45 protein-coding genes (2 of these 45 running past the window's edge) are annotated in these 57,671 nt (G+C 45.5%); 33 read left to right on the top strand and 12 right to left on the bottom strand.

Annotated elements, in window-relative coordinates:
* Positions 1–199 carry the start of a metallophosphoesterase family protein gene (locus QFZ81_RS30720; protein WP_307438351.1) on the bottom strand. It extends 752 nt beyond the left edge of the window, so the window shows 199 of its 951 coding nt (coding positions 1–199); its start codon is at positions 197–199; its stop codon lies beyond the left edge, outside the window.
* A 224-nt stretch (positions 200–423) separates the two neighbouring features.
* Here QFZ81_RS30720 and QFZ81_RS30715 point away from each other — a divergent pair, with 224 nt between their 5' ends.
* From QFZ81_RS30715 to QFZ81_RS30685, 7 genes are all read left to right on the top strand, one after another.
* Positions 424–2,079, top strand: a complete 1,656-nt coding sequence (locus tag QFZ81_RS30715) for a DUF4091 domain-containing protein (RefSeq protein ID WP_307438356.1) — start codon at positions 424–426, stop codon at positions 2,077–2,079.
* Between the two features lie 138 nt (positions 2,080–2,217).
* Entirely contained in the window at positions 2,218–2,988 is a 771-nt protein-coding gene (locus QFZ81_RS30710; protein WP_307438357.1) for a DeoR/GlpR family DNA-binding transcription regulator, read from the top strand.
* Between the two features lie 240 nt (positions 2,989–3,228).
* A complete protein-coding gene (locus tag QFZ81_RS30705; RefSeq protein ID WP_307438358.1) occupies positions 3,229–4,845 on the top strand; it encodes a type 2 periplasmic-binding domain-containing protein in 1,617 nt (538 codons plus the stop codon).
* Positions 4,846–4,911: 66 nt separating this feature from the next.
* Positions 4,912–5,829 (top strand): ABC transporter permease, encoded by a 918-nt coding sequence (locus QFZ81_RS30700; protein ID WP_307438359.1) that lies wholly within the window; start codon positions 4,912–4,914, stop codon positions 5,827–5,829.
* A gap of 12 nt (positions 5,830–5,841) precedes the next feature.
* Positions 5,842–6,720, top strand: a complete 879-nt coding sequence (locus tag QFZ81_RS30695) for a carbohydrate ABC transporter permease (protein WP_307438361.1) — start codon at positions 5,842–5,844, stop codon at positions 6,718–6,720.
* Between the two features lie 173 nt (positions 6,721–6,893).
* Positions 6,894–9,173 (top strand): helix-turn-helix domain-containing protein, encoded by a 2,280-nt coding sequence (locus QFZ81_RS30690; protein WP_307438363.1) that lies wholly within the window; start codon positions 6,894–6,896, stop codon positions 9,171–9,173.
* 124 nt (positions 9,174–9,297) lie between these two features.
* Entirely contained in the window at positions 9,298–10,242 is a 945-nt protein-coding gene (locus tag QFZ81_RS30685) for a stalk domain-containing protein (RefSeq protein ID WP_307438366.1), read from the top strand.
* A gap of 213 nt (positions 10,243–10,455) precedes the next feature.
* Here the strand turns inward: QFZ81_RS30685 and QFZ81_RS30680 are convergent, their stop codons facing one another.
* Entirely contained in the window at positions 10,456–11,364 is a 909-nt protein-coding gene (locus QFZ81_RS30680) for an AraC family transcriptional regulator (RefSeq protein WP_307438368.1), read from the bottom strand.
* A gap of 162 nt (positions 11,365–11,526) precedes the next feature.
* On the opposite strand from QFZ81_RS30680, the gene QFZ81_RS30675 reads away from it, so the two are divergent.
* The 3 genes from QFZ81_RS30675 to QFZ81_RS30665 all read left to right on the top strand — a co-directional run bounded on the left by QFZ81_RS30675 (position 11,527) and on the right by QFZ81_RS30665 (position 15,697).
* Complete coding sequence (locus QFZ81_RS30675; RefSeq protein WP_307438370.1) at positions 11,527–13,287, top strand: glycoside hydrolase family 35 protein; 1,761 nt, start codon at positions 11,527–11,529, stop codon at positions 13,285–13,287.
* Between the two features lie 22 nt (positions 13,288–13,309).
* Positions 13,310–14,149: an alkaline phosphatase family protein gene (locus QFZ81_RS30670; protein ID WP_307438371.1), complete on the top strand. Its 840-nt coding sequence runs from the start codon at positions 13,310–13,312 to the stop codon at positions 14,147–14,149.
* Between the two features lie 582 nt (positions 14,150–14,731).
* Positions 14,732–15,697: a CapA family protein gene (locus QFZ81_RS30665; RefSeq protein ID WP_307449330.1), complete on the top strand. Its 966-nt coding sequence runs from the start codon at positions 14,732–14,734 to the stop codon at positions 15,695–15,697.
* A gap of 178 nt (positions 15,698–15,875) precedes the next feature.
* Here QFZ81_RS30665 and QFZ81_RS30660 read toward each other — a convergent pair whose 3' ends face one another.
* From QFZ81_RS30660 to QFZ81_RS30650, 3 genes are read right to left on the bottom strand one after another with little or no spacing between them, the layout of a single operon-like run.
* The gene (locus QFZ81_RS30660) at positions 15,876–16,910 is read right to left on the bottom strand and encodes an NAD(P)-dependent oxidoreductase (RefSeq protein WP_307438373.1); all 1,035 of its coding nucleotides are present in this window, start codon (positions 16,908–16,910) and stop codon (positions 15,876–15,878) included.
* Positions 16,911–16,918: 8 nt separating this feature from the next.
* The gene (locus QFZ81_RS30655) at positions 16,919–17,776 is read right to left on the bottom strand and encodes a DUF6807 domain-containing protein (RefSeq protein ID WP_307438375.1); all 858 of its coding nucleotides are present in this window, start codon (positions 17,774–17,776) and stop codon (positions 16,919–16,921) included.
* Positions 17,777–17,796: 20 nt separating this feature from the next.
* Complete coding sequence (locus QFZ81_RS30650; RefSeq protein WP_307438377.1) at positions 17,797–18,900, bottom strand: Gfo/Idh/MocA family protein; 1,104 nt, start codon at positions 18,898–18,900, stop codon at positions 17,797–17,799.
* A 174-nt stretch (positions 18,901–19,074) separates the two neighbouring features.
* On the opposite strand from QFZ81_RS30650, the gene QFZ81_RS30645 reads away from it, so the two are divergent.
* Entirely contained in the window at positions 19,075–20,289 is a 1,215-nt protein-coding gene (locus QFZ81_RS30645) for a DNA-binding transcriptional regulator (protein WP_307438380.1), read from the top strand.
* A gap of 61 nt (positions 20,290–20,350) precedes the next feature.
* Here QFZ81_RS30645 and QFZ81_RS30640 read toward each other — a convergent pair whose 3' ends face one another.
* The 3 genes from QFZ81_RS30640 to QFZ81_RS30630 all read right to left on the bottom strand — a co-directional run bounded on the left by QFZ81_RS30640 (position 20,351) and on the right by QFZ81_RS30630 (position 23,383).
* Complete coding sequence (locus QFZ81_RS30640; RefSeq protein WP_307605729.1) at positions 20,351–21,445, bottom strand: Gfo/Idh/MocA family protein; 1,095 nt, start codon at positions 21,443–21,445, stop codon at positions 20,351–20,353.
* Positions 21,427–22,425, bottom strand: coding sequence for a zinc-binding dehydrogenase (locus tag QFZ81_RS30635; protein ID WP_307438384.1), 999 nt, complete (start codon positions 22,423–22,425; stop codon positions 21,427–21,429). Before QFZ81_RS30635 ends, QFZ81_RS30640 begins: the two co-directional genes overlap by 19 nt.
* A gap of 124 nt (positions 22,426–22,549) precedes the next feature.
* On the bottom strand, positions 22,550–23,383 hold the full coding sequence (locus QFZ81_RS30630) for a helix-turn-helix domain-containing protein (RefSeq protein ID WP_307438386.1): 834 nt from the start codon (positions 23,381–23,383) through the stop codon (positions 22,550–22,552).
* 185 nt (positions 23,384–23,568) lie between these two features.
* On the opposite strand from QFZ81_RS30630, the gene QFZ81_RS30625 reads away from it, so the two are divergent.
* Both QFZ81_RS30625 and QFZ81_RS30620 read left to right on the top strand, forming a co-directional pair.
* Positions 23,569–24,633 carry a zinc-dependent alcohol dehydrogenase gene (locus QFZ81_RS30625; protein ID WP_307438388.1) on the top strand — a complete coding sequence of 355 codons (1,065 nt, stop codon included), beginning with the start codon at positions 23,569–23,571 and terminating at the stop codon, positions 24,631–24,633.
* A 315-nt stretch (positions 24,634–24,948) separates the two neighbouring features.
* Positions 24,949–29,262 carry a hypothetical protein gene (locus tag QFZ81_RS30620; protein WP_307438389.1) on the top strand — a complete coding sequence of 1,438 codons (4,314 nt, stop codon included), beginning with the start codon at positions 24,949–24,951 and terminating at the stop codon, positions 29,260–29,262.
* 196 nt (positions 29,263–29,458) lie between these two features.
* Here the strand turns inward: QFZ81_RS30620 and QFZ81_RS30615 are convergent, their stop codons facing one another.
* Complete coding sequence (locus tag QFZ81_RS30615) at positions 29,459–30,835, bottom strand: extracellular solute-binding protein (protein ID WP_307438391.1); 1,377 nt, start codon at positions 30,833–30,835, stop codon at positions 29,459–29,461.
* A gap of 229 nt (positions 30,836–31,064) precedes the next feature.
* Here QFZ81_RS30615 and QFZ81_RS30610 point away from each other — a divergent pair, with 229 nt between their 5' ends.
* From QFZ81_RS30610 to abc-f, 9 genes are all read left to right on the top strand, one after another.
* Positions 31,065–31,793, top strand: a complete 729-nt coding sequence (locus tag QFZ81_RS30610; protein WP_307438392.1) for an amino acid ABC transporter ATP-binding protein — start codon at positions 31,065–31,067, stop codon at positions 31,791–31,793.
* Positions 31,794–31,812: 19 nt separating this feature from the next.
* Positions 31,813–32,685 (top strand): glutamate ABC transporter substrate-binding protein, encoded by an 873-nt coding sequence (locus QFZ81_RS30605; protein ID WP_373462575.1) that lies wholly within the window; start codon positions 31,813–31,815, stop codon positions 32,683–32,685.
* Positions 32,686–32,754: 69 nt separating this feature from the next.
* Entirely contained in the window at positions 32,755–33,408 is a 654-nt protein-coding gene (locus tag QFZ81_RS30600; RefSeq protein WP_171640431.1) for an amino acid ABC transporter permease, read from the top strand.
* A 20-nt stretch (positions 33,409–33,428) separates the two neighbouring features.
* Positions 33,429–34,079: an amino acid ABC transporter permease gene (locus QFZ81_RS30595; protein WP_307438394.1), complete on the top strand. Its 651-nt coding sequence runs from the start codon at positions 33,429–33,431 to the stop codon at positions 34,077–34,079.
* Positions 34,080–34,111: 32 nt separating this feature from the next.
* Entirely contained in the window at positions 34,112–34,873 is a 762-nt protein-coding gene (locus QFZ81_RS30590) for a TSUP family transporter (protein ID WP_307438396.1), read from the top strand.
* Entirely contained in the window at positions 34,858–36,168 is a 1,311-nt protein-coding gene (locus QFZ81_RS30585) for a sensor histidine kinase (RefSeq protein WP_307438398.1), read from the top strand. The genes QFZ81_RS30590 and QFZ81_RS30585 overlap by 16 nt, the downstream gene beginning before the upstream one ends.
* A gap of 5 nt (positions 36,169–36,173) precedes the next feature.
* A complete protein-coding gene (locus QFZ81_RS30580; protein WP_307438400.1) occupies positions 36,174–37,076 on the top strand; it encodes a response regulator in 903 nt (300 codons plus the stop codon).
* A 99-nt stretch (positions 37,077–37,175) separates the two neighbouring features.
* Positions 37,176–37,319, top strand: coding sequence for a hypothetical protein (locus tag QFZ81_RS30575; RefSeq protein WP_307438402.1), 144 nt, complete (start codon positions 37,176–37,178; stop codon positions 37,317–37,319).
* 106 nt (positions 37,320–37,425) lie between these two features.
* Positions 37,426–39,339 carry a ribosomal protection-like ABC-F family protein gene (gene abc-f / locus QFZ81_RS30570; RefSeq protein WP_307438403.1) on the top strand — a complete coding sequence of 638 codons (1,914 nt, stop codon included), beginning with the start codon at positions 37,426–37,428 and terminating at the stop codon, positions 39,337–39,339.
* A 30-nt stretch (positions 39,340–39,369) separates the two neighbouring features.
* On the opposite strand, the gene QFZ81_RS30565 is transcribed toward abc-f, so the two are convergent.
* Positions 39,370–40,308 (bottom strand): ArsR/SmtB family transcription factor, encoded by a 939-nt coding sequence (locus QFZ81_RS30565; RefSeq protein ID WP_307438405.1) that lies wholly within the window; start codon positions 40,306–40,308, stop codon positions 39,370–39,372.
* Between the two features lie 248 nt (positions 40,309–40,556).
* Here QFZ81_RS30565 and QFZ81_RS30560 point away from each other — a divergent pair, with 248 nt between their 5' ends.
* From QFZ81_RS30560 to rarD, 9 genes are all read left to right on the top strand, one after another.
* The gene (locus tag QFZ81_RS30560; RefSeq protein ID WP_307438407.1) at positions 40,557–41,546 is read left to right on the top strand and encodes a glycoside hydrolase family 43 protein; all 990 of its coding nucleotides are present in this window, start codon (positions 40,557–40,559) and stop codon (positions 41,544–41,546) included.
* Positions 41,547–41,754: 208 nt separating this feature from the next.
* Positions 41,755–43,146, top strand: a complete 1,392-nt coding sequence (locus QFZ81_RS30555) for an ABC transporter substrate-binding protein (RefSeq protein WP_307438409.1) — start codon at positions 41,755–41,757, stop codon at positions 43,144–43,146.
* Positions 43,147–43,253: 107 nt separating this feature from the next.
* Positions 43,254–44,144: a carbohydrate ABC transporter permease gene (locus QFZ81_RS30550; RefSeq protein ID WP_307438411.1), complete on the top strand. Its 891-nt coding sequence runs from the start codon at positions 43,254–43,256 to the stop codon at positions 44,142–44,144.
* A gap of 30 nt (positions 44,145–44,174) precedes the next feature.
* Positions 44,175–45,017: a carbohydrate ABC transporter permease gene (locus tag QFZ81_RS30545; protein WP_307438413.1), complete on the top strand. Its 843-nt coding sequence runs from the start codon at positions 44,175–44,177 to the stop codon at positions 45,015–45,017.
* A gap of 47 nt (positions 45,018–45,064) precedes the next feature.
* Positions 45,065–46,477 (top strand): arabinan endo-1,5-alpha-L-arabinosidase, encoded by a 1,413-nt coding sequence (locus tag QFZ81_RS30540; protein ID WP_373462729.1) that lies wholly within the window; start codon positions 45,065–45,067, stop codon positions 46,475–46,477.
* Positions 46,478–46,693: 216 nt separating this feature from the next.
* Positions 46,694–47,392, top strand: a complete 699-nt coding sequence (locus tag QFZ81_RS30535; RefSeq protein WP_307438415.1) for a pirin family protein — start codon at positions 46,694–46,696, stop codon at positions 47,390–47,392.
* A gap of 25 nt (positions 47,393–47,417) precedes the next feature.
* Positions 47,418–47,750, top strand: a complete 333-nt coding sequence (locus QFZ81_RS30530) for a hypothetical protein (protein WP_307438416.1) — start codon at positions 47,418–47,420, stop codon at positions 47,748–47,750.
* Between the two features lie 71 nt (positions 47,751–47,821).
* Positions 47,822–48,907, top strand: a complete 1,086-nt coding sequence (locus tag QFZ81_RS30525) for a nitric oxide synthase oxygenase (protein ID WP_307449338.1) — start codon at positions 47,822–47,824, stop codon at positions 48,905–48,907.
* Between the two features lie 162 nt (positions 48,908–49,069).
* Positions 49,070–49,951 (top strand): EamA family transporter RarD, encoded by an 882-nt coding sequence (rarD, locus tag QFZ81_RS30520; protein ID WP_307438418.1) that lies wholly within the window; start codon positions 49,070–49,072, stop codon positions 49,949–49,951.
* A 299-nt stretch (positions 49,952–50,250) separates the two neighbouring features.
* Here rarD and QFZ81_RS30515 read toward each other — a convergent pair whose 3' ends face one another.
* Together QFZ81_RS30515 and QFZ81_RS30510 are read right to left on the bottom strand one after the other, a co-directional pair.
* Positions 50,251–51,915, bottom strand: coding sequence for an MORN repeat-containing protein (locus QFZ81_RS30515; protein ID WP_307438420.1), 1,665 nt, complete (start codon positions 51,913–51,915; stop codon positions 50,251–50,253).
* 55 nt (positions 51,916–51,970) lie between these two features.
* The gene (locus QFZ81_RS30510) at positions 51,971–52,357 is read right to left on the bottom strand and encodes a DUF4280 domain-containing protein (protein WP_060645930.1); all 387 of its coding nucleotides are present in this window, start codon (positions 52,355–52,357) and stop codon (positions 51,971–51,973) included.
* 360 nt (positions 52,358–52,717) lie between these two features.
* Here QFZ81_RS30510 and QFZ81_RS30505 point away from each other — a divergent pair, with 360 nt between their 5' ends.
* Both QFZ81_RS30505 and QFZ81_RS30500 read left to right on the top strand, forming a co-directional pair.
* Positions 52,718–56,026 (top strand): stalk domain-containing protein, encoded by a 3,309-nt coding sequence (locus QFZ81_RS30505; protein ID WP_307605728.1) that lies wholly within the window; start codon positions 52,718–52,720, stop codon positions 56,024–56,026.
* Positions 56,027–56,043: 17 nt separating this feature from the next.
* Positions 56,044–57,671 carry the 5' portion of an adenylate/guanylate cyclase domain-containing protein gene (locus QFZ81_RS30500; RefSeq protein ID WP_307605727.1) on the top strand. It continues 1,138 nt past the right edge of the window, so 1,628 of the gene's 2,766 nt are visible here — the first part of the coding sequence; it begins with the start codon at positions 56,044–56,046; the stop codon falls past the right edge of the window.

Raw genomic sequence — 57,671 nt, 5'->3', positions numbered from 1 at the left:
CAGGTTCACCAGAAGCCCCGTGCCCTGTGTAAATGACGTCGCCTGTAAATACGACAAGATCAGGATGCTCAGCGTCTAGCACTTCTTCCATTAGACGACGTGTTTCCTGATCCTGATCCTCACCATTTTCCCAATGTAAATCGGTGAACTGGGCAATCGTAAAAGTTCGATCTTCGCGAAAGACAAGCTGATGCTGCACGATAATGTCCCCCTATAAGTTGTATTTTTGTAGTAATCATGTTGTTTCTTTATTATATATTGTTGTTTGTTGGCTATTGTATCGCTGGTTTGCTATGCTGTCAATGAAGAATTTTTTCACAAAAAAGAGCGATTAGGCAAAAAATGCCGATATACGGTACGGAGTAACAACCGTATCTTTATAATCAATCAACATATTAATTCTAAGTAAGAGGAGACCACATCATGTCTGATAAAAAGGTTGAATTACGATGTTTGAATTCTTTGGCTAAAGTAATCGCTCATCATGAACTCAATTCTCTTTATTTCCTTGAACGAGCAACAACGTTCAGCAACGAAATTTATTCGTTTCAGGTAGCCTATCGATCGGAGCAGCTTATCAAAGGCATACGCATCGAAATCGAATCACCTCTAGCCGAGTGTATAACAATTCGAAAAGTCGGATTAGTGCCAAGTGAATTAGCATGTTATGGCGATCATGATGGTTATGTGATCAGTGATCAACCTGGTCTGTATCCCGATCCGTTGATGCCATTGGATGTAAATGGTGAAGTCGCTTTACCTGGGAGCTGGAGCTCTCTATGGATAACGGTGGATCTCAAAAATCAACATTTAGAGAGTGTGTATCCGATTGATGTGATGTTGTTATCCTCAGATGGCAATAAGATGGGATCGGAACGTATCCATTTGCACGTAATGAGCGGTTCTTTGCCCAAGCAAAAGTTGATTCGAACCGAATGGTTTCATACGGATTGTTTGGCTAATCATTACAATGTGAATGTCTTCAGCGAAGAGCACTGGACTCTTATTGAGCAATATGTTCAAACTGCGGTCAAACAAGGAATCAATATGATTTTAACACCCTTATTCACGCCTCCATTGGATACAGAAGTTGGCGGTGAGCGGACTACTGTGCAGTTGGTAGAGGTAGAGCGTGATGAGAATGGGTACCGATTTGATTTTCGCTTACTAGAGAGATGGATAGCACTTGGAGAACGCTGCGGGGTTGAATACTATGAGTTTTCTCATTTATTTACGCAATGGGGGGCACAGTTTGCGCCCAAAATCATGGCTGCGGAAAAGGGGCAGCTGAAGCGAATATTTGGTTGGGAAACAGACGCAACTGGAGAAGAATATGGCCAGTTTCTAGAGGCATTTTTACCTGAATTGGATCAGTTTATCAAAAAGCAGGGCATTCAGGATCGCGTATTTTTCCACGTTTCGGACGAACCGACCTTGGACAATTTGGAATCATATCGAGCAGCAAGTACCCGATTGAGCCAGTTCTTTCAAGGATATCCTACGTTCGATGCACTTTCGGACTATGAATTTTACGCGCATGGCCTTGTGAACACACCAGTGGTTGCCAATAATCATATCGATTCCTTTATTAGCCGCGGCGTGGATAACCTTTGGACTTATTATTGCTGTGCGCAGTACAAAAAAGTATCAAATCGATTCTTTGCATTTCCTTCGGAGAGAAATCGGATCATTGGATTCCAGTTATATAAATTTAATATACGAGGATTTTTACACTGGGGGTATAACTTCTGGTATTCACAATATGCACGTAAAATGGTGAATCCATTTGTCCAAACGGATGCGGATCGAGCTTTTCCTTCTGGGGATGCCTTTCTTGTATATCCAGGAGAAACGGGACCAATCGAATCTATTCGTATGGTCGTATTTTATGAAGCGTTGCAAGATGTAAGGGCGCTTGAAATGTTAGAAGGTTTAATTGGTCGCGAGAAAACTATTGCTATGGTTGAAGAAGATCTTGCTGTGCCATTAACATTCAGCGATTATCCGCATGAACCCGACTGGATTATCAAGAAACGTGAGAAGATCAATCAACTTATTGCATCGCTGGCTAAAGGATGAAGCCGATCCGTTGACATCGTAAGCGCCACCTTATAAACTGGATGAAAACAACAGGAAACATCACCATGTGGATATCATCGGTCAATAGCTGATGCTTACGATGCCAGTTTCCTTACGGAAAACTCTTAGGAGGCCATTATGTCATTAACATACGAAGATCGCAGGATGACCATCCTGAACCATTTGGAGATGGAAGGGAAAGTGCAGGTGCATCACCTGTCTGAGATGCTTAATGTCTCAACGGAAACGGTGCGGCGGGACCTAGATCGGCTAGAGAAGGAAGGCAAGCTTCGCAAAGTGTACGGAGGCGCTGTCAAAATGCGCATGGAGCTTGTTGAGCCGCCCTTTCTCAAACGGACCCAAATGATGAAGTCAGAGAAAACAGCGATCGGCAAGCTGGCTGCCTCTTTGGTCCAAGACGGGGAAACGATTATGCTGGATAACGGCACGACGACGATTGAGATATTGCCTTACCTGAAGGATCGTACGAGTGTAACCTTGATCACCCATTCAGTTCCGATTCTCAATCTGGCCATGGAAACGTTCCGGGGAAGAATTATCTTCGCAGGCGGGGAAGTGAACGTCGAGTATCAAGCCACATCAGGCTCCCTGACGGATCAGATGCTGGATCAATTTAAAGTGAACAAAGCATTTATTTCTGTTGGAGGCATCTCACTCGCGGACGGCATTACAGACTTCCATTTGGCTGAAGCTATTATCTCACGGAAAATGATGCAGCGGGCCGAGGAAGCCATCCTGGTAGCGGATCATTCCAAATTCGGTATGGCTACGTTTGCTAGAGTGTCCAAGCTTGAAGAAATCTCGATGCTCATTACCGATTCAGGCTGCTCGAAGGAATGGATCGATACAATTGAGGCGCTCGGCATTGAAGTGCTGATCAGCGACTAATACGCAAATCGCCACCGAACCGGCTCCCATAGCGGCGAAAGGGCGATTTTTTCTTTGCAAATAAGGGAATTCTCAAATAATGATGATGGTACAAAAAGAAGCGACGTCTATTCCTAAGAAAACAATACGATTGAATAATCGACGATATACGACATCAGGAAGTGTGAGATATGCTTCTTTCACAGGGCTAATCCGCTTCACGGCGTTAGCGCCGGACTACGATATAAGGGGAGTGTTTCCATGAAAAGAAGATCTCAATTAAAAGTACTGCCGATCGCGGCGACCATTCTTGCACTATCACTTGCAACCGCTTGCGGAAATGCTGGATCTACAAAAGATAAAGGCAGCACAGCGCCAGTCGCAACTGCTGATTCTAAAGAACCTGTGAAGGTGACATTATGGACACCAATGAATCCGAATGCGAAAGCCGTCGTTAAGAGCTTGAACGAGCTGCCTATGGTAAAAGAGTGGGCCAAGAAAACAAACGTAACGTTTGACTTCCAACATTCTTCCGGAAATACACCGCAAGATGATATTCAGCAATACGGTGTTATGGTTGCTTCTAATAATCTGCCGGATTCGATGCTGTGGAGTTGGAACAGCGTGCAGGGCGGAACATCCAAAATGTTCAAAGACGGCACGATTATTAAACTGAATGATTTAATTGAGAAGAATGCTCCGAATTTGAAAAAGATTCTGGATGCGAATCCGCAGATCGCCAAACAAGTCAAGTCAGATAACGGCGATATTTATGTGATGCCTCATCTGAAAGTAGGTCAATATGGTCAGTACAAAACATTCAGCGGTATGATCATTCGACAAGACTGGCTCGAAGAACTGGGACTGAAAGCGCCTGAAACGGTCGACGAGTGGGAAACAGTACTTAAAGCTTTCAAAGAGAAGAAAGGCGCTATTCCTTTCACTTTGAACAAATCGACTGCTATTGGTGGTTTTGATTTTGCAGGCGCTTACGGCGTATCAAACGCCTTCTATATCGACAATGGGAAAGTGAAGTTCGGACCCATCCAACCGGAATATAAGCAATACTTGACGACTATGCAAAAATGGTACAAAGAGGGTCTGATCGATCCGGATTTTGCGTCCAATGACGGAAAAACGATGGATTCGAAAGTAACCTCCGGCAAAGCTGGGGCGTTCTATGGATACATCGGCGGAAGTATCGGTACGTATTCGCCTGCCTTGCAAAAGACAGATCCGAAAGCAAAACTTGCTCCTGTCCAATATCCAGTATTGAAGAAAGGCGACGAACCTAAGTTCGTGCAAGCGTCCTGGGAATACGACAACATCGGAACGGTGATCACAAGTGCGAACAAGCATGCTGCTGAAACCGTGAAAGCGCTGGACTATCTGTATAGCGAAGAAGGCGCAATGCTCAAAAATTTCGGTATCGAAGGCCAAACGTACACGAAAGTAGATGGTCAACCGAAGTACACGGACCTGATTTTGAAAAATCCGGATAACCTGCCGATCAGTCAAGCGATGGCTAAATATTTTATTGCCAACTACGGCTTCTCCGGTTTGGACGATGACCGTTACAATGATCAATATTATCAATTGCAGTCGCAAAAAGATGCCGTAAAACTTTACGCCAAATATGCGAATAATGCATACAAAGTGTTGCTGCCGCCAGTGGCGCTGACACCGGATGAAGCGAAGGAATCTGCGAAAATTATGAATGATGTAAGTACGCTCTTGTCCGAGCAAGTCACGAAAGTGGTCATGGGCGCCGCGAAAATCGAAGATTTCGACAAAGCTGTGGAGCAATTTAAAAAGATGAACATTGACCGCGCGACGGATATTTATCAGGCGGCAACGGATCGTTACAACAAACGTTAATAGATTTCAAAAAATAGAGGGGAGCCAGCCTCCCCTTCTTCATCATACAGGTAAGGAAGTGAGAACATGGCTAATTCCCTTCGGGTTTTACTAGATGACATAAGAAAAAATCGCGCGATCTACCTGATGGTACTGCCGGTTGTGCTGTACTTCTTCATTTTCAAATATTTTCCCATGTATGGCGCTGTTATCGCCTTCAAGGACTTCAGTCCAGCAAAAGGGATCTGGGGCAGCGATTGGGTAGGGTTTCAGCATTTCACAGCTTTCTTTAAAAGCTATTATTTTATCCGCGTGCTGCGTAATACGTTTCTGATTAGCATTTATAACCTCCTTTTCGGCTTCCCTGCACCGATTATTCTCGCGATTCTTTTGAACGAGATTCGCCAGAAGCTTTTTAAATCGATTGTGCAGACGGTTTCCTATTTGCCGCATTTCATCTCGATTGTTGTCATTTCAGGGTTAATTATTGACTTCACGAACCGTGGAGGTATTGTGAACTCCATCATTATGTTCTTTGGCGGGCAAGATTCTGCACTTATGAATGATGCCGGCAATTTCCGTACCATTTTCGTCAGCACGTCTGTTTGGCAAGAACTCGGTTGGTCGTCCATCATTTATTTGGCTGCGCTTAGCGGGATTAACCCGGAGTTATACGAAGCTGTTCGCGTTGATGGGGCAGGAAGGTTCCGGCAAATATGGAGTGTAACGCTTCCTGGGCTCATTCCAACCATTATGATTCTGCTCATTCTTCGAATTGGTGGATTGATGGAGGTCGGTTTCGAGAAGGTCGTCCTGCTGTATAATCCGAATACGTATGAAACGGCGGATGTGATTTCGTCCTTTGTGTATCGAGAAGGGTTAGCACAAGGGAATGATTTTAGCTATACAACGGCCGTAGGGCTATTTCAATCCATGATTAACTTTATTCTACTTATTAGCGCTAACAGCTTATCCCGCCGATTCTCCGGCAGCCGGTTGTGGTAGGAGGAACTAACGATGAAATTAAGCGCAACTGAGCGTCTATTCGATATCGGTAATGCGATTCTCATGATTTTGCTTATCGTCTGTACGTTGTACCCGTTCTACTATGTGTTCATGGCATCCATCAGTGATTCTAATTTGCTTATCCAGCATTCGGGCTTGTTGTTTAGACCGCTCGGGTTTAATCTCGACGCTTTTCAGAAAGTGATTGCGAATCCCAACATTTTGACGGGTTATGGGAATACATTACTCATCTTGATTGTGGGTACGGCGGTTAATCTGTTTTTTACAACGCTTGGGGCCTACGCGCTGTCCAGAAAGTTTGTGATGCGGAAGTTCTTGATGATCTGCATCGTGTTCACGATGTATTTCAGCGGCGGATTGATTCCGACATATTTGTTAATCAACAACTATCTGCACATGGGAAATAGCTACCTTGCCCTCATCTTACCCGTGGCGATCAGTACGTGGAACTTGATTATTATGCGAACTTCGTTCGAAGCGATCCCTGAGGGCTTGATGGAATCCGCTAAGATTGATGGCGCAGGCGAATGGCGCATTTTGTTCCAGATTGTAGTGCCGCTGTCCATGCCTGTTATTGCCGTTATGGTGCTTTATTATGGTGTAGCTCACTGGAATTCCTGGTTTAATGCGATGCTGTTCCTTCACGATCGGGAGATGTTCCCGCTGCAGCTGATTCTTCGAGAAATTCTGGTGCAAAACAGCACGGATTCGATGACCACTGGAACGGGGAATGCGAACGACACGCAAGCGATTGGGGAAAGTATTAAATATGCAACGATCATGGTGGCTACATTGCCGATTCTAATTGCCTATCCTTTTTTACAGAAATATTTTGTGAAAGGTGTTATGGTCGGCGCGCTCAAAGAATAACGACCAGGCCTGTTCTCTTTTTGGATCTTCAAAAAGAGGGCGGGATATTTGGTTTTTTCCACTTTCTGTGAGGGAATCAACAAAAATGATGATGTTACAAAAATCGTAGATGTACTTGAGCTGATGAAGATGGGATAATACTGCTTACAGCATGAGTGAGGGAGGACTTCTTTGTGAAGCGGAGCGTATTTTTATTTTGGCTTTACTCGAACTTAACCATTCTATGTATTCCCATCGTCATCACGATGTTGGTTCTTATTCAGTCGCAGTTTTTACTGAGCTCGGAGGTCATTCGATCCAATAAAGCGCTGCTTAACCAAGTGAAGCAATCGCTAGATAATCAGTTCAAAGATATTAAGCGGATGGGGCTCCAGCTTTCCCTGGATCCTAAAGTCATTAAGTATGTTAATCAAGCTGATTTCAACAATTCGCAAGTCAAGATCGATACACTGGATCTGATCACTTCGCTTCGTTCTTATGCGGCCTCGAATGGGGATATTAACGATTTATATGTATATATGAAAAAAGATCATTTCGGTGTTACGACATCGACAATGAATCAAGATGAGCTTCTCTTCCAATTGCTCCACGCAAAAAATAAAGGCATCACCATGAAACAATGGAGCGACAGTATGGAGAAAATCTACTATGGAAATTTCCTTCAATTCGCTGACGATGACATGGTGTACATGCAGTCACTGCCGATTCAGAATGCCAGCGAAGCGCCGGCAACACTTGTTGTCATGCTGAATGCAGAACGTTTGAAAGCAGCTATCTCAAATATCCAAATTGCCCAAGCAGGCAGCGTATTGATACTCGATTCCACTAATAAGCTGCTGATGACGGCAGGCGATTCGGATCATGTATCCGATATTGATTTCGAGCAGATCCACTCAGCGGAGGGTTCATTTAGTCAAAAATGGGGCAAGGAAGAGGTAACGGTTTCTTACGTTTCTTCGGTTGAAAATGAATGGAAGTATGTGTCCATCGTTCCTACTAAAATTTATTCAGCGAAAGTAAGTCAATTGCGCAGCTGGATTTACGCTGGCTTATTTATGTGTATTTTTGTCGGTGGTCCGATGTCCATCTGGCTGACGCGAAGACATTATATGCCGATCCGCCGCATGGTGGATTTGGTTTCTCCGAAGGTGAAGTCCAATATCGAAGGGATTGGGAATGAATTCTCACTGCTCCAGTCCTTCATGTCGGAAAATGAAGCTTTACAGGTTACGGCGAACCGAACTATTCAGAAGCAGCAAGACGTGCTGCGCAGCCATTTTCTGGCACGGCTGCTTAAAGGCAGAGTCGAGAGCGGTTCTGCACTCGCGCAATCGATGGAATCGTTTGACCTGCGGTTCGAGACGAACCGTTTTGCCATCCTGCTGTTTCATATCGGCGATTATGAGGCTTTGTTTGCTGATGGTGGGACGCGCGATGCGGAGTCGAAATTACAGTATGTTTATTATATTGTGACGAACATTACGGAAGAGCTGATTGGCCGAAAACATACGGTGTTCACGACCGAAGTGGATGGTATGATTGCTTTTCTGGTTAACATTCAGAATGAAGATGAAGTTCGGACGAAGCAGGATTTGATTGATATTGCGCAAGAGGCGCAGACGATTATTCAGGGGAAATTTTATATTCAGCTGACGATTGGCATCAGTGATATCCATCCACTCTTGACCGGAATCCCCCTTGGATTCGACGAGGCGCTGGAGGCGCTGGAATATAAGTTTGTTATAGGTCCAAGCCAAATCATACCTTTTGATCGGATCAAACGACCGAAGAACGAGCTGTATTATCCGCTGGATATGGAGCGGCAGCTGATCAATCATATTAGAACCGGGCAGTACGAGGAAGCCATGGAGGCTGTCAGCGAACTGATCGTAACGAATGTGTCGGACGGCACGTTGTCGCTTCAGCTCGGCAAGCTTCTCATGTTTGAACTGATCGGCACGATCTTGAAGGCCATTGAGCATCTGGATCAGGGACCTAATGAATTGGCGGTAGAGAAGCATGCACTCATTAAACAATTGACCCAGTGCGAGTCCTTCGTGGAAATTGAAGATGAAATTTATAAGTTTTTGAAAACCGTCTGTGACTACGTTGATTCCAAGAAGAAAAGCCACAATACGAATCTGAAGGATCAAGTGCTGAGCTATATTGATGAGCATTTGGCGGATATGGATTTGAGCCTGACCTCATTGTCTCTGAAGTTCGAAGTCAATGCGCCTTACTTGTCACGCTTCATCAAAGAGCAATCTGGTGAAACGTTTATTGATTACGTAAATAAACAGCGTGTCCAGCTGGCCAAGCAGTTAATGACGGAGACCGATGATACGATTACGGATATTACGCAAAAGGTCGGCTTTTCGAACAGTAATACCTTCATCAGGGTGTTTAAACGCTATGAGGGGATTACACCAGGACAGTTCAGGAAAGGGGAATAATGCAGGGAATAAGGCAAGAATTAAAGTGCCATTTTGTGTGCTGTGATACAGAATATTGTCTGTTTATTAGGTATAATGATTCAATATACAAAAAACGACAAATTATTCTGGGAGCGTGTAAAGCATGAAATGGAAGCTTAACATTGTGGTTTCGCTAGCAGTTCTGGGTACTTTATTAAGTTCTGTGGCGTATGCAGAGCCTAAGCATGATAAAGGTTCGGATCATTCAAGTTCGAGTACCAGTTCAAGTTCAAGTTCAAGTTCAAGTTCAAGTTCAAGTTCAAGTTCTAAATCAAGTTCAAGTTCTAACGATCAAGTGGATGGGAAGCTGAAGGAGAAAAAGAAAAAAAAGGAAAAGAAGGTTTCCGGAGAACAAGAAACGGTGACTTCATCTACCTACGGCTCTCATGGACATAAGGGGTATAAAGGTTTACAAAACGCTTACGAAAACGTCAAAGATCGCCCTGCCGGTGCCGTCATTTCCAAATTATTGGAAAAGTATAATTTGCAGTTAAGCGAAACGGCAGATATTGGTTCAATTCTTGCGGACTCGGTCATTGAGGCAGAGAATAACGGGGACTTGGACATAGCTGCAGAGATTCAAACAGAAGTGATTAAATCAGACTCTACGAACCTGACTGTATATAAAAAACTTGGAGCACTGAATAGTAAGAGAGGCAAGTTAGGTGTCAAAGCCTACGTTAATGGCCTTGAACCTCACTTTGAAGTCCCGCCATTTATTAAAGAGGGGAACACGTTAGTTCCTTTCCGAGCGATTGCTGAAGCCTTGCAGGCTACCGTTACTTGGAATCCAGAAGATAACTCGGTTACCGTGGTGAAAGATGGTGTCACAGTGAAGCTTGTGTTAGGTGTTCGCAAAGCCTTTGTGAATGGACAAGCCGTTGATCTAGAAGTGGCAGGAGAAGTCTATCAGGGGTCCACGATGGTGCCGGCTCGCTTCATTAGTGAAGCGCTGAAAGCCGATGTGCAGTGGGAACCAGAATCACAAAGCGTCGTGATTAACGAGGTTGAAGAACAAACACCGGACATAGACGCGGCACAGGAGTAAAATACCGAGAACGCCTGCAAACCGGGACCATGAGTGAAATGCGCGAGAACGCCCGCAAACCGGGAAACAGGAGCAAAACACACGAGAACGCCCGCAAACTTCGAGGTTTGCGAGCGTTTTTATTGTTCAAAGAAACGGAAGGATGAGCAAGTTGAACGACGATGCGCTATTTCGTGATAAACACGTTGAAAATGGGATTAGCGGAACGTTCCGCTAAAGTACGAGCGGCTGCTGCGCAGCATGATGCTTCGGCTTGAATTCACTTGGCGACAGGCCAGTCCAGCGCCGGAATTGCCGCGAGAAGTGGCTGGCCGAATGGAAGCCGAGCTTCTCCGCAATGTCTGTCATCGGCAAATTAGTTGTGACGAGCAGCTCTTTGGCTAGGTTCAGCTTTTGCCGGCTGACATACTGACGCGGTGATAGTCCGTAGACTTTGGAGAAGAGCTTGCTGCACTGACTGCGGCTCAGGTTCAGCTCTTTCGCGACCCCCGCGACAGACGCCTCCTCGCAGAGGCCAAGCGACAGCTTTTCTTCAATCGCATGGGCGACATCAGCGGTGAACAAGGAGGCGTCTTTGTCCTTCATTGGCGCATGTTTGCTCAGTGAATCCTGTTTGCGTAGCAAATCTAGCACATCATGAATGATTAGCAGTGTATAGGATTGCAGCAGCAGTTTATCCTCGAAGCGCAGATATTGCTGTTCTTGCTCCGTGTCCTCAGTCCGATTGCGATGCATGATAGCCTCTAGTTCGCTTACGTAGAACTGAAGCCTGCTTTGCTCCGCATCCTGATGATGGATGTGCCGATATGGAGTAGTCGATAGCAGGCTGCGTATTTCGGTATCATCAAGATCAAAATGCACATTAAAGTAGCCATAATTTGTGGCAGCGGCATTGGAGGATTGATGCCTCACGCCTGATTTGATCAGCAGCCAGTCTCCTTGCCGCATTGTTATGGATTCACGGTTCATTTCTTGCACAACTTCACCCTCCGAGCAGTAAAGCAGTTCAAACAAATGATGATGATGCCGAGGGTAATGCCATCCCGGGGGCTGTAAGCCAAAATGGCATCCTACTACTTGTAAGGTATTGATCATATTCGGAAAACGGTACAAATCATCCATGAAGGGCTCCTTCCGTACGTCATTGCTGTACGTTCAATCATATCATTGAACTGGCACATTTGGTATAGAAAATGCTCCATTTGGAGATTGAGGATTGACCGCCTTTTCAGCGATGATTAGATCATTCATACACTATCGCATTCATCAGTCGGAGGGATAACCATGGCCATTTTACAAGCTCAAAATAAGCAGTTTCTTTTAGATGGGAAGCCTATTCAACTCATATCTGGAGCCATCCATTATTTTCGCGTCGTGCCTGACTATTGGGAAGATCGTTTATTGAAGCTCAAAGCCTGCGGGTTTAATACCGTGGAGACTTATATTCCTTGGAATTTGCATGAACCGCAGGAAAATGTGTTTAACTTTGATGGAATAGCGAACATCGTGAGATTTGTGGAGCAGGCTGGTAGTTTGGGTCTGCATGTGATCGTGCGGCCGAGCCCATATATCTGTGCGGAGTGGGAGTTTGGCGGATTACCGGCATGGCTGTTGAACTATCCGGATATGCGGCTTCGCTGCATGGATCAGGCTTATCTGGAGAGAGTCGACCATTACTATGACGCGCTGATCCCACAATTGGTCCCGCTGCTTGGCACAAATGGTGGACCCATCATTGCGATGCAGATTGAAAATGAATATGGCAGCTACGGCAATGACACAGCGTATTTAACGTATTTGCGGGATGGACTCATCAAACGCGGTGTAGATGTTATGCTGTTTACATCTGACGGTCCGGAGGACGGCATGCTGCAGGGCGGGACGGTTCCAGGCACGCTTGCCACGGTGAACTTCGGTTCTAAACCGGAGGAAGCTTTTAATAAGTTTCGTGAATACCGTGTTGATGAGCCACTCTTTTGCATGGAGTACTGGAACGGTTGGTTTGATCACTGGTTGAAGCCTCACCATACGCGTGATGCGGGCGATGTTGCGGACGTATTCGACCGAATGCTTCGCGCTGGGGCCTCTGTTAATTTCTACATGTTCCACGGCGGGACGAACTTTGGCTTCTACAACGGAGCGAACTATCATGATAAATATGAAGCGACAATCACCAGCTACGACTATGATTCGCCTTTGTCCGAATGCGGAGATGAGACGGAGAAATATAGGGCTGTCCGCAGCGTGATTGCAGGTTTTTTAGGTAAAAATGTTGAGGATTTCCCAGAATTGCCTGCACCAATAAAGAAGAAAAGTTATGGTCGAATCGCTTTGACCGAAAAGGCAGATATGCTTGAACATTTGTCACATCTCGCTAAGCCCGTTAAGAGCACTTGTCCAGAGCCGATGGAAAAGCTGGGCCAAAGCTATGGATTCATCGTTTATTCCACGCATGTGTCCGGGCCGCGTACCGGTGAAAAGCTGCACCTGCAGGAGGTACATGACCGTGCGCAAGTCTTCTTGGACGGTGTCTACCAAGGTACGGTGGAAAGATGGGATTCACGTCCACTCCCGATGGACATTCCCGCTCAAGGCGCGAAGCTTGACATTGTGGTCGAGAACATGGGACGCGTCAACTATGGTCCGAAATTAAAGGACTATAAAGGTATTACAGAGGGTGTGCGGATGAACAATCAGTTCTTGTTTGATTGGACAATATATCCACTCCCACTGGACGATTTGACGGCGATTCCATTTGGACGTTCCGCTGAGGCGAATGAAAGGAATGATCGTCCTGCCTTTTATCGAGGGGAATTCACCGTGGAAGAAGCGGGAGACACGTTCGTTCGTTTAGAAAACTGGTCGAAAGGCGTAGTCTGGATTAACGGTTTTAATTTGGGACGTTATTGGGATAAAGGGCCGCAGCAAACGTTGTATCTGCCGGCACCTTTACTGCGAACTGGACGCAATGAAATTATCGTATTTGAATTACATCATACGGAGGAATCGGTCATCGAACTGACGGATGCGCCGGATTTGGGATAACTTGTAATCGGAGGGATTGACAATGGTATCAACAGCGGCAGTCAAAAGAGTCATCATTCTTGGAATAGATGGAGCGGGTGCGTTCGTCAGCGAAGCTGATACGCCGTATATCGATGTGCTTCTCCTGGGCGGAGCCAAAACGGATCATGCGCAGACTGTCTTTCCCTCCAATAGCGGGGAATGCTGGGGTTCTCTGCTGCATGGTGTAATGCCGGAGAGGCATGAGTCCCATTTGAATATTAAAATGGAACAGAACTACCCAATTGCCTCGGCAGCGCCTTCCTTATTTCAAATCATAAGCGAAGCCAAACCTAACAGCAAGATGATGGCTTCCTTCGTCTCATGGAAACCGATACAGACCGGAATCATTGAAGAGAACGACGCAGTTTATAAATACGCTGCACCTGATGAAGAATTGGTTCCTGCCATTGCCGCGTATATCCGTAACAATCCGGAATTTGAGCTGCTGTTCGTTCAGTTGGATGATGTGGATGCTGCCGGCCATCGGCATGGGTATGGCTCCGAGGAGTACTTAAAGGCGATCTCGCATGCAGACAATCAAATCGGTGAGATCAGTAAAGCCATTTTAGATGCAGGAATGCTGGAAGACAGTCTGATTATCATAACGACGGATCATGGCGGCGGGGGCTTGGATGCTTTCAATCACGGAAGCGATCATCCGAAAGACATGACGATTTTCTGGGGCTGCCGTGGTCCTGGCGTTCAAACAGAGGCTGATTTGGCTGGCCTGAGTATTATGGACACAGCTGCCGTCGCGCTGTCTGCGCTGGGTCTGCCATTCCCGGATAATTGGGATGCCAAGCTTCCGAGCGGGTTGCTGGCGCAAACGGGGCAGCGCTAACGGATGAAGGCACGGCGACTGGATCTAGCCAGACGCCGAATGTGCTAAGCAGGAATGAGTCAGTCTCAGATTTTTCGTGAAAGAACCTCCGAGTCCACCAGTGGGAATGGAGGTTCTTCTTTTTTAGTAAAGCTCGGAATTTACAAATGGGCTTTTGTGACGTCGGAACTGGCAACGCAGGCCGGGTTGTATGATTGCCGCTACGCAAGAATGTTTTTCATCATTAAATTTGAACGCTACCGAAATGTGTTTCGTTAACGATATAAAACAACCTTAAATGACGTGGAATCAAGCTAATTAGTCCGTTTTCCGCTCCATAGTGATGTTTTTCATTGCTAAAGTGTGTGTGAAAGGGGAATCTCCATACTTTAGCGATGATTAACATCGCTAAATACCTTGTAACTGGGTGTGATAGTTACCGGGCCCAACATTCAGAATTAACACTATCACCCAGCCCCAGCACCAAGCACCCGGCCCTCAGCACAGCTTCGCCCAACCTGCGCGGACTTAAAGCCCAGCCTATTTTACAATCAACTACCCCTTTCAGCGAATAATGTGCTCATGAGAGGAGTGAATGCGTTGGTGCAAATTACGATTGCCGCTGTCGGAGATTTGTTGATGAAAAGTGAAATCATTGACTCTGCTAAACAAGGAGACGGATATTCGTTTGATCCTATTTTTGAACCCATTAAACCTTATCTAATGAACCACGATCTAACGATTGGTAATCTGGAGACGACCTTCTCTGGGAACAGGCAATTGGGCAGGATGGGAATCCGTCCCAAATGCAATTGTCCAATGGAACGAAGGAATCCGAGAACCGGGTACCCCGTATTCAATTGCCCGGATGCATTAGCAGCAACGCTGAAAAACGTAGGCTTTCATGTATTAACAACTTCCAATAATCATTGTATGGATGGTGGTGTAGTTGGCTTAAAGCGGACATTGAAGATCCTCGATCAAAACGGGCTCAAGCATACGGGGACCTCTCGTACCCTTGATGAAGCTAATCAGCATTTGATTATGCGTGTAAAAGGGGTGAATATTGGCATTTTGGCCTATACCAAAGGGACGAATGCCATACCTGTTCCTCATCGTTGGATGGTTAATCCATTCGATCGAAAAAAGATGATTGCAGATATCCGCCAATTGAAAAACAAAACCGATTTCATCATAGTATGTTTACATTTCGGGAAAGAGTATCAGACGTATCCGAGCAGAGATCAGAAGCAATTGATGCAGTTCCTTTTTAAGCAAGGTGTTAACGTAGTCTTAGGCTCACATCCTCATGTGCTGCACCCGATAACTCAGACCGTAGTCAAAGACAACGATGGCAAGGTGCGCAATCGAGTCGCTGCATCCTCACTAGGTAACTTCATATCGTCGAAGCTGACCAGAGGTGAGAATACGATTCGGGGTATGATTTTGTCATTGACACTAACTAAAAATGAAAGTGGCGTCATAGATGTTCTCAAAATCGACCAAATTCCAACGATAGTGAAGAAAAGGAAGGCGGATAAGACTACGTTTACAGTTGTACCGGTTTGATAAACATCAATAGGAGATTTTCCAGACTTCATATGATGGCATACAGTTGCTGCTTATAATAAAATAAAGTCGAAGAAGCAGTATGAAATTTATCCTGACTTCGGACAACAAAAGTGCCTCTCCATGTAAGCACATGGGAGGGGCACTTTTGTTGCATTTGTTGTTGATGAACTGATTTTTATTCATATTGAGAAAGGGGAATGAACTGCTCGACTAGTTTTTCGGCCCAACGTTGATTTGCTTGCACAGTTCGTCCAGCGTTATGCGGGGTGTGAACGACATTGTGCCTTCCTAATAGTGAATCATTCAATGGTAAGGGCTCGATATCAAAAACATCTGCTGCAAGGCAAATCTCATCTTTAAGAACGCGCTCACGAATTGCCTGCATATCGCAAATTTCCGCTCTCGTTACCAGTACCACTAAACATCCTTTAGGCAGTGAATGAATATGTTCCGATGTAAGTAGTCCTCTTGTTTGCTCTGTTAATGGCACCATGGGTACAAAAATCTCAGCATCTTGGATGAGTTGACTCAAGTGCCATTCTTTTCTAGCTCGTGCACGGTGAAAGGAAGGTTCCGTAGCAAAGGGATCCCACGCCGCAACGTCTGCCCCAAGCATACTGACAAAGCTTGCATAACGGGAAGCAATATTGCCTGCCCCAACAATACGGACTCGTTTACCTTCAACGGTTCCATTCGTAAAGTTGGGATCGTCACAAAACTGTTCTCCTCTTTTTTTCGGTGTGCCTACACCATTCTCAGATTCATAATACCAAGGCTGCAAGCTTGTAATGATGTCATGATGCGTTTGAGGAATTCTACGTAAACCACATAGGGTTAGCGCCAGACCGAATTCGGATACTGATTGTCCCCAATAACCTTCGCTTGGATGCGTGTACATGTTAACCCCTGCATCTTTCAAAATGGCCATTTGTTCTTCCGTTACAGGACTCCCATAGGAGCAGGTTGTAATAACGGCTTCTTTTAAACTACTGAAAGCGCGTAAGCAATCGGATGTCACAGCTACATTTAAGGAAATCAAACGGGTAACGCTGCCGGGCTCGGGAACAAGCTCTCCAAGCGTTTTTAACTCATTAGGAGCCAATCGAATAAAATCAGTTGATCCTTGGGCTTTCCAAAGTGTGTGAAAGTGGTCCGCGGTCCACGGCCAGGTCGCCTCGAAGCTAGGATGGACGATAATAACGCTTCTCATATTAGGATTCACTCCTTGTAAATGGATATTTTTGACGCAAAATTTCGCCAGTTGTTATTCACATGGGATGGATCCATATCACCACAAAATACGAGTATCCGATATCGATGGACTTGTGTTTCTCCTATACGGAGCTCCCACTGACCTGCAATACAACGGCTTGGGGAAATACCTAATTGTCCATCAACACGCCATGGCACAGGATGTTCAGCATTGTTCGGATGATCCATAAACACAAAGCCAGCGTTATCAGTTCGGCCTTTAATCGGCATTCTGCAGGAAACCCAACGGGCACGTTTTCCCTCTGCTTCACCATTCATTTGACCTTCACTATTGAGCGCTTCGCCTCCTAGTTCACGACGATAAGGCATACGAAGAAAAAGACCGCCGTAATCATAACGTCCGAAGGTTAGGTTAATTTCAGCTCGTAAAGACCATTGGAAATCAAGCTCGTATGTACTCCCCAGATCATGCAGACTCCATTGCTGCCGTTCTGTTATCATGTGGTTTCCTTGTGGATCGCGCCAATACGTTTCAATCTCCCATGAAGCATAGTGCAGGTTAATGACCGCAGGCTTGAGCGGCAGAGGGTGAAAGCTGCCGTCCTTTGGATGATGATTAATGCCTTCCTCCCAAAACCCAATGCCATTTACATCATTCAAACCGATATAAATGCCATGCTGCCAGGGGTGATGAGGCGGAGCATTTTCAGTTAACACACCATTTCCATCCGGAGCAAGAATGGGGTGAATAAAGGGACGTTGATGTGTTTGTGCATTCTGTACAAGAATCGGATCTGGATGATTACCACGATAAATACGTATGCTTTGTTCATCATTTTCAGCTCTTAAATAAGGAATATCCATGGGGATGACCTCCATATGATTTAACGGAATATTGGCAGCTTCACTTGCGCACCATTGTTCATGGCGGATTCATGTGCGCATATGCCGGCACAAGTCCAATTGGCAGACGTATAGCTATTTGGGAAAGACTCACGCTTCTCAACTATGCTCATGATAAATTCATGTGCCAAATGCGGATGGGAGCCACCATGCCCGTTTCCTTGTTTAAAGGATAAATGTACGTTATCTGCCGAATCGTAGACACCCTGCATCGTATATTTACGTATGCCTTCTGGGAGCAAGTTCACATAATCTGGAATTTCAACCCGCTTAGCGTTCTCACCTATGAAGATAACAGGTTCTTCACCCTCTAACTGCTGCCATTCAAAGCTCATTTGATCCGCATAAACGTCAAAGCTTTCAACATATTCGCGTGATGTTTCAAATAGAGATCGCGTAACCTCGATGGCAAGGTAGGAGTCACGAAGCCGGAATAATGCGGATTCGACTGCAAAAGGTGACCCATATTTTGCAGCAAGATTGTCAGCTATTTGTCCAGAACCTAGGCACGAGACGAATTCTGCTTCCTTGTCGGCAAGTGCGAGCAATGGACTAACCGCGTGCGTCGCATAATGCATGGGTGGGAGCCCTTCCCAATATCCAGGCCAGCCTGACATCTCTTGTTGATGAGCTCCGCGCAGGAACTGAATCCGCCCAAGTTGGCCGCTGTCTCGCAAAGCTTTCACATATAGAAACTCGCGGGTGTAAACGCAGGTTTCCATCATCATATAATTTTTCCCAGATAGCTGCCCAGCTTCGACTATTCGTTTGCAATCTTCAACAGTCGTTGCCATAGGGACCGTACAAGCTACATGCTTGCCTGCCAACAATGCTGCAATGCTTTGCTCGGCATGGTTAGGGATTGGAGAATTAATATGCACAGCATCAATGTTATCGTCCTTCAGCATTTCATCAAAACTGGCATACCTAACTTGGATACCGAAATGGTCACCTATTTGATTCAATTTATCCGTTGTTCTTTGACAGATGGCGTACATTTCCGCATAGGGATGATTTTGATAGATGGGAATAAATTCTGCCCCAAATCCTAAACCGACTATGGCGACTCGTATTTTTGAAGACACAGTTGGATCCTCCTGTCATATTCCGTTTATAGCTTGACTTTAGACCAAACAACAAAGGAAGTCGATGAGATTATTTGCTTTATAAAATGAGATTTTTCACCTATCTTTCCTAGTTGTAAATAGTAGAATATAACCATATATTTATAAGTAGTGCGAAAAAGGGGTTGTTTACCAATGAGTTTATTCACATCAGGATTCAACGAAAATTTATCCATATCGAATCCACAGCAAAAACAAGTCGCTCTATTAATTGAAACTTCGAATGGGTACGCTCGTGGACTTCTTAGCGGGATAAACACCTATTTGCGTGAAAACCGTCCTTGGTCGATATTTCTCAGTGAATATAGCCGAAATAACACCGATTTGACTTGGCTGCGTGAGTGGCAGGGAGATGGCATTATCGCCCGTATAGAAAACGAGCAAACTGCTCGGTTTATTAAGGACACGGGTCTTCCAACAGTAGACCTCAGTGCCTCAAGAATGATTCCGAGCCTTCCTTATGTAGAGACCAATGATCAATCCATTTCCCAATTGGCTGCGGAGCATTTTCTCGAACGTGGCTTTAAACATATAGGATTTTACGGTGACTCTCGTTTTCGATGGTCTAACTTACGATGCACTTATTTAGCGGCATATCTGGTGGAGAGAGGCTATTATTGCCATATTTATGAAGCCTCTGAAGATCTATTAGGTGAAAAATCAGGGAAGACAGAAAGAGACAAGCTGGTCCAATGGTTGTATGACCTACCCAAGCCGATAGGGATAATGGCGTGCTATGACATTTGCGGTCAACAGCTTCTCGAGGCTTGTCGGATTGCTCAGATTGCCGTTCCTGATGAAGTGGCTGTTCTAGGTGTGGATGACGATGAGCTCTTGTGCGAATTATCCAATCCTCCCTTATCCAGCATCAAAACGAATGCCGTCAAAACAGGCTATCAAGCAGCGGAGTTACTCGAGCGTATGATGTCAGGCGAAGTAATAGGGGGGCAAATGTACCTGATTGAACCCTTAAGTATTCAAGTACGATTGTCAACAGATGTTCTTGCCGTAGAGGATAAAATGGTATCTGATGCCGTACGATTTATTCGCAATCATGCTTATGATGACATTCAAGTTCAAGATATTCTTGAACAACTTAAGGTATCGCGCCGTATATTGGAAAGCCGATTTCAGAAAGCATTGGGTCGCACACCACATGATGAAATCATAAATGTAAAACTAAAACTTGTAAAAAAACTACTCCTAGAAACTAAACTTTCCTTAGCAGTCATCGCTGAACGCATCGGATTTAAACATACAGAATATATGAGTGTAGTCTTCAAGAGAGCGACTGGGATCAGGCCAGGGGAGTTTCGGCAGCAGAATAAACATCGAATTCAAGATTTGTAGACAAAAGTGCCACTCTCATTGCAATCGCGTGGGAGGGGCACTTTTTACATTTAGCAAAGAATCAGTAACTTACCACCAGGTCCGGAATGGCGATGACTTTCTTCAAATGCTGGGATTCCATACCCGCAAGTATGGTCTGAAGCGCTCTGTACCCATCCACTCCGGTAATTTCATGACCGTTTCCAGACAGAATACCATCGACAAAATGATGAATAACGCCCGAATTATGCTGTTCCCTAGTCTTATTGGTTTGCAATGCCCCCACTTCATGGTAATCCCTCATACCGTCTGAGTATTCAACGATCACTCCGAAACGGTCATCGGTTCCGATTTTCAGCGTACCTTTTTCGCAATATAAAGTAGTAGCGTTAACTTCATTCGCATAGTTAGTCCAACTGGCTGTTAACGAGCCTACGATTCCGCTTGCTGTTTTCAATAATATCATCGAGTGATCGTCCACGTTCGTGGGCTTATGCAGCGTTGAGCAAAATGCCGTGACTTCCATGAAACTGTCTTCCAACAGCCAGTGGATCAAATCCGCTTTATGGATGCCTAGATCACCTAATGCCCCGGAAAAGGCATGCTCCTGGTTGAAAAACCAGCTGTTTTTGCCATCTATACTCCAATGTTCAGGCCCCGAGTGAGCAAATATCGTACTAAAGCTTAACACTTTGCCTAATTTTCCGGATTGTAAAATGTCTTTTGCTTTGCGATGTGCTGGCATAAACCTTTGATTGTGGCCGACCATTAAAAATACATTCTGTTCTTTGGCCGTGCGAATCATAGCTTCCGCTTCTTTCAGAGAGGTGGCCATCGGCTTTTCAACCAGTACGTGCAGGCCGAATTCCATAGCTTCAATGGACACGAAGCTGTGAAGATGATTCGGTGTACAGACGGAAACGGCGTCAATCCCGCCACTCTGCAGCAGTTGTTGATGTGTTTCGTAGGCATTCGGTATACCAAACTGCCTAGCAACTTCTTGTGCGCGTTCCAAATTAGGATCACATACAGATACAATGACGACATCCTTATGTGCAAGGTACTCAGGCAAATGACGGCGCTGTAAAATGGCCCCGCATCCAATCAGTCCTACCCTCAATTGTGATTTCACAATGCGATTCCTCTCTTCCGATTTCATCATTGTAGTTTCGTCCAATCAAACAGAACACCCATGGCAGAACTGCGGTTTTGCACTAATGAATCGTACACTTGCGGGGCCTCAGATGGAGAATAATAATGGGTAATCAAAGGTAATACGTCCATTCGTCCCTGCTCGATATAACTTAAAAATAAGGCGGCCATTTCGGGATGATTCCAACTGTTGTAATTCATTTGGGCGTGGATGCCCAGAATGGAAACAGAATTGGACACTACATTGCGGCCCATCCCCTGCTCAGAAGGTGTGGCTGTATCTCCCAGCAAAATAACACGTCCCAAAGGCTTGACGAGCCGAGTGGCTTGGGCTAAAACAGCCGGATGTCCAGTAATATCGAAGATAACATCCAGCATCCGACCATCTGTTTTATGCTTGATTTCCTCATGTGCTTTTCCCGCATCCATGGGAAGCAGATGAATGCCCGGTCGTTCTTGAACCAGCTGTAAACGGCTCTCAGCAGGATCGATGGCGAAAATCTCTTTGACCCCAGACAGATATAAATATTGAGTAACCAGCTGTCCGAGAAGTCCGAGACCGATGACGCCTACCGTTTCTCCTAACTGCAGCTCTGCTCTTCTTACACCAAGCTGTGTTGTTTTGGAAAGATTGATCCATACGCCTTGCCCGGCGCTGATATTCTGCGGAAGAAGATAGGCATGCCTGGCATCTGTTTTAAAATATTGCGTATGCGAATTCTCGACAAACACGCGATCCCCTTTTTGTATCCCCTTAACTTCAGGGCCAACTTCAAGCACTTCAGCCACCATGCAATAACCGGGATAGAAAGGATACTTCACCCAGTCCGACCAGTTGGTATCGGGGTCAAATACACCTCGAAGGCATTGAAGCTCTGTCCCTGTACTAATCAGGGAGCATAGAGCGGCACATAAAATTTCGGTCTGGCCGATTGTAGGATCGAATGTTTCCTTTCGGACCTCAACCTTTTGCTTTTCTGTGAAAACGATACGCAGTGTTTCCATTTCCCTACCTCCTCGAACGGGTTCATTGACCCTCGAGATTAGTGTATAGGTATTGGATTTACATAAATAGAGCACAACTTTGCTGAAGTTTAACACTTATACAGGTCGTGCAGCTGGAAGATTTTTAAATATTTTTATCAAACAAACGCTTGTATTGAGCAGGGGAAATACCCGTGTATTTCTTGAAAAGGCGGGTAAAGGTTTGGAGGTCGTTAAATCCGAGGGAGCTGCTGATTTCGGTAATGTTCATTTCCTGCATTTCCAAAAGCGATTTCGCTTTTGCGATTTTCATTTCCCGATGCAGCAGGATCGGCGATTTGCCGAACATCTCTTTGAAGTGGTTGCTTACATAGGTTGGATTCATATGTAAATCCTTAGCTAAATCGGATAATGAAAGCGAAGCCTCGGGCTGGGTTACAATCTTCAATAAGATGGACAAAAAGCTATGAGACTGCTGTCTCAAATCCAAGGTATTCATACTTCCCAAAGCATTGTCCAATAACAAATAAAGCAACTCAAGAGATTTAGCTTTTTGCAAAATGATGGTAGGAATATGGCCTTCCCTTGTGGTGGAGAGTATGAATTCGTCGAATACGGCCTCGAATTTTTTGTGATTTTTCAGCGGATAGATATAAGGGATCTGTAAAAACGGCAGCACATCGATCACATTCTGAATCTTGTAAGTGAAATGCCACCAGAGAAACTCGGTTTCGTCATCGCTATCTTTATATTGGTCGTGTTCCAGAAAAGTAGGGATAAAAATGACGGAGCCCGGTTCAATCGCATAGATTTTGTCCTGAACCCTGAGTTTGGCCGAGCCTTTTCTCACATAGGTCATCATGTAATACTCTTGAAATACACGGTTCCGGTAGCTCATCTCGCGACGGCGATGGATATCAAACTTTAACACTTTTAGCTCGGCTGTTTCCAGCAGAGAAGAGAGCATATCATTCTTCATGCTAGTTACCCCCCATCTTAAAGTTATTATATCATAATCACTGGTTCTTATTTGATTCTTATCTAAATCTATTTGCAGAAGAAAAGGACGAAATACCTATGAAAAAAGGTTTGACAGTCCTTTTACTATCGCTTAACATGAATTATATGATCCAGATAAGTACCAATGACGAAAGGAGGGAAGAGATGAAAGCCGTTATTTCCTTGAAAGGCAAGGTTGAAGTCTTAGACATTGAAGAACCTTCCATTGAAACGAACCATCTACGTGTTGAAACCTGCTACTCTGCAATTAGTTCAGGCACAGAGCTTCTGCTGAAAAACCTGATGACCGATACTCCCATTCAACTTGGTTACAGTGCGATGGGAATCGTACGGGAAATCGGCGAAGGCGTCTCCCATGTGAAGGTAGGGCAGAGAGTCGCTTGTTACGGTTCTCCTTATGTTAAGCATGCGGAATTCTTAGTGGTGCCTAAGCATTTGGTTGTTCCGCTTTCGGAGGAATGCAGTTCGAAAGAAGCGTCCTTCGTCGGACTCGGTGCGATCGCTATTCATGCGCTGCGTCAAGCGGATTTGCGTTTTGGAGAATCGGTTGTCGTGGTTGGACTAGGTATTCTGGGACAAATCGTATGTCGGATTGCAGACGCTTCCGGCAGTAGGGTAATCGGGCTTGATTTGTTGGCAGAACGCTGCGCCAAGCTTTCGAAAGCCGGTGCCGTACAAGTGTGTGACAATGTACAGGATGTCAACCGTACCGTCGATTCACTACATCAGCATGAAGGTGTTGATGCGGTTATCATCTGCGCCAATGGTGCCAATTCCGGCATTATTGATCAGGCTCTACGCTGGATTCGCGACAGGGGGAAAATCGTCATCGTCGGCGATGTGAAGATGGACTTCGATCGGGAGTTGATGTTTGCCAAAGAGGCGCAGGTGCTTATCTCGCGCGCTGGTGGTCCTGGGCGGTATCATGACAGCTACGAAAGCAAGGGCGTTGACTATCCGATCGGTTACGTACGTTGGACAGAAGGTCGCAACATGGCGGAATTTATCCGTTTACTTTCTGAACGACGGATTTCCATCCAAGCACTTATCACGCATGAGATGGCTTTACCCTCTATGACAGTGGCTTACGAATTGCTTCGTGAATCTCCACGAGACGTATTAGGCGTTCTCATTGATTATGGGAAGGAGCAAGAAGTAGAAACTGAAAAACAAGTAAGTGCTGTACCTGTATCTTTTGAAATGTTGTAGTTACTGCTATTTGTATACGATCCCCAAAGAAACGCTCATAGCCAATATTGTGCAAGTTGTTCAATGCCATTCATTGATGCGTACCTCGTTTTCCTTCATCAAATCCTACCAGTCCATGAGAGTATTATAGATATTTCTAGCCATTTTTCATTTAAAAATAGCATTGTCATGCTCCATGACTGGTCAGGTTACGACTTTTTCTCATTAGTTCGTTTATACACGATATGTAAGCGATTTCACAAAAGCATTACATCAATCTCGCCTATCACCACACACACTGCCGATCGGGTAGAATTTTGAAAAAGGATGATGAGAATGGCTATATCAATGGTTGGAAGAAGCACGTTATCCAAATGGTTGTTGGGATTGTTGGCTTTACTATGCTTAGCTTTTTATTTGCCCTCCAACGTACGAGCCGCTGAAGCGGCAGAAATCCTTCCGGTACCGAACTCCGGTTTCGAACAAGATTTAGTATCAGGCAAAATTCCGGGATGGGGTTATTTTTCTGCCGGTATACCTTCAGGGCTCTCTTTGTCAGAAACGATCAAATTCGCAGGCAATAGAAGCTTGAAGATGGAGAGAACTGGGGCAGTGGCAGGGGCGCTTGGAGCGGAAAGCGTAAAGCTGGCTGTAACGTCCGGAAAATCTTATGAGGCTGCAGTTAAGTTGTATATCGAAAACTTTACAGGAACCCCTGCTCTTTGGATTCGTTGGCATGACGCAGCGGGGAAACCTTTGAACAAACAGGCGACTTATAACATCTCCGCGCCTCCGTTAAACAAATGGCTGGACATTCGAGCCCAAGGTATTGCTCCGGCGGATGCTGCCTTTGCGACGGTCTTTGTGTATGCTTCATCGGGTACTACCATGAAGGCATATGTAGACGAGGCCCAGTTTTACCGCGTGGCCGATACGATTGCCGTGATCAATCCCGGATTTGAAGATCCTACTTCCGGAGCAACCATTCCTGGTTGGGGATTGTTCTCAGGTACGCCTGCAGGTTCTGTGTCGATAAGTAAGACGGAACAGAACAGCGGGATGTCCAGTCTGTTGCTTGAGGACACCTATACGGATAAATCCGTTGGGCTGAGCACTCAAGCGATAAGTGTGAAAGAGGACGGCATATATGAAGCGAAAGCCAGCGTTTACTTAGTATCCGGAGGAGGCGTAAGCATTTATATCAAATTTTATAATGAATCAGGCAAAGAAATTGGAACATCCTCCGTTTCACATGGCACACCGCTGAATACATGGAAGCAAATCAAAATGGAGGGGATAGCTCCGGATAAAGCAGAAACAGCGAAGGTTTTATTGTATTCCGGGGGAGGGACTCTTAGCAAAGCCTATTTTGATGATGTTTCATTTACTTATAAGGGTGACGCGCTTAAATTACCGTTTAAGTATGGCGATCCCGTCAACTTGGGCAAAGCAACGCTCACGGCGACAACCATGGGGGGAGCGATAGGGAATGGCGAACTCTATTTCGTAGCCAACGGCAATCCAGGGACGTTCTATGCCGTTGATGCTGCTTCAGGAAGTATTAACTTCTCGGAGGCAGTCCCTGGTACGACAGAAACTTGGGCGGTGACGGTGGGGGCGGATAAGAACGTCTATTTTGCCGCTACAGCCAATCGTAAGTTCTGGAAATACGATCCGTTACTCCGAAAGATCACAGAAGTAGGGAATAATCCTTCCAATAATTTCGTATGGGATTTGGATGCAAGTTCTAATGGCCTCATATACGGCTCTTCTTATCCGAATGCCAAGGTCTTTAGTTACGATACCAACACAGGCTTGTTTGCCGATCTAGGCAGCATGCATTCAGTTGAACAATATGCCAGGGGAGCCGGGGTTACCGATCAGTACTTGTATGTCGGGATCGGCTCCAAAGAGCATTTGATGCGAATCGACCGGGTAAGTGGAGAAAAGATTGAGATTCAAATGCCGTTCACGGGTGTGGATGGTTTCATTCACAATATTTCTCCTTACAACGGACTTCTTTACCTTGCACGTGGTACATCGCTTGCCATCTTGGATGAACAGACGTTTGAAGTTAAGAAACGATTTGCCTATACAGATCCGGAGGCATTTGATGGCAAAATCTCACCTCCGTCTCCTTATGACGCCAATCTGCTTTATTACCGGAATAAATTATCGAGCAATCTGTGGACATATAATGTCTCAACCAATACGGTGCAGGCCGTAATGCCGGAGGTTGGACTCCCTGAGACTGGGAGTAGAGCGTTTGATTGGATCACTTTGCCTAATGGCGTTCAAGTGTTGGCTACCTTGTACGAGAACGGCAAGTACACGCTGTATAACCCGTTAGATCATTCGATACAGACTATCCAGGTGCCTATGGCAAGGGATGGTGTCAATATACAAAGCCTCGCAGCAGGGCCGGACGGCAAGCTATATCTCGGTGGTTTCCTGGATGGATTGAGTGTATTTGATCAGTCAACGCAAAAATATGAAGCTCAAATTTCTTCTCCGTTCTCTCCCCATCAAGTTGAGGAGATCGGCTTTTTGAATGGCAAGACCTATTTCGGGGCTTATAGCGGAGCACGCGTTTACCGTTATGATGCAAGCCTGCCCTACAATTACGGATCAACGCCATCGCATAATCCAGGGCTTGTTTACACGGTTCCCGATAGTCAAGATCGGCCTTATGCGTTTGCTTCCGGCGATAACAAGCTGTTTATCGGAACGATTCCTTTCTACGGCAAAATGGGCGGCAGTTTAACCATTTATAATGAAACAACGAATAAGTGGACGTCAACTCGCAACGTTGTAGAAGATCAAAGTATCATTGCGCTTGCCTATAAAGACGGCGTTGTCTACGGCGGCACCTCCATTGATGGAGGTCTCGGCACAACGACGCCACCCACAGCGGTGGCCAAACTGTTCAAATGGGATGTAGCGACAAGTACCAAGCTTGATGAGTTTGTACCTGTCATTCCTGGCTTGACGTCCCCTAAATTACTCGGCGGTTTGTCTTTCGGTCCTGACGGACTGTTATGGGGTGGCGCATGGGGGAAGGACGATCAAGGGGGACAGATTTTTGCCATCTATGCGATGAATCCCAGCACCAATGCGGTTGTGAAAAGTAAGTTGATTTACCCGAATGCAAGTGGTGGCAGCCCATGGCGTTCCTTTTATTTACGCTGGGGGCAAGATGGCTTGCTGTATACGACTATTGCTCGCAACGTAACCGTATTCGATCCTGTGACTCTGAAATACCGTAAACTTACGGAAACGCAATCGAATCTGTTGGACTTGGGTGTAGACGGAAGCATTTACTATACTTCGGGACCGACGCTGTTTAAACTACAAGCTCCTTTGGCTCAAGCTTCAATATCAATGGCCAAGGTTACGCTGGATCAGGGGCAAAGTGAGCCGATTATCAGTTCCGGCGTTCTGGAGAACGGACTGCCGGCCATCTTAGCAGGGGGTACCACTTCCTTCACAAGCAGCGACCCGACTGTTCTGTCCGTTGTGTATGGAGAGGTTAAAGCGCTCAAAGCGGGAACGGCGAACGTTTATGCCGATATCACTTTAGGTGGAACGACGATCAGAACGAACACGATCGGAGTTACGGTTTATCAAGGAACTTCGCTAACTGTGAATACAGTAACGGAAGCCACTTACAGCGATACGGCGACTTTAAGTGCGACGTTGACAGATCTTCAAGGGCAGCCGCTTGCTAACCGTTCCGTACAATTCTCGGTGGACGGGGTAACGATAGGCAGTGCCTCGACGAATGCGCAAGGCGTTGCGGCGTTGTCATATGTAGTAACACAAGGCGTGACGACAAATATGGAAGAGGCTGTTTTTGAAGTGCGGGCAGTCTTCGAGCGGGATGACATCACGCATACTGGAGCGAGCGAAGGAAAAGGCAGCATAACTGTAAAGCGTGAAACGGCGTCTGTCGCTTATACAGGCACTACAGCTGCTTCGGTTGGGACGGTGAAACTAGCAGCTCATGTATCTCAGCAGGAAGATGGAGAATTGGGTTCTATAGCTGGGCTGCCAATCCAATTTACGATTTCACTGATGAATCCGGATGGAACACTCACGCCATATTCCGCTCCGGCACTAGAGATTGTATACCAGACAGATGTCACAGGGAATGTTTATTTGAATCAGCAGCTCCCAGCAGGATTATATCAGGTGAAGACGGAGTTGTTGATGAATAGCGGGTATGTAAAAGCGGAGTCGAACGTGACTCTTGCTGTATACGGCTTAAGCGAAGAAGAGGTGGAAGCAGAGGGATGGTTTGCCATTACCGAGGGTAACACGGCGATTGGCAGCAAAGCTAAGAAAGTACACATCGAAGCCGAATGGGAAATGGATGAAAAAGCAAATCTTCCAAAAGGGAAATTGAAGATTCATGCAGAGCCGAATGGATTAAAACTGGAATTGAAAACGGCTCAATGGTTGGTTGTAACATCGAGTAGTGCCTATATACAGGGTCAGGCAACGGACGATGATGGAGTATCCTACATGGTAAGGCTTATGTTAGGAAAACAACAGGAAGTCGTTTCACTGCAAATTTGGCAGGGTCTTAATACTCAAGGTGCTCCGTTCTATCAGGCACTGGGGCAAAAATGGTCTGGCAATATCAACTAAGAATGGAGAGCTTTATTATAACCAAACGAGGCTGTCCCAAACGTAAAGATATTCACTTAGTGGCATAGAAAACAATAAAATGAGGTGGCAAGGTTATTCTTGCCATCTCATTTTTTTGTGTTTTGTCGAATGCAAAGCAAAAGTCACCCGACCTCTAGTTAGCTGAACGTAGATTCGTTATTTTGGGGAATTTATCTTAAAGGCTATTATCCAACTGTCGGCAAACCGTCTCGAAGTCGTCGAGCCGTGCCCAGTAAAGCTTGAGAATGTGGCGCATGGTTTCCAGTTCGTGGAAAGTTACATTCATGTCTTTATAGAAACTAAATGTCGGGATGATGTCCCGGTACATGAAGAACCGGGAAGGACGCGCCAACGTCTCTTCCCCGATCCACTCAGCCGCCGTTTTAACACTAGGAATGGTAAGGGTGGTTTTGCGAATATGCAGCTGCGCTTCGTTCGAAACGAGAAAATCGAGCATGGTTTGGGCTGCTTCCTTATGCTTACTCGATTTAATAATCGCAAGACCAATGATTAAGAGCTGAGTCTTCGCTTCCAGTGAATAAGGAAGCGGTGCGATGTCATACGCGAATTCAGCGTTACGTAAATGGTTTAAGCTGTAATAGCTGGTGACAATCATGGAAGCTTTTTGTTGCAAGAAAAACCGTTCGGCATCAGAGTCATTCTCCGACATATAGACGGTGTCGGGGTTCATTCCTTCAAACAGCCCAAGGCTTGTTTGCATGGCTTTCCGAAAATTATCGTTGTTGAAAATCAGCTTACCATGCTGATCTCGTTCAAAAACGACCTTGTTTTGCAGTAAAAAGAGCGGCCATCGATTGATGGATTGCAGGTGAAACAAGATGCCGATTCGGTCCTGCTTTTGCGTTAAGGCTAGCGCTGATTTCTGGACATCGTTCCAACTCCAACTGCTATCCGGCTCTGGCAATGCTGCTTCCTTGAAATGATCGCGATTGTAACACAAGACGATCGGTGAAAAAATAAACGGCTGCACATACAAATGACAGTCTTTGGTGAAAGGTCCTGACAGAAAGGTATACGTGCCATTCTTTCGTTCAAGCGGCTCTAGGATATCCGAGACGGCTCCAGTTTCAGTAACCGTTTCGTAGTTTTGGGTATTTAAAGTGATAAGGTCGAGCGCGTCTCTCTCCATGGCTTCCTTCGTGTTCTGAGAAAAGTACGAATGCGAAAGAGGAATCATCTGGACGACAATATGCGGATGCTGCTGTTGAAACTTTTCGACCAGCTCCAATACATTAGCTTCAAGGGAAAGAGTGGGGTAATAACCGAATTTCAATGTAAGCTTTTCGTTCCGACCTGTCCCAACAACGCGCGTCCCGATTCGCGGCGCTTTTTCAATCATTTCCTGATCGAGTAGTGCCTCCAGTCCTTTGCGAACCGAATTTTTACTAAGCTGAAACTGTTCAGCAAGTGTTAATTCGGAAGGTAAAAAGTCACCGGGCTGAAGTTTTCCGGTTACGATGTCGCTGCGTAATGTCGTGACCATATCTTCCAGTCGGGTTCGGAAGGTTGATCTTTTGGGTTTACCCGCCATTTATTTTAGAACCTCCGGGTCATTCAATGTTGGTATCTATCTGGGTTATATTATAGTATGCCAAGCTGATTGGATACAAGGTTCGTATCTTGCTGTCATCATTTTTTTATAATTAAATGTCGGATCGCATAAGTTTTCATAGTTTTTCCTTATCATTTAAATACATCAAGTGTTAATTTACATAACAAACAGTTTACATCAATGATGATTCATCGAAGGGGGGGTTCCATTGATCTCATTTCGTCAAGTAGAGAAGCATTACGGCGATTTCCATGTGCTCAAAGGAATTGATCTTCAGATCAAGCAGGGAGAAGTCGTTGTCGTTGTAGGTCCGTCAGGTTCAGGCAAGAGTACGCTGCTAAGGTGTATCAACCGACTGGAAACCATCACAAGCGGTGAGCTTATCGTGAATGAGTTCAAGGTCAGCAATAAGAAGATGGATATGAACAAGCTGCGTCGAGATATCGGCATGGTATTCCAGCATTTCAATCTATATCCGCATAAGAAAGTGATCGATAACATTACGCTTGCTCCGATGAAGGTGCATGGTATGGCTAAGAAAGAAGCCGACGAGATCGCGATGTATTTTCTGGATAAGGTTGGTATTCAGGATAAGGCGTACAGTTTTCCTTCACAGTTATCAGGTGGACAGCAGCAGCGTGTGGCCATTGCGAGGGGACTGGCGATGAAGCCGAAAATTATGTTGTTTGATGAGCCCACATCAGCCTTGGATCCGGAGATGGTCGGAGAGGTTCTTGATGTCATGAAGGCGCTTGCAAATGAAGGAATGACGATGGTTGTGGTTACGCACGAGATGGGCTTTGCCCGTGAAGTGGCCGATCGTGTTGTTTTTATGGACAAAGGTCAGATTGTAGAAGAGTCACCTCCCGAGGAATTCTTCGTCAACCCTCGTGAAGAAAGAGCCAAATTATTTCTGAATCGTGTACTTAACCATTAATAAGGAGATGAACAAAACCATGATGTCAAAAAAGTGGAATTTCATGTTTATGTTAATTGCGATATTCGCATTGGCGGGGTGTGCCTCTAACGGCACAAAAGGAGGCGCATCAAGCGCTCCGGCTAACTCTCCGGCAGCAAGCAGCGCTCCAAGTACTGCGAAGCCGGCAGGTGGAGCGACCGTTCTGGATGAGATCAAAAGCAGAGGCAAAGTTGTCGTTGGTGTGAAGTTTGATACCAAGCTATTCGGTTTGAAAAACCCGACTGGCGGCGAAGTTGAAGGCTTCGACATCGACATTGCGAAAGCATTAGCGAAAGAAATTCTCGGCGATGAGAAGAAAATTGAGTTAAAAGAAGTAACGTCCAAGACACGCATTCCGATGCTCGATAACAAAGAGATTGACATGATTGTTGCGACGATGACGATTACCGAAGAGCGGAAGAAACAAGTTGAGTTTTCTGATGTTTATTTCAAAGCAGGACAGTCTTTGCTCGTCAAGAAAGGCAGCCCTATTAAGAGTGTAGCGGATGTTAAAAAAGGAACGAAAGTGTTGGCTGTGAAAGGTGCTACCTCCGTTGCGAATATTAAAGCGAAATCCCCAGATGCCACCATACTTGAATTTGATAATTACCAAGATGCTTTCAGCGCCCTGAAAGCGGGTCAAGGGGACACGTTGACTACAGATAATGCCATCCTCTATGGCATGATGGAGCAAGATAAGAACTTCGAAGTGGTTGGCGAACCGTTCACGGATGAGCCTTATGGTATCGCGATTAAAAAAGGTGAAACAACGCTTCAAGCCGCGGTGAATGATGCATTGAAGAAGCTGGAGTCAAGCGGTCAATACACGAAAATTTATGAGAAATGGATTGGCAAAGCGCCAACCAAATAAGAGTAACAAGAATAAAAGAAGAGATGGGTGGCAGCTGCTGCCCATCTTCTGTCTATGAGGGGGGAGCGCATGCCGGATTTCTCGATTTTTACCGATTATTTTGATATCTACATGAAGGGCTTCTTCAACACGATCATTGCCAGCGTTATTGCGTTAATTGGCAGCTTTGTGCTGGGTACGATTATTGCCATTTTTCGTATTGGATCGGTGAAACCGCTGCAATGGATTGGGACTGCCTATGTAGAGTTCATTCGAAACATACCGCTCTTGCTTGTTGTATTCGTGTTTTTCTATGGCCTACCGTCCATGGGCATTACCCTTAGCGGATTTGTATGCGGGACCTTAGGCCTTACGGTGTACACGGCATCTTTTATTGCAGAAGCGATCCGAGCCGGTATTATGTCGGTGCCCAAAGGCCAATCTGAGGCAGCACAATCCTCGGGACTGACCTATTTCCAAACCATGTGGCATATCGTCCTTCCGCAAGCAATCAAAATTGTCATACCACCGCTTAGCAATCAATTTATTAACCTCGTTAAGAACTCTTCCGTACTTGGCGTATTCGCAGGCTTTGATCTCATGTATTTCGGTGATCAGGTCGCAAGTGAGACTTATGCTACGTTCGATACCTATATCTTCGTTGCTGTGCTTTATTTGATACTCACGCTGCCGCTAAGTTACGTGGCCTTGCGCCTAGAACGTAAATTAGCTCGTACGGACTGACTTTAGGGGGAGGTGAACGAATGGATATCATGCATGCTTTCTCGGCTGATAATGTAAGGTTTGTATTTGAAGGTTTCTATGTGACGCTTAAAGTCGCTGCGATCTCTATTGTATTGAGCTTTATCGTGGGGTGTATAGTCGGTACGATCCGGTATACGAAGCTTCCGGTTATTTCACCAATTCTGGCTATAGCAGTTGAGCTTCTTCGCAATTTACCATTGCTCTTAATCATATTTTTCGCAAGATTCGCCCTACCAGATATCGGGATTAAACTCGGACCTATGAATGCAACGATTGTGGCATTAACGTTATTTGAAGGCGCGATGATTGCAGAGATTGTGCGAAGCGGCCTGAATTCCATCGATAAAGGGCAGATTGAAGCCGCTCGATCTTCAGGACTAGGCTATGTGCAAACCCTTTGGCATATTATTCTACCTCAGGGGCTGCGCCGAATGATGCCGCCACTAGTGAGTCAATTTATTTCCTTGTTAAAAGATACTTCTCTTGCGATTGTTATTTCCTTGCCTGAACTGATGCACCATGCGAAAATAGTAATTGGACAAAACTACAGTTATACCATGCCCATTCTATTTTTAGTGGCTATTCTGTATTTCGCTGTGAATTATGCCTTATCATTAGCAGCCCGCAGAATGGAATCAAGATTGGTATAGAGGAATTTAACACACAGAAGGAGTCTTGCATCATGTTACAAATAAGTTGGGAAATGATGATATTCATCATCATCGGTGGTTTTCTAGCGGCTTATGTAGATTCTGTCGTTGGTGGAGGGGGACTAATCGCTCTTCCGGTTCTGCTGGCAACGGGATTACCTCCGGCTGTCGCGTTAGGAACGAACAAATTGGCGGGCACCATGTCATCACTGACAAGTACGATTTCTTTCATGCGGTCTGGGAATGTTGATCTGAAAGCAGTACGAGGTTTGTTCATATTGTCTCTCTTAGGAGCTGTGTGCGGAACGATGGTGCTGCGGCAAATTCCATCTGATTTCTTAAAGCCGTTGGTTGTCGTTATGCTTATACTGATCACCATCTACACGATTTTTCGTAAAAATTGGGGGGATATTTCTACCTTCAGTCAATTCTCAACGAAAACAGCGATGTTAATGGGCTGCGCTGCATTCGGTTTGGGCTTTTATGATGGTTTCTTCGGACCGGGCACCGGTTCCTTTCTTATTTTCGTGTTTCTGATGTTAGGATTCGATTTCGTCAAAGCGGCCGGCAATGCGAAAGTGCTAAATTTCGGGAGCAACGTGGCTAGCTTGGCTACTTTCATGGTTATGGGGTCCATTAATTATGGGATAGGCATTCCGATGGGAATAGCCATGGTTTGTGGATCTTTGCTGGGCTCACGCATGGCGATCCGCAAAGGATCAGCGTATGTTCGACCGCTATTTCTTACCGTTTGTATAATCCTCATTGGTAAACAGATATGGGATATCTTGTAGGGGGTGAAAGGCTGGGACGCTTAAAGAACGAAGGGCTGCAAATGATTCTCGTCGCTATTGTGACGGCAATTGCCGGAGAGTTTAAGATCACACCTTTCATTGGGGAAATGTTTCGGATTGGTCTTGGCAGCAGCGCCTTTCTACTCTGTTTGCTTTTGATGAAGCATCTGCCTTATATCTATACAGGTATCGTTACCGGAATCACTGTTCTGCTATTTCGGACGTTGGAAGATGGTATCCTATTACATGGGGCCATGTCTTTCAGCGCGAGCGCGCAAACGCATTTATCAGCCGCATTTTATTATATGGCCTTTGCGATTGCCATGAGCTTCATTAAACGGAATTGGGACCAATTCCACCCTTTTGTTCTTGGGTTGTTCTTATCGGTTATTGATCTTATGTCCAATGAGATTGAATTGTTGGCGCGCAGCTTGATTTTCCATTCACCGCATATGTTTTCAGAGCAGTTAGTGTATATCACAGTTACCGCTGTCGTACGGAGCTACTTCGTGGTCGGTATCTACAACAGTGTGACCATTAATCAGATGCGAGTCCTGCATAATGAGCAGCAGAAGCGTATGGAACAAATGTTAAATACGAATAGCGGTTTATATGGCGAAGTATTTTACTTACGGAAGTCGATGGATACGATTGAGCAAATAACAGCCAAGAGCCACAATTTATATGAAAAAATTAATGGCGCGGGGTTAAAAAGCTACTCTCGCACCATTTTGGAAATTACCCAGCAAATTCATGAAGTCAAAAAAGATTCGCAACGCATCCTAGCCGGGTTGTTGAAGCTGTTCGATCGCGATTTCGCTTCCGAAATGAGGCTGGCCGAAGTCGTGGAGTTCGCCATCAAGTCCAACCTGGGTTATAGTTCGATGATTGGAAAAAAGATTCAATTCAAAAGCGACATTCAAACGGACTATTGTTCGAATCAATACCTACCCCTTTTAACCGTAATCAATAATCTCGTTTCTAATGCTGTGGAAGCAATTGAAGATCAAGGATCGATTCTCGTAAGTGCTTATGAGCAAGGTGCTGAGACCATCATCATCGTTGCCGACACTGGTGTTGGCATTTCAGAGCAGGATAGAGATATGATTTTTGCACCCGGATTTACGACCAAATTCAATCAAGAGGGCTTTGCCGCGACAGGGATTGGACTCTCTCATGTTCGAGATATTGTTCATTCATTAGGTGGAGACATTCATTTACGCTCTGACGAGCCGGGTTTTCAGACCACTTTTGTGATTACTATATTGACCGATACGTTGAAAAAAGGAGCGTAGAGATCATGCTGTCATTCGGAATTGTTGACGATGATGCGGTAAGTAGACGGATGCTGCAAAAGATCATTGAAAAAGGCGGATTAGGCGAAGTCGTAGGTACGGCTGGCAGCGGGAGCGAAGGAGAAAAAGTTCTTCTGGAAACCACACCGGATGTCGTGGTCATTGATTTATTGATGCCGGATCAAGATGGAATTGAGACCATCATTCGATTGAAGGAGCAAGGTTATCAAGGGAAATACGTGATGATTTCGCAAATTGAAAATAAAGAAATGATTGGCAAAGCCTATCAAGCCGGTGTCGAATTCTATATTCAAAAGCCAATTAATAAAATTGAAGTGGAAGCGGTGCTGTCCAAAGTTAACGAGCAGTGGAACATTAGCCGCTCCTTGCAGGAGATTAAAGAATCTTTAACCAAGCTGAGTTTACTGCACACAGGTCCTGAGAGTGTTCGTAAAAAACGCGGTGTCCGCGAAATTATGCAGCCCATTCTCATGGATATGGGGATCGTGGGGGACACCGGCAGTCGCGACCTGATGGACATTATGGAACATCTCACTCGTCATCATAAAGCGGAAGGAATTCCGCCGCTCAAGGAGCTTTATGAAACGGTGTCCAGATGTCACAAGGTAAAGGAAGCGGATGTTGAAAAAGAAGGTAAAGCTGTCGAACAGCGGATTCGCCGCACGATAATGACCGCGTTGACCCATATCGCCAGTATTGGCTTGACGGATTACAGCAATCCCAAATTTGAGCATTATGCGCCTCTGTATTTTGAATTCCAGGATGTGCGTATGAAGATGAAAGAAATCGATGAGAACTGTAAGCCGGAGAAGGGCAAGGTCAATATTAAGAAATTTCTCCAAGTTCTCTATCTTGAAGTTACGGATAAGATGCGCAGTGAATATTAAAAATAGCGAAGAACAAAATTAGGCAGTTTCTGGTTGCGAATTGACCAATGGTTATGGTATTATTTTGAATTAGTGATAGAAGAAGGAGGTGAAGGTAGGATGAATCGAGAGTTCGTGAACAACCGTGTGAGCCAGTTACCCATCGCGATGGCTGGCATCGTTCATGCAGCAGGCAAAGACGCGAGAAGTCTGTCCATTTATGCTCATACGGAATTACAACTCACGAAAAGACACCTACCTTAACCCTCGACGGATTAATCCGAAAGGTCGTAGGAATTTTCCTGCGGCCTTTTTTTGTACGTTGGTTGCGATGGATAGGGTCTTTCATAAACTAGGAGGATCCTTCATTATGTTAATAGTTAATGGTCAAAATATAAAAAAATACCATGGTGCGCAGCTGGTGCTCGAGGATGTTGCTTTTGAAATTCATCAGGGAGAAAGAATAGGACTTGTGGGACGCAATGGCAGCGGTAAATCGACATTGTTGCGCCTTATATCCAAGATAGAGAAGCCTGACGAAGGACAATTAACGGTACGAAAAGATACGCGGATCGGCTATTTAGCACAAATCCCAACGGAGTGGGAGAGCGGTACGGTATATGATGTGCTAGCCGCGAGCTTTCAAGAGATACTTGAATGCCGCGCCAACATGACGGATCTGGAGCAGCGAATGTCGAGCCCGGACGTCATGAGCGATGAGAAGCAGCTAGATCAGCTGCTTAAGCGATACGCACAGCTGCAAGAACGTTTTGAACGGGAAGGCGGCTACGAGCTGGATGCAAGAATCGACCAAGTAGCGAACGGCCTTCGTATTGCACGGGAGTTTTACGAGCGGAGCTTTACCTCGTTGTCTGGAGGGGAAAAGACGAAGATTGCTCTCGCTTCCCAGCTGATCGGCAAACCTGACTTGCTGCTGCTGGATGAGCCGACGAATCATCTGGATTTGTTTGGCGTGGAGTGGTTGGAGGAATATCTCACCCATTATGATGGTGCGTGTTTCATTGTTTCTCATGATCGTTACTTTTTGGATCGGGTGGTCACGAAGATCGTCGAACTGGAAGATGGTGAATCAACGACCTATCTGACTTCATATTCAGGTTATGTGAAGGAGAAGGAGGTCAGATTACTTCAGCAGTTTGCTGATTATCAGGAGCAGCAGAAGGTCATCAAAAAGATGAAAGAGACGATTAAGCAGCTGACGGAGTGGGGCCGAGTAGGAGGAAACGAGAAATTTTTCCGTCGGGCAGCTTCTATGCAGAAAGCGCTGGATCGGATGGAAAAGCTCAAACGGCCTGTTCTCGATCCGAAGGCAGCGGAGTTCGATCTGAAGCTGGACGACCGCTCAGGTCGGAGAGTGATTCGCTTCGATGATGTGAATAAACAATACGGAGATAAAGTGCTGCTGAAGCGGGCAAGCGGATTGCTGGAATATGGCGAGAAAGTAATGCTCGTCGGGCATAATGGTTCGGGTAAAACAACCCTATTGAAGATGATTCTTGGTGAAGAGCAGCCTGACCAAGGGGAGCTCGAGCTTGGAGCGCGGGTCGATATTGGTTATCTGGCTCAACAAGAGTATCCAGAGGACCATAAGAAATCGGTGCTGACTTACTTCTGTGAGGAAGCGAAGCTGGAAGAAGGAGAGGCTAGGGGCCGGCTTGCTGCTTATTTATTTTATGGAGCAGATGTATTCAAGTCGGTTTGTTCTCTCTCAGGAGGTGAGTGGACTAGATTGCGACTAGCACTGCTTGTGCTGCGTAAGCCTAATTTACTCATTCTAGATGAGCCCACGAATCATATGGATATTGCTTCAAGGGAAGCGTTGGAAGAAGCGCTGGAAGAGTTTCCTGGTACCGTGCTGGCTGTGACGCATGATCGTTATTTTATGAATCGGCTGTCCCGGAAAATATGGGAGCTGGATCAAGGGCGAATTACTGTTTACTTGGGCAACTTTGATGATTATAAAGAGAAGAGCGGGCAGCTGCGCGAAGATCAAATACGTGAAACCACTATCGTTGGGGTGCCAAAGTCGGTTGTTGCACATGCGGCGTCACGGGAAAAGTCTAAATGCTCGTCCGTGTTCACAAGGGGAAATCTGGAAAATCAGATTGCTAATGAAGAAGCGCGTCTGAAGAATTTGGACCAACGAATAGAGAAGAACCTGACGGCAGATGAACTCAGCAAGTTATGGATAGAGAGAGAAGCGGTACAGGACCTGTTGGATGGGCTCTATGAGCACTGGATGCAGATGGAGGAGCAAGAATAGAAAGAGGGGGTGCGAAAGCACTCCCTCTTTTCAATTCCTTTTTGTTCCATTTGTATCCTGTGCAGATTTAGAAAAATAGAGCTTGAAGCTTAAATCTTGATTGTAGTTGCCAAAGCCGGACCCGAATAAGGTGACGCCTCCAATATGCTCGGCATCCTCTAAAATGGCAACTCGGAAGGACCAGTGAGGATTACGAATGTCGATTTGGTCAATCGTGACGTCGGATAGCTTCAGGCCGTCCATGAACGTTCCTTCTTTTTTGATAAAGATCCGCTTTAGTAGACCAAATTGATTCACGTCTTCAAACCACCATGCAGGATTAAGTCTACCCTTGCCGCCAAAGTCACCTGGGCTAGTCCACATTCCTAGCTTAAGTCCATTGAAGAAGAACGTAATATCAGAAGGCCAGTCGCTGTTTGTTAAAGGGGCTTCAGAAGATATCTCCATCGATATTTCCAATTCCTCTGGTTCCTCGCTGTTCATTAAGAAATTTGGAATCTTATACTCGATATATCCCTGTGCGAACCAAAGAATCTTAGCGTTCAATCGTTCCGGATCAAGGAAATAACGGGGATCATCGAAAATACCGATGACTTTAGATACCGTACAAATACCGCAAGTTGGAATGATGTTTAAATCCGTATAGTGGCCGACAGATACATCGGTTCTTCTTGAATAACGAGGGGTGACATTGCGCTGCGGAAAAGCAATCTCAAGATGATCCATGTGAAGTGAGCACATCTTCTGGGCTGCGCCGCCTTTGCCGGGCATCATTTCGGAGCGGATCACATCGGCTTTCTCTAACTTTTTGACATGCATCGTCATAATTGCGCTGCTAAGACCAAGGGCCTCCGCCAATTCACGGATATTCATGGGCTTTTGGGAGAGCAAGTGGACGATTTGAATGCGAACGTTACTTGAAAGTGCTTCAAATAGAGGTAAATTATCTTCCGATAAATCAATTCTCAAACAAATTCCCCCGTATAATAAAAGATTAATATTTATGTGAATGACATCCTTATATAGTAATATACATTTTTCTTAAATCTTTAACAACTTCGAAAAGTTTAACAAGATGAATCATGAAAACTAAATATTAATATAAATGTGTATTATTAATAAATATATTGACAACTCGAGGGGATAGGCATTACTATTTACTCAAATATGGAGTTGTTCATATTTGTGAAATCATTAAAATGATAGGGGTTTTGAACATGTTGAGTAACGAGAAGGCAATAGAACAGGAATATTCGAATCCCATTATCCCACAGCGCGCAGATCCTTGGGTGTATAAGCATACCGATGGATATTATTACTTTACCGCTTCTGTACCGGAATATGATCGAATCGAAGTAAGAAGAGCAGTTACGATTCAGGGGCTCGGTTCCGCTGAACCGGTGGTCGTATGGAACAAATATGCGGAAGGCCCGATGAGCGCTAATATTTGGGCACCGGAAATCCATTATTTGAATAACAAATGGTACATCTATTTCGCGGCTGCTCGCACTACCGATACGGTGGAGGGATTGTTTGATCACCGAATGTTTGTTCTGGAGAATGAATCACCGAATCCATTGGAAGGACAATGGGTTGAGAAAGGTCAGATCAAACCGAATTGGGAGTCATTCTCGCTCGATGCAACTACCTTTCAACATGAAGGTAATCTCTATTTAGTATGGGCGCAGAAGGATTTGAACATAATAGGAAACTCCAATCTGTATATTGCGCTGATGAGCGATCCATGGACAATTAGCGGTCAACAGGTCATGATTGCACAGCCGGACTATGAGTGGGAAAAAATTGGTTATTTGGTCAATGAAGGTCCAGCCGTATTGAAACGCAATGGGAAAATTTACATTACCTACTCTGCTAGTGCTACAGACTATAATTACTGTATGGGATTATTGACGGCAGATGAGTCGAGTGATCTGTTGAACCCGGATTCATGGAATAAGACACCTTACCCCGTATTTCAAACTAATGAGACTACTGGTCAATATGGACCTGGTCACAATAGCTTTACGGTTTGTCCAGAAGGTAAGGATGTGATCGTGTACCATTCCCGCAATTACAAATTTATTGAGGGTGACCCTCTATATGATCCAAATCGCCATACAAGAGCACAAATATTTGGTTGGCACGGTGACGGGACACCTGATTTTGGCATTCCGGTTGCAGATGCTCTAACTCAGAAATATAAATGAACTCGAAAAATTGCAAAATAACATAGTGTTGACAGTGAAAGCGCTTTGATTTATTATAAATTTAACATATATATTAATAATTAATATAAACGCTTACGTTTGTAAGGCAATCGCTTTAAAGGTTTAACTTACATTATTAATTGAATATATGTATGCGGTTCCATTTCATCGGATTTTTTATTATTTACTACAATTAGGAGGGGTTTAAATGAAAAAGAGTCTAGTATCAGTAGCAGCGCTTTCCATGTCGTTAGTAATTGTACTTGCAGGTTGTGGTGGGAACAACGCGGGAAGCGGTAGTGGGGATACGGCGAAAAAAGAAGAAAGCAAAAGCACAGAGGCAGCAAAAACAGAAACAAAAGAACTAACATTTATGTTCCGCGGCGGCCCCGACGAGCAAAAGGCATACGAAAATACGATTAAGAAGTTCGAAACGGAGCACCCGGGTGTTAAAGTTAAAATCATCACAACAACAGCTGACCAATATGCAACAAAAATTAAGGCAGCTATTACAGGTAAAAGCTTACCCGATGTATTCTACTTTGAACCAGGTGATTTGAGAGCTTATGTAAATGGCGGCGTTCTCCTGGATCTGACAGCTAACATTAAAGGTGATAAAAATGTTGATCTGAACAACATCTGGAAATACGGCGTTGACTTTTATCGCTATGACGGTTCCACTGTTGGGAAAGGCAATATTTACGGTCTGCCAAAGGATGTTGGCCCATTTGCACTCGGCTATAACAAAACAATGTTTGAAAAAGCTGGAGTACCACTTCCTGACAAAGATAAGCCTTATACGTGGGATGAATTTATTAAAGTCAACAAACAACTGACCAAAGATAACAACGGTGACGGCAAGTTGGATCAGTTCGGTACTGGTTTCAATGTTAACTGGTCCTTGCAATCATTTGTATGGAGCAATGGTGCAGATTGGCTAGATGCAACAAAAACAAAAGTTACGATTGATGAACCTAAATTTGCTGAAGCTTTGCAATATTTTGCTGATATGCAAAATAAGCATAAGATCACTCCATCGATTGAAGATGCGCAAACGTTAGATACTTACCAGCGTTGGATGAAGGGCGAAATGGGCTTCTTCCCGGTAGGACCTTGGGATCTAAGTACCTATGAAAAATTGCCGTTTGAATATGATCTGATTCCTTACCCAGCTGGATCTACAGGTAAATCTGCAACATGGTTAGGTTCCTTGGGAATTGGTGTTTCCAGCAAAACGAAACACCCTCAGGAGGCTACTGCTTTGGTAACTTACTTAACAGCTTCGCGTGAAGGACAGCAAGCCCTGGTAGATGCTAAAGTACAAATCCCGAACTTGATCGATATGGCTGACAAGTGGGCTGCAGACACATCCATTAAACCGGCAAACAAGAAAGAATTTTTGGAAATAGTTAAAGATTACGGCAGAGCTATTCCCAATACGTTGACTTACAATGCAGAATGGCACCAGCTCTTCTTCACGGATATTCAGCCAGTCATTGATGGTAAAGTAACTGCAGCTGATTATGTGAAGGGTCAACAGCCGAAAATGCAAAAGCTTCTTGATAAGGCAATTGAACAAGAACAAAAATCTAAAAAATAACAAGTTAATGAAAGACTATTTTTAGTACAGTTGAAAATGATGTTAGTTGCTGAAGTGTAATAACAAGGAACTAACATCATTTTCTTCTAACTAATCAGGGGTGAACTATGAAATCCAAATCTAATCTCTATCGGAAAGAGAAATATTACGGGTTTTTATTTATACTTGCACCCGTTCTTGGTCTAATTCTATTTACATTGTACCCAGTTTTATATTCTTTCTACGGTTCCTTCACAGATTGGGATGGGTTGGGCCAGATGAACTTTATCGGGCTGGATAATTATATAGACATATTCCAAGATGAGCAATTTTACAAAGCTATGTATAACACTCTATTTCTAATGATTGGCATTCCAATTGGTTTGATATTGGCTTTACTGTTGGCGCTTGGTCTCAATAGAGGAATTTTTGGAACTACTACTTTCCGAGTCATATACTACATTCCGGTCATTTCTTCGTTGGCAGCGATCTCCATTTTGTGGCAATGGGCTTATAACGGTGATTATGGTTTAGTTAACCAGTTTTTGGATCTATTCGGAATTGAAGGACCTAACTGGTTAGCTAATAAAAATACGGTTAAACCTGCAATTATGATTATGGCAATCTGGAAAGGCTTAGGATACTCGATGCTCTTGTATTTGGCGGCGCTGCAAAGCGTATCCAGATCTTATTATGAAGCGGCAGAGATCGATGGGGCAAATGCTTTACAGTCTTTTTGGAATATTACATGGCCAATGGTGAAGCCGGTTACATTCTTTATCGTTGTGACAAGCATCATCGGTGGTTCGCAAATTTTTACCGAGATTAACATTATGACTTCAACAGGTGGTCCTGAGTATAGTTCTGCTTCAGTCGTCTTTTATGTGTGGCAGAAAGCATTTGGAAACCTCCAAATGGGATATGCATCAGCAATGGCTGTTGTGCTGGGTCTGTTTATATTTATCGTTACGCTTATCCAATTTAAAATGAATGAAAAATCATCCTATGATGTGGATTAGTCCATCAATCGGGAAGGAGCGGGTAATCCTATGATAATTACCAAACAACAAAAAATAATTAGCATCGTTATTTTTCTCATATTAGCAATCGGCGCTATTGTCATGGTAGCTCCCTTATTGTGGATGGTATCGACTTCCTTCAAAGAAAAGAAGGATGTGTTCGCACTGCCTCCCCAGTGGATACCCGAGACGTTTTTATTTATTAAATACAGTGAAATTTGGGAAAAGGGACCTTTGCTTTCGGGTATTAAAAACAGTGTCTTCATTGCTGTTTCTGTAACAATTATCGGAACCTTTACTTCCAGCTTAGCTGCTTTTTCATTTGCAAAGCTCAGGTTCCCAGGTAAGGACAAGATTTTTTTACTGCTGCTTTCAGCCTTAATGATTCCTTATCCAGTTGTTATGATACCGCAGTTCATTTTATTCTCAGAGTTGGGCTGGGTAGATACATTGCTGCCGTTAATTGTCCCAGGCTTTTTCGGAAATATTGTGATGATCTTTTTCCTTCGCCAGTATTTAACAAGCGTGCCGAATGCAATACTTGAAGCGGCGAAGATTGATGGAACCTCCTACTTTGGAATTTTCTACAGGATCATATTTCCTCTTATTAAACCTGCAGTAGCTGCACAGCTTATTTTATGGTTTATGGCCATTTGGAACGATTATTTAGCACCAATCATTTACTTGAATTCACCTGAGAAACAAACGCTGCAGCTAGTAATTGCTAACTTCAATGCAACTTATGCCATTCAAACGGACTACCCGTTAATTATGGCAGCATCTGTGATCGCATTATTGCCGATGTTAATCGTTTTTCTCATATTTCAGAAGCAAATCATTGAATCAGTTGCAATTTCAGGTGTTAAAGGATGATCAAATCAACTGGAAACCAAAGGAGACGGAACGCCTTTGTAAGCATCATGACAGTTGCTGTTCTCCTTCTAGCAGGTTGTTCCATCGGAGGAGGAGGAGGAAGTTTGCAGTCGAAGTTAAAGTATCCAGATGCGCCTCCAATCTATCCAATGTTTGATGTGGATAACCTTCATAACGAATTGGCGTGGAATACGAACAATACACATGATCCCGCAATTATAAAAGAAGACGATACCTATTATGTTTTTTCAACGGATGCTAAAGTCGGCGGTAAGGCTAAGCCTGGTATTATGGTTAGGAAATCAAAGGATCTCATTCAATGGGACTGGGTCGGATACGCTTTTGATGGAGTACCCAAGCAAGCGGCGGAATGGACAGGGGCTCAAGGTTTATGGGCACCTGATGTTAAGAAATTCGGCGATACGTTCTATTTGTATTATTCGGCATCGACCTTTGGTTCGAACCAATCATTTATTGGCGTAGCAACAAGTTCTTCCTTAGAGGGGCCTTGGACTGACCAAGGAGAAGTAATAAAGACGGGTGTCGGCGATAAGCCGAATGCGATTGATGCGAACATTGTATTGGATGCGTCGGGAGATCCATGGTTTGTATTCGGTTCTTTCTTCGGGGGGATTTATACCTCTCCGCTAGATCCGAAAACAGGCAAGTTGAAAGAGCCTGGTTTTGGTACAAAGATTGCGACCAGGGATCATAAAACAGAATCCGGTGCGGTAGAAGGCCCTTATATTGTTTATCATTCGGAGCTGAAGAAATATTACCTGTTTGTTTCCTTTGATTCGTTGTCACAGGATTACAATGTGCGGGTAGGTAGATCGGACTCCATAACAGGTCCATATTTGGATGCGAATGGAAGAGATCTTATGGACGATAAGTATGAAGCCCAGTTTGAGATCGGCAACAAAATATTGGGTGGCTATAAGTTCCAAGAAGGCGATGGATGGATTGCGCCTGGACATAATTCCGTGCTGCAGGATGGGGATCATACTTATATCGTCCATCATGCTCGTCCGCAGCAGGACATGAACTGGATGTATCTCCACATTAGAAAAATATTATGGACCCAAGACGGCTGGCCGGTCGTATCACCGGAAAGATATACTGGAGAGACCGTTCAAGATATCCCTAAGGCGAGCATAGTAGGCAATTGGGAACGAATCGTGATGGATAAAATGATCGACGGCCAAGTTGAATCGGACGAGTTAAAGCTTTTAAAAGGCGGGAAAATCAACAATTCTGATTCCAAGGACTACTGGGAATTCGATGGGAAGCATACCCTTACGCTTTATTGGTACGATGGTGAGGAGCTGGCATCTCAGGAAATAGTTATGATGCTGCCGTCATGGGATTGGGAGCTTAATCGTTCAACGCTTGTCTTTACAGGCATGAATAATCGAGGTACGGCTATATGGGGGAAACAGCTTCCACAAGCAGCTAAGTAAGATACATGATAGTATCCTATCGGCAATTGAATTACTATTCTGGCCAATGTCCGTTCTGTTCTTGAATGATGGTGAATGAATACATAACCTCTACCTCACTATAAAAGTCGAGATGAGGTTTTTTGTCTTGCTTGCGTATTTCCGCCACCGTTCCGACATGGAAGTCGGTGGTCTATCTATGATAAGCTATACGTAATAAAAAAGGAGGCGATTGCTGTGATTCAAGTTTTCCCTGCGCATACGCGTAATACAACCGATCTGGGCTGGCTTAAGAGCCATAAGAATTTCTCGTTCGGCGATTATTTTGATGAGGATAATGTAGGTTTCGGGGTTATGCGTGTTTGTAATGACGATGATATTGCTGCCGGCCGAGGCTTCGGTCCACACCCCCATAGCGATATGGAGATTGTCAGCATCGTTCTTAGCGGAGCCATTAAACACGAAGATAGCTTGGGGCATGTTGCGGTAACGGGTGTGAATGGCGTGCAGCGAATGTCAGCTGGAAGCGGCGTTATACATGCCGAGTATAATGCGTCGGATACAGAACCGATGAGTCTATTTCAACTTTGGTTCATGCCTTCTAAGCGGGGCTTGGAGCCGTCCTTTGAGAATGTCACTTATGAACCTGAAGCAATGATAAACACGCTGCTGCCGGTAGTTACACCCGAGGGAGGCGAGCATGCAGCCAAGATACACCAAGATATGAGTATTTACCTCAGCAAGCTGGAAGCGGGCAAAGGGCTTGTGTTTAAACAAGGAGAGAATCGCCGTATTTTTCTTATGCTTATAAGCGGGAAGTTATCTGCTAATGATACTGTATTGGAAACTAAGGATAGCGCTCGTATGGAAGCTGAACAAACGGTTGAGATTCGTGCGATAGAAGATACACATTTCATGCTAATTGATCTGCCATAATGGATGATGAAGGAGGGCTATGCGGATGAAGGAAGTCTTTTTAATTAAACATGCAGTGGGCGGTCGAGCGTTCGTAGATACGGGTAAACATCCGATCCCCTACACATGGGAGCAGGTTGGTGACCAATGGATTTTTACCGTGCAGATAGAGAAGAAGGAAGATATTGCTGAGCTTTTGAAATGGAAAGAGGAACTCAACGTATTCTTATTTCAGGAATATGAAAATGAGCCAACAAAGAAATTATGGTTTTATGTAGGCGATGATTCCGTTCACTATTCCGAGGAAAAAGGCGAGTTAACCATCGTAGCAAAGTCTCAAATCGTATACATTCCTGATCAGTTTAGTGCACAATTGTAATCAACATAGGGAGAGCTTTGCAGGTGTCAAATGCTTGTGGGGCTCCCCTTTATCGGATTGGAGCAGCACCAATGAAAGTGCAGGATCAATTGCTAGAGAAAGCAATACCTTTTATCAAGGAATGTTATAGTGAACTAGGCCAAAGCTCGGGCGAAATCGATGCTCGTCTTACTGAAATTACCGAAGCCATTAGGTATAAAGGTTACTACGAACATACCCTTCAAGAGCTTGAGCATGGGGCCAAAATGGCATGGCGCAACAGCAACCGTTGTATCGGGCGATTGTTCTGGGAAACACTGACGGTACGCGATGCTCGTTATATAGAAACCGAAGAACAGATGGCTGAGGCGCTTTTTCGTCATATAGAAACGGCGACCAATGGCGGCAAAATCCGTCCAATGATTACGATTTTCCCACCTACGCATGATTCGGCTCAGGGAGCCTTTATTCATAATGACCAACTTGTCCGTTACGCGGGTTATGAAACTGACAATGGGATTCTCGGTGACCCAGCTTCTATTCAAATAACTGCGTTATGCCAATCGCTTGGATGGCAGGGGGCTGGGACGCCTTACGACGTGCTGCCGCTTGTTGTTCAAATGGGAGATCGGAAACCGAAGCTGTTCGATATTCCTACCGAGCTCGTCCTGGAAGTGGATATTACACATCCGGACATAGCAGCGTTCGATGATTTGCATCTCAAATGGTATGCCGTACCGATTGTCTCGAATATGTACCTTGAAATCGGAGGGATTCATTTCCCCGCTGCGCCATTCAACGGTTGGTACATGGGCACCGAGATCGGGGCGCGAAACTTTGCAGACCAAGCGAGATATGACATGCTGCCGCGTGTAGCGTCTATCATGGGTCTGGATACTCGGCGCGATGCCTCTCTTTGGAAAGATAGGGCGCTTGTTGAGTTAAATGTGGCTGTGCTGCATTCGTTTCAACAGCAGGGAGTAGCTATTGTAGATCATCATATGGCGGCAAGGCAATTTAAGAGTTTTGAAGAGAAAGAGCAGAAGGTCGGTCGTGATGTCACGGGTGATTGGTCGTGGTTGATCCCGCCGCTATCTCCGGCGACAACGCATATTTTCCATCAGCATTATTCAAATGAAGTGAAGCTGCCTAACTTTTTTTATCGGCATGAGGGCTGAGCAATCACATGGTAGAAGGGATTGCGTCTTCGTTAAAGGATAGCACAAACAATCGTGTAGTTGATCCCCGTATATCGGGGATTTATTAATTGAAAATTGACCTAGGGACAAATTACGAGATTCATAGAATTGTGTTACTAGAATTGAAAAGAGGATTTTACTATGAAAAAAGGGCTTTGGTACGCCATTCTTGCCTATACCGCATGGGGCTTGCTGCCTATTTATTGGAGATCTTTTGACTCTTTGCTTGCTGGTGAAATATTGTCTCACCGTGTCATCTGGTCATTTGTTTTTATGGCCATTCTCTTACTGATAGGGAAAAGTGGATGGACTGAATTTCGTAAGATGGTTACGAACGGAAAAATGCTGCTCCAGATCGGAGTCAGCAGCATTTTAATCAGCTCCAATTGGCTGATATTCATTTGGGCCGTCAATAACGGCCATGTCATCGAGACGAGTCTGGGGTATTATATTACGCCATTAATTAATATCATGCTGGCGGTCCTGTTTTTGCGTGAAAAACCAAGCCGCAGTCAGTGGGTGGCCGTTGCTTTGGCAGGTGCCGGCGTTTTGTTGGCAACCATCGATTATGGCAGATTTCCATGGGTTTCTCTCTCACTAGCGTTTTCCTTCGGTCTGTACAGTCTTGTGAAAAAGAGAGTTTCCTATGATGCCTCTATCGGGTTAGCAGGTGAAACTGTCATTGTCTTCCCCATAGCAGTCGCGTACATTGCCTACTTACACTTCGCGCATCATGATTCCGCATGGACGTTACCGCCTATCTCTTTAGCTTTACTATTATTGTCAGGTGTTGCAACCGCTTTGCCTCTATTATGGTTTGCTAAAGCGGCTGCTCGGCTGCCTCTTTCCATGCTGGGATTCATTCAGTACATTGGTCCTTCCATTACGCTGCTTTTAAGTGTGTTCGTATTTAAAGAGAAATTCTCTCCCGTGCTTCTCATCAGTTTCTCCTTGATCTGGACGGCACTGATCGTTTACGCATTTGCGTCGATGCGGGTGGCGAGAACTTCTATGGCGAAGTAGATATACACAGAAAAAAACCGTTCGAGCAAATAGCTTCGAACGGTTTTTTAGCATGCTCGTTCCATTAGCGAATAGCGTGCTGCCAATACCACCTATTAGAGGTTTGCCCCGGAAATCGAGCTTTTTCACCCAAATAGCGGAACGACGTTCCGTCAAGGGCGGAGCGCTATTGTCAGGTCTGAGCTTTACGCCTAACTACTCTTTCCGTGTGCAAAAGGAACTCGATTAGCATACGAAGGACATGAGGCAGCTTCATCTGCAAAAGGAACCCGTAAACACACAAGGGGCAACAGCCCCTCTTATTTGGTAGAGCTGACCTGAAGCAGGTGAGCTCCTTTGGTTTTGTTGAAATGTGTGAAGGTGAAGATGAAATCACCTTTGTAATAGCTGTTCGTGTAAGTGCCAGCCCCGGCACCCACCCCGAGTTCCATGACGATGTAGCCGGCATCATTGGGTTCGCCGCGCTTTTTGATAGTCTCGATGGCTGGTTGCAGCAGCGCCAAAGGCTTCGAGCCCCAAATGCTGAGGGAGGTGACGACGGCCTCCTTGGGGTTGCCCTTGGACGGCTCTACCAGCAGCGACAGCTGGTAGGCCGGATAGTTCAGCAGGAGCTTAACGCCTCCTGCTGAAGCCGGATCGGCCGCGCCAGCGCCAGCGGCCGGAGGTTCCACGGCGGCGTCGCCTGCAGCTGCCGTCTCTACGGAGGCAACCTGCGGCGCCTCCTGGCCTGCGAGCATGACGCTGTCATCCTGCAGCGTCACCTCGTCCGGTTTGCCCAGCAAGTCTTCGACTTTCTTGCTGGACAAACCGATGAAACTCTGCAGGCTGGCCTGGCCGCCTGCAAAAAAGCTCCGCAGCAGCGGCGCGCCGTCTGCGTCAAACAACGTGCCAAGGCCGTCATAGACGCCGGCCTTGAAATCGCCCTTGTAGACGAGTTTACCTAACTCGTCATATGCTTCCCCGGCGCCGCTAAGGACGCCGCTCTGGAACGTGCCTTTGAAGCGCGGCACGCCCTTCTCATCGAAGGCGGTGCCTTCACCGCCATACGCGCCAGCGAGGAATTGGCCTTTATATTTAATCAGGCCATTCGTATAAAACTCGGTGCCATCTCCGGAATAGCTGCCGTTTTTAAAGCCGCCTTCATAGATAAGCAGTCCCTTCGCATCAAAAAACTTACCAGCCCCGTTATATTGACCGGCTGCAAATTCACCCTCATATTGGGCGATACCGCCCGATGAGAACAGCTTTCCAGTCCCATTGTATAGGCCGCCGTTAAACAAGCCTTCATACAAAAGATCTCCGCTTGGCGCGAATAATTTCCCAGCTCCGCCGTATTTTCCATTTTGAAATTCGCCGATATACTGCACGTTCTGCTGGGGATCGTATTGGGTTCCAGCTCCGTTAAAGACATCTCCGGCAAATGCTCCTTTATATTGCAGGGTGCCATTTTCGTCGTACAAGGAGCCGTTGCCTGATTTTTGCCCCTTTTCAAAATCACCTTCATAAGCGGGCTTGCCGTTGCTGTGGAAAAGTTTACCTTTTCCGGCATATTTGCCGTCAACCAGTTCCCCCACATAGAGAGAATCCTTCTGGGTACCCACGACTTTGCCATTGCCTGAAAAGCTCGTAAGTTTAGGGGTATCTTTCTGAAGAACAGGAACGCGATTCAACCACTTATTCACGATTGCAGGAGGGCGGATGAAAATAAAAAAGACCAAAACGAGTAGGAACAAAGTGAGGAAAAGAAGCAATCTTTTGGAGACATAATAGGAGCCGATCAAAACGTAGTTTTTCAGCGACGTTTCGCGCGTCTGCAGCATGACCCTAAGGAGCTGTTGAATCTTAATGATCGCTAGTTTGGGCAGCCTTCCGACTGTTAAGATGGCTTTCATGATATGCCCAATGAATGGTGCAACGACAGGCCTTAGCACTTTTTCAAGGGTTTTGACCGGCTGGATCTCCAAATCTTCTCACTCCTAGATGGAATTATTAAATGGTTTTTTTTAAAATGAGTTAAGGTTAAGGCACCTGAATGGTCATTTGTCCCGGTTGTTGTATTTGAATGACACCGCCCCAGTTGCACATGCATTTGGACGTATTGTTCAGAGCGGGCATGTTCGCGACAAGCACGGTCGGTGACCCAGGAGCCCAGGGCGCAGCTGTTACAGGTACACAGGGCATGGGAGTCAGAACTCCAAGTGCAGCCGCCGTTGCCGCAGCAACCATCGGATTCGCCATAGAATTACACATCCCAAACGGCATTATGTTCACCATCGGCTTATTATCCATAATGTTGGCAATGGGCATAGCGGTCATCACCATGTTCGCCGGAAGCACCATTAACGTACCAGGCGCTGCACCGAACGAGCACTGCAGCATCGCTCCGCCGCAAACGAGGTTTCCCATGTGAATCTCTCCTTCCTTGTGCTAAAACTTGCCGTCGAGCTTTCAGAGATGAGCATTTAGCATGGTTTCAGCGTTAAAGTAACGAAATTAGCAGTCATCCTGCGTTTAAGGTTGTTTTATATCGTTAAAGTAGCTTTGAATGGGGGAAATGAGCTGTACCCAATTAGGACTGCGTAATCCCTACAAAAATCCGCTTTTCCATTACTTTTATACTACTAGATAAGTATATGAGCAGTCTATTACTATATTCGATCGTTTTCACTATTTTTCTCCAAAAGATGGGTGCGGGAGTGGGGGAGATATTGTACTATAAGAGGAGATGGTTGAGCGGAGGGATTCATAGTGATAGGGGTAAAATTTGTGAAGTTGGGACTTGTGCTGCTGCTAGGAGTATCGTCGATTGTGACAGTAGGTTCAGGAGCCGAGGCTGCGACAGTGAAGTCTTTAACCATGCGCGAAGCCATCGATCAGGGGTTGAAAATAAGTTCCCAATTACGGGATGCTAAGACCGATATTTTGAAGAAAAAGATAGAGCTGGGGCAAGCGCAGCATGCAGTTAAAAATGAGGAAGCTAAGGCTTCCGGACTATTTGCCAAACCTCGCAATTTAGGTCAGGAATTATCGACACGTTTGAAGGTGCCTGAAGCACGCAAGCAGCTTTATATCGCGCAGGAAACGCTGCGTCAGTCGATGAATACGGCCCGATTTGATGTGCAAAAATCTTATTTAGCAGCTTATCAAGATGCAGTGGCAGAAGAAAATGCACGGAAGAAAGCGGAAGAAGCTAAGACAGCAGTGGAAACGGTAAAAAAGAAGCGGAAATTCGGTCTTGCAGATAGTACTGAACAAGAGAAGACAGATAAGGCGCTGGAGAAGGCTGCATCAGAATATAAACAAGCACAGTTAACGGCCAAATCAAGTCGTCTGGCACTGGGCAAGCTGCTGAATTTGGAAATGGAAAATAAAGTCCAGCTTTCTTTTGAGCCGGATTACGCGGATTTGAATCAGAAGCAGCTGCCTGCCTATATCGCAAGGGCTCAAAAGTCGACGCTTAGTTTGCTTAAGGACACGGAGGATCGGCGGTTAGCAGATGAGAAGCTGAATACGACGCGTGATTTGTACAGCTCCAAGTTTGGTACGGCGCGAATGAAGGTCATGGACGGGATGTATAAAGCCAAAGATGTGGATATGGAGCTGTTCCTAGCTAGTTATGAAACGACACTTTCACAGGTGAAGAAGGATTGGGAAGGCTTTTTCATGCTGCTTGGATTCATTCCTATTCCCAAATCGCTGCTTCAAGGGGAGTTTGACGGGCTGCGCTATTTGGACGATCTCAGAGATGCGCTTCCGATCGCGACTATGGAGCAGAATAAAGCGCTGCTTCAAGAGAAGGAAAGCCGGAATGCGGTCATTGCTGCGGTGCGACTGTCATTTTTGGAAGCAAAAGGGGCCGAAGAAGGCTATGCGCAGGCCTTGCGTGATAAAGACAATGCGGTAGCCAATCTGGATAAAGCGAACCAGAAGCTGAAGTTAAGTCTGATGAAAACGGATGAGCTCCAAGCTTATAAGGATGCTGTCGTTCAAGCTGATCAACAAATTCTATCTGCACAAATGGGTTATAAAATGGCGCTCGGCAAGCTGGATTTGGATACCGGCGGTGCGGTTGAAAGAACGATAAAGAAAGGTGTTTTGCCTTATCGTAACCTCGATGATGGGCTTGCAGCTGTAAAGCCGCAAAAGCCGAAAGCGCCTTTAGGTACTTGGAAACTGAAGCCTTCGGTGGACACGCTGCTTAGTGATTTCAGTGTGAAAGTAAATAAAAAGCTGGGCGCTACGGAGTATGCGGTGTTTACGAAAGAAGGCCGTGCGATTGGGAAGCGGACGAAAATGAATAAGCCCGTGCGTAATTTATCGCTCAAGTTTAGTTCAATCGATCAGCTGAAGGTTGTGCTGTATCAAAAAGGGAAAAAGATCGACGAACTGCCTCTGGAAGGAAAAGGGAATTCGGGGCAATTAGTAGCTTTAACTGCCGAGGATGGAGCGTCTGGCGGAAATTCAGGCAACAATTCAGATGGTGACAAAGGGGACGGAAGCGGTGGCACAGGAGAAACCGGCTCTGGAGCTGCTGAAGAGAAAGGGCTGGGAACCGTCATCATCGGTTCCTACAAAGTGCGGCTGGACGCGCTAACCCCAGCGTCCTATAACGCAGCTGCAGCGACGATGACGAAGTCGGGGCAAGGGATTTTTTATAAATCGGATGAGCCTGGGGCAGTTTGGATCGGCATGGATAATGCCCTAGATTCTAGCGTATTAACCGATTCAGCCAGTTCTGCTGCGCTGACGAAGGAAGCAGTGGCTGCTTTGAAGGTTACCGTCGAGATCACGAAGCCGGGAGCTATTGCATCCTTGGAAACACCCGCACAGCTGCAGCAGCAGATCGATACGCTGAAGAAAGATATCGTGAAGCTGGAAGCGGCCAAAGAAGCAGCCGTAGCAGACTTGAAGCTGACCGAGATCGCTGATCTGGCGGTTCAGCTGAAGGATGCGCAGGCCCAGCTCGGGATGCTGGAGGCGCTGCTGAAAGGCGACAGCCAGGCAGCTCTCAAGCAGATGGAGCTGGTGAACAACCCGGACGCGCTGATTGCAGCGCTGTCCGAAGAAGCCGCACCGCCGGTCGAGCCGGGCAGTGAAGGCACTCCCGGCGGCTCCGACCCGGCCGCTGGGAACGAGGCCAGCGAGGATCAGCTGGCCGAACAGGCTGAGCTCCAGCAGCAGAAGCTGGAGCAAGCCCTCGCCGCCGGCGATGCCACAGTGGCAGCAGCTCAGCTGCATCCGCTTCTGGCGACGCAGGCGCAGCTCGCGGATGCGCAAACTGGCGCTTCCGTTGGTCTGGCTTCGCTCCAAGAAGCGAAGCAGAAGCTCCAAGCTGCGCTCAGCACAGCGCAGCAGGATCCTGAGCGGGTCGCGACGCTGACCCGCTCACTACAAGCCGTCGACGAAGCGATGCAGTCGCTGCAGAAGGACGCGCTGTTCGCGCAGCTTGACGCTGTGCAGGAGCTGCTGGCAGCGCTGCCGCCAGCTTCAGCCGTGCAGCAGCAGCTGGAACAGCAAATAACCAAGCTGCTGGAGCAGCTCCAGCAGCAAGAGAAAGCCAAATACACGCCAGAGGAGCTGCAAGCTCTGGCTGAGATCTCAACCACCTTGTCTAACATCACAACGGTAGACACAAGCTCTGGTTCTGACGGTTCTGCTGGTTCTTCGTCGTCTGGATCCGACTCTGACCCAGATTCCAGCCTAGTTCCTGTCACGATTCAACCCATTTCGGCAGAAAACGTGCTTTCTCCCAATATTTTCATCAAATTTGACGTTCCGCCTGTTATAATAAACGGGCAGGCCTATTTACCTATAAGGTCCGTATCCGAATCGTTCGGTGCGGCCGTTGATTGGGATCAAGAAAGTCTTACCGTAACCGTAAGTACGGAATATGCGACCATCACTAACCGTATTAATAGTACTACGGCTTACATAGATGGTGAGCCCGCCGAGATCGATGGACCTTCTTTGCTGCTCGCAGGAAGGACCTATGTTCCACTAAGGTTCATTTCCGAATCCCTAGGACTTCAGGTCGACTGGCATGCACCAACTCAAATCATTCAGATTTCTAATTAAGAGGAGATTAAAGAGCGATGAAGAAATCGATTGCGGCATTGCTGCTAGTACTGCTGCTTCTAGGTGCTGCCGGTACTTATCTTAATCTACACCGGGATAGCTTTACGCTATGGCCCTTTAACAAAAGCATGCCCTTCGATGGTTTATCGAAGGCTGTCTCTGATTATCAAAACAATTTGTTCGTGATCGATAATGCCAAAAAAACCATTCACAAGCTGAACAGCCAGGGTGTTCTAGAATTCTCCATCACAAGTGAGACGGGGAAGAACGGGGAAGTGTATCGCTTTAATGATATGGCCGTTGATGACCAAGGCTACCTCTATACCATCCGTACACTGCTGGATCCGTACGGCATTGCAGTCAAATCCGAGCAGATTGTTCGTTATAAGCCTGACGGACAGTTTGATCGCAGCTTGTTTACAGAAGAATATGATTCACAAACGAAACGATACAGACTGGGGTCCTTACGAAATGTTCAGGTTCGTGAAGGTATGGTGTACTTTTTCAACGACGAAGTACATCAATTAACCTTATATCAGGCGCCAGTTGGAGAAGCTTCTTCCTCCGAGCCGAAGTCCGTTTACACGATTAAGCTTCCGGAGAATAAATATGTGTCCGAGGCAGACGGTTACAAGCCAGGGGAGATTTATTATTCAACGCGCAGCGGAGAAATTTATCGGGCTTTTAGCGATGGACGCTCCGAGTTGGTTTATCCGCTTCCCGGTCTTGACCGTACAAGGCGTAATTTTCCGGAGAGCTTGCATCTGGATAATCAGGGACGGCTTATTTTTATCGATTTCAACAGCAAATCCATCTCCAGACTCGATCCCAAACAGCCCTACATTATCGAAGGCCTTGTGAATGAGGATAAAGCCAAAGCTAGCGGCGTGGAGCTTGCCTTCGATGCAACGAATAGCAGTATCGCTCAAGATGGCAGCCTCATTATAGTAGAATCAGCTCAAATTAATCGCCGTCTTTCGGATGGAACCATTACCCCCTCCCTAGTAGAGGCGTTGTATAGCGAAGCCACGAGAACAAAGGCCATTATTCTTTGGTCTATCGCTATAGCAGGAATTCTACTTCTGCTGTATGCAATCAAAATCGTTTTCTTTAACTTGCTGCAGCGTCGTCTCCCTCTCATGATGAAACAAATTATTATTTTAGTCCCGGTCATCGCGGTTTCGATGATTCTTCTATCTACCGTCATTTACACTAGCTTCTCGAAGAAAATGGAAGAAGAAACCTTCAGCGAGCTTCTTTTATTGGCCAAAAACGGTCAAAACCTGATTGATGGCGATAAGCTGGAGAGTCTTAGTTCACCTCTGGATTACAATGGAATTGTTTATCAATCGTTCCGTAAAAAGATTCAAGCTGTCTTTGACAATAATGAACAAGATGATAATCAAGGCTTTTACAAAGCGGTTTATAAATATGAGAACGGCGTCATTTATCGTATTTTGGAAGACGATGACGGGATGCATATGTTCAATCCATTTCTTCAAACACCTGAGAATCAGCAGGTCGTGCTGCAAGGCAAGCCGTCCAAAGGCCAATGGCAGGATTTCTCCGGAGAGTGGAGATATGCGATTGCTCCTATTTTTAATTCAGCGGGTAAAATTGTAGGTGTTTTCGAAACAAGTAAAAA

The sequence above is a fragment of the Paenibacillus sp. V4I9 genome, assembly GCF_030817295.1.
Lineage (GTDB): Bacteria > Bacillota > Bacilli > Paenibacillales > NBRC-103111 > Paenibacillus_E.
Note: the sequence above shows the minus strand (reverse complement) of the source record. Positions and strands in the feature narration are given on the sequence as shown.

Bases quoted from the DNA above. Each gene is read 5' to 3' on its own strand.
- QFZ81_RS30715 (WP_307438356.1), top strand. From the start codon at position 424: ATGTCTGATAAAAAGGTTGAATTACGATGTTTGAATTCTTTGGCTAAA.
- QFZ81_RS30710 (WP_307438357.1), top strand. From the start codon at position 2,218: ATGTCATTAACATACGAAGATCGCAGGATGACCATCCTGAACCATTTG.
- QFZ81_RS30705 (WP_307438358.1), top strand. From the start codon at position 3,229: ATGAAAAGAAGATCTCAATTAAAAGTACTGCCGATCGCGGCGACCATT.
- QFZ81_RS30700 (WP_307438359.1), top strand. From the start codon at position 4,912: ATGGCTAATTCCCTTCGGGTTTTACTAGATGACATAAGAAAAAATCGC.
- QFZ81_RS30695 (WP_307438361.1), top strand. From the start codon at position 5,842: ATGAAATTAAGCGCAACTGAGCGTCTATTCGATATCGGTAATGCGATT.
- QFZ81_RS30685 (WP_307438366.1), top strand. From the start codon at position 9,298: ATGAAATGGAAGCTTAACATTGTGGTTTCGCTAGCAGTTCTGGGTACT.
- QFZ81_RS30680 (WP_307438368.1), bottom strand. From the start codon at position 11,364: ATGGATGATTTGTACCGTTTTCCGAATATGATCAATACCTTACAAGTA.
- QFZ81_RS30675 (WP_307438370.1), top strand. From the start codon at position 11,527: ATGGCCATTTTACAAGCTCAAAATAAGCAGTTTCTTTTAGATGGGAAG.
- QFZ81_RS30670 (WP_307438371.1), top strand. From the start codon at position 13,310: ATGGTATCAACAGCGGCAGTCAAAAGAGTCATCATTCTTGGAATAGAT.
- QFZ81_RS30660 (WP_307438373.1), bottom strand. From the start codon at position 16,910: ATGAGAAGCGTTATTATCGTCCATCCTAGCTTCGAGGCGACCTGGCCG.
- QFZ81_RS30655 (WP_307438375.1), bottom strand. From the start codon at position 17,776: ATGGATATTCCTTATTTAAGAGCTGAAAATGATGAACAAAGCATACGT.
- QFZ81_RS30645 (WP_307438380.1), top strand. From the start codon at position 19,075: ATGAGTTTATTCACATCAGGATTCAACGAAAATTTATCCATATCGAAT.
- QFZ81_RS30635 (WP_307438384.1), bottom strand. From the start codon at position 22,425: ATGGAAACACTGCGTATCGTTTTCACAGAAAAGCAAAAGGTTGAGGTC.
- QFZ81_RS30630 (WP_307438386.1), bottom strand. From the start codon at position 23,383: ATGAAGAATGATATGCTCTCTTCTCTGCTGGAAACAGCCGAGCTAAAA.
- QFZ81_RS30625 (WP_307438388.1), top strand. From the start codon at position 23,569: ATGAAAGCCGTTATTTCCTTGAAAGGCAAGGTTGAAGTCTTAGACATT.
- QFZ81_RS30620 (WP_307438389.1), top strand. From the start codon at position 24,949: ATGGCTATATCAATGGTTGGAAGAAGCACGTTATCCAAATGGTTGTTG.
- QFZ81_RS30615 (WP_307438391.1), bottom strand. From the start codon at position 30,835: ATGGCGGGTAAACCCAAAAGATCAACCTTCCGAACCCGACTGGAAGAT.
- QFZ81_RS30605 (WP_373462575.1), top strand. From the start codon at position 31,813: ATGATGTCAAAAAAGTGGAATTTCATGTTTATGTTAATTGCGATATTC.
- QFZ81_RS30600 (WP_171640431.1), top strand. From the start codon at position 32,755: ATGCCGGATTTCTCGATTTTTACCGATTATTTTGATATCTACATGAAG.
- QFZ81_RS30595 (WP_307438394.1), top strand. From the start codon at position 33,429: ATGGATATCATGCATGCTTTCTCGGCTGATAATGTAAGGTTTGTATTT.
- QFZ81_RS30590 (WP_307438396.1), top strand. From the start codon at position 34,112: ATGTTACAAATAAGTTGGGAAATGATGATATTCATCATCATCGGTGGT.
- QFZ81_RS30585 (WP_307438398.1), top strand. From the start codon at position 34,858: ATGGGATATCTTGTAGGGGGTGAAAGGCTGGGACGCTTAAAGAACGAA.
- QFZ81_RS30580 (WP_307438400.1), top strand. From the start codon at position 36,174: ATGCTGTCATTCGGAATTGTTGACGATGATGCGGTAAGTAGACGGATG.
- QFZ81_RS30575 (WP_307438402.1), top strand. From the start codon at position 37,176: ATGAATCGAGAGTTCGTGAACAACCGTGTGAGCCAGTTACCCATCGCG.
- abc-f (WP_307438403.1), top strand. From the start codon at position 37,426: ATGTTAATAGTTAATGGTCAAAATATAAAAAAATACCATGGTGCGCAG.
- QFZ81_RS30560 (WP_307438407.1), top strand. From the start codon at position 40,557: ATGTTGAGTAACGAGAAGGCAATAGAACAGGAATATTCGAATCCCATT.
- QFZ81_RS30555 (WP_307438409.1), top strand. From the start codon at position 41,755: ATGAAAAAGAGTCTAGTATCAGTAGCAGCGCTTTCCATGTCGTTAGTA.
- QFZ81_RS30550 (WP_307438411.1), top strand. From the start codon at position 43,254: ATGAAATCCAAATCTAATCTCTATCGGAAAGAGAAATATTACGGGTTT.
- QFZ81_RS30545 (WP_307438413.1), top strand. From the start codon at position 44,175: ATGATAATTACCAAACAACAAAAAATAATTAGCATCGTTATTTTTCTC.
- QFZ81_RS30540 (WP_373462729.1), top strand. From the start codon at position 45,065: ATGACAGTTGCTGTTCTCCTTCTAGCAGGTTGTTCCATCGGAGGAGGA.
- QFZ81_RS30530 (WP_307438416.1), top strand. From the start codon at position 47,418: ATGAAGGAAGTCTTTTTAATTAAACATGCAGTGGGCGGTCGAGCGTTC.
- QFZ81_RS30525 (WP_307449338.1), top strand. From the start codon at position 47,822: ATGAAAGTGCAGGATCAATTGCTAGAGAAAGCAATACCTTTTATCAAG.
- rarD (WP_307438418.1), top strand. From the start codon at position 49,070: ATGAAAAAAGGGCTTTGGTACGCCATTCTTGCCTATACCGCATGGGGC.
- QFZ81_RS30510 (WP_060645930.1), bottom strand. From the start codon at position 52,357: ATGGGAAACCTCGTTTGCGGCGGAGCGATGCTGCAGTGCTCGTTCGGT.